The following is a 56,566-nucleotide window of genomic DNA, read 5'->3' as shown; positions in this document are numbered from 1 at the left end:
GGCGTTCTTCGTCCGTGTCATAACCACTGCTCGGCACGCGTTGGCACAAAGGTGTACCTTTCTTGGCCAAACCACTGCTGATCAAGACATCAACAAAGCTGTTCCACGCTTGCTCGAACACCTCCAGCTCGACGGATGGTTTCAGATCAAACTGGTTCAAAAGCCTGGGCATGGTGTTGTGTCCGCCTTGGTGAGTTCCCGAAACCCAAGCTATGCCTATCCTGCGTCAAAGCAAGCACCAGAGGTTCACAGATGATCCGAAACGAGAACCCCGTAATTGCTAACAGTCTGTGGTCGGCAACGACCAAATATATGGACAGCTACCCCGAATTGAACGGCGAACAGCAGGCAAATGTCGCCATCATAGGCGCTGGTTTTACCGGGCTTTCAGCTGCCTTGCACTTGGCCGAAGCAGGCGCCAGCGTCACCCTGATTGACACCCAACATCCCGGTTGGGGTGCCTCTGGCCGCAACGGCGGTCAGATCAATGTGGGCCTCAAGGATGGTCCAACGGGAATAAGATCGAAATTCGGTGACCATTGGGGACAGCGGATGATCCGCATGGCCGGGGATGCGGGCGATCTGGTGTTTGACCTGATCGAGCGCCATCAGATCAATTGCGATGCCAAACGTCCCGGCTGGCTGCGGGCCGCACATACACCCAAGACGCTGCAACAGCTACATGAGCTGGCCGAAGATTGGGACAGACATGGCGGCGGCATGAAGAAGCTTGATCAAGCCGAAATGCAGCGCCTGACAGGAACAGAAGCTTACATCGGAGGTGTCTTGGACCGGCGTGGCGGCGTGTTGCATCCGCTGAACTATGCCCTTGGACTGGCAGATGCTGCGCATCGCAAGGGTGTGGCAATTTACGGCGACACTCGAGCCGAGCACATACAGGCGAAAGGCAGCAGATATAAGGTGAAAACGCCAAACGGAGCCATCGTGACGGACAAGGTCCTGATCTGCACGAACGCCTACTCTGGCGATCTTGATCCCAAGGTCGCCAGATCTGTCCTGCCCGTCCGATCGGTGCAGGTGGCGACGCCTCCGCTTTCGGACAACATTCGCCGGTCGATCCTGCCCGAAGGCAACGCCTTGTCCGACGCACGCCGTCTGTTGCTGTATTTCCGACAAGACGCTGAAGGTAGATTTCTGATGGGAGGGCGCGGAACCTACAATGATGGATCAACACGCCGACAGATTGAGCAGCTAAAGCGCATCTCGGTCGAGCTGTTTCCGCAACTTGCCGACGTTGAGTGGGACTACGCGTGGGGCGGTTTCGTTGCGCTCACAAGGGACCACTATCCGCACCTGCACGAGTTGGCCCCTGGGATCTACGCGGGACTTGGCTACAACGGGCGCGGCGTTGCCATCGCCACGGCGATGGGGCGCGTGTTGGCGCGTTGGGCTGCCGGAGAATCCGCCGAAGAACTGGATTTCCCTGTTTCACCCCTCAAGCCACTGCCGTTATCTTTCGCACGGGAAACACTGGTTGAGGCCGAGATCCTGCGCCTTAAACTGTTGGACAAACTGGGTCTCTAGCGAAGCAAGTGCACCACCTACACTCGAGAGAAAAAGCGATAGCTCAGAGCGACAGCCGCCAACCCCAGACCAAAGCCATATCCGATCCACACGCCATTAGGCCCCCAATCCAGTACAAACCCCAGAACGTAGCCAACTGGCAAGGCGATGATCCAATAGGAAAACAGCGTTATGACAACCGGGATTTGATTGTCCGTCATGCCCCGGAACACGCCCAACATCGTTCCCTGCACCCCATCTGCGATCTGCATTGCTGCAATCACCAGAAACATCGAAACCGCAAGCGCGACCACGTCGGCATCATCCGACAACCCCTGTGCCAACGGCGCGCGCGCCAGAAGAATACCCGTGATGACCAGGCTCATCCAACTGGCGACCACAAACAACGATGCCAGCACAATTGGCCTAAGCCGCTCTCTCTCATTCGCGCCAATCGCCTGCGCCACCCGGATTGAGATCGCAATCGATATGCCCATGGGGACCATATAAATGACATCACTCACAGCAGATACGATCTGATGCGCGGCCAGTGCTGCCGCTCCGAACCATCCCAGCATCAATCCAGCGACGGCATAGGCGGCACCCTCGCCCAGATACCCGAGCGAGATCACAGACCCTTCTTTGAGCTGAAGTTTCAATTCCCCCCAGTCAAAACCAGGTTGAGAAGGCACTCCTATCTGCTTGCTCCACCTCCAGAAAATCAAGAAAGCCAAAATCAACGAGAGGGTTTGGGAGAGCAGACTTGCAACGCCTGCCCCAAGCAAGCCCAAGCCGGACCATCCCGACACCCCGTGAATCAGCACATAGTTCGCCGGAACGTTGCAGCCGACAGCAAAAAACGCCAAACCAACACCGATCCAGGGACGATCAATAGCGTCGAACAACGCTTTCAAAGCATAAAAGATCGTAAAGGGAATGAGCAAAAGGCTCATTGACACCCAGTAACCGCCAAGCAATCCAAGAACTTCGGGCGGCTGTCCAATCCAAGCCAAAGCAGGCCTAACTGCCAGCATTGTTGCGGTGCCTAGACCACCGACTATTAGTGCCACGACAAGCACTACCCGTGTAGTAGCAACAAGATCCTGGTCGCTGGACTTACCAAACGCTTCGGCCATGCGAACGCCTGTCGCAGATACAAACCCGAACAACGCAGAATAGAAGATGATCAGCGCCGATGTGGTAATCGACACAGCCGCCAAAGGAAGCGTTCCCAAGGGGGCCACCATCACAGTGTCAACAACCCCGATCAAGGCCGCCGCCGCAAGCGATACGACAATCGGAAATGCGAGCCGCGCAAGATGCCGCGCCTCACGCAGCAAGCTGCCAGCGGGCGGCCGATCAGGCCCGATTGTCCGCTCTGCGGTCATAGTGTTTCACTTTCCGGCTGGACGCCGTCAGATGTCTTGAACAAGCAGGTCCGGTGCCAAGCGCGCAAGGCACGCCCATGCGGCTTGTTCTGCCTCTTTAGAACTAACGCTGCCGGGTGCCAGATGCAGGCGCTGCCAATACCCGTCTGTGAGAGTTTCCATCCATTCAGCCATCTGAACGGCGGCCAATGCGTCTTGTCCTGCCAGCAAGTCCTGCCAGATCGCGCACAGCGTCTCGCGCCGCCGCGCTTCGAAATGGCCGGCCACCTCGTCGTATTCCTGCTGAGACCGAAGCTCGCCCCAGAACGCATACCAAAGCGGAAGCACCATCGGGCCACAGGCGTCGGGATGAAAATCAGCCCGTATCAAAGCACGCAACTGTTCCGCAGGTTTACCCCCGGCTTGTTCCAGCGCCTTTGTCCAGTGATCTTCGTAGCGCTGGTACAAATCACGCAGTGCTTCAGTCAGCAGCCCCGCTTTTGACTTGAAGTAAAACGCGGCGACCCCCTGCGAAAGTTCCGCCTCGGATGCAACCGTCGCCAGAGTGGTTTTCGCCAATCCATGTGCAAGGATCGAACGGCACGCCGCATCCAACAGCTGCCGACGTCGACGGTCTGCGTTTTCCTTCCGCTCTTTGCGGGGGCGCTTCTGTTCTGCTGGGGCCAACTGCCAATCCTCTTGTCTGTGCGGACATCTACAGCGCCCACAAAACAGGCGTCAATGATCATAAATTTATTTGAGCGCTCAAATAAACTTTACGGAATCGCAACGCGCCTGTAAACAGAGTGCGAGGGGAGAGAGTTTTGACACTTGAGAGCAGATATGACGCGATCGTAGTCGGTGCTGGCCACAACGGCCTGACAGCAGCGGCCTATATGGCGCGCGCCGGGATGAATGTTCTGGTGGTTGAAAAAAACGACTGGATCGGAGGGGCCGCAGTTAGCAGATCGCTGCACGACGGCTGGACCTATTCGAACTGCTCGTATGTCTGCTCACTGTTACGGCGCGAGATCGCACGTGATCTCGATCTGCCGAAATACGGCCTGCAGGTCATCCCTTACGAAGGTGGAGCGAGCTTTACCCGCGATGGTGACCACTTTGCCTATTACTCGGACCACAATGCGCTAAGGCGCGAAATGGCGCGTCATTCTGCACGCGATGCAGATGCGTATCGCGCCTATTCCCAAGCAATCATGCGGCAGTGCCGGTTCATTCGCCCGTTCCTGTTGCGCGATGCGCCCGACCCAGCTTCTCTGCGCCCACGCGACCTTGGCGAACTCGCGTATCTGGTCAAGAAGGCGCACGGTTTGGGCAGCCGGGAGCTTGGCGAAACGCTCAAGTTCTGGACCATGTCGATTGGTGACTTTCTGGACGAGCACTTTGAAAACGACCTGATCAAGGCCCATTTGGCGGGGTCCGGGATTATCGGCACTGGCCTTGGGGTTTATTCGCCCGGAACCGCCTATGTCCTGTTGCATCACTATATGGGCGACATCGATGGTGGCATTGGCGCCTGGGGGTTTGCGCGCGGTGGAATGGGCGCAATTTCGAACGCAATTGCGGCCAGCTTCAAAGATCATGGCGGGACGATCCACACCGGTGCCGGGGTCGAGAAAATCCTGAGCAAAGATGGCCGAGTGCAAGGTGTGGCATTGGAAGACGGCAAGGTTTTCTACGCCCCTGTGGTTGCGTCGAACATGGACATCAAGCGCACCATCCAACACCACGTGGATACGGACGACCTCCCCCAGGATTTCACAAAGGCCGTGAACAACTTCAAAATTCGCGGATCCTCGGCCAAGCTGAACATCTCGCTTGATCAGTTCCCCGATTTTCCCGCCGCGCCGGAACACACCAGTTTTTTGCGCGGCGACATGCATGTTTCTGAAAGCCTGTTCGAACTGGAAAGGGCTTATGACGATTGGAAAGACGGTCGCTGGTCCGAGAAGCCTTACATCGACATGCTGATCCCCAGCCAAATCGACCCGACCATGGCCCCGACAGGCGCCCACATGATGACGGTCTTTGTGCAATACGCCCCTTATGACCTGAACATCGACGGCAACAGATCAGCTGACAATTGGACCGACGCGCAGCGCAACGCGATGGCCGAAACTGTGCTGAACCAAATTTCGGTTGCCTGCCCGGACATTCGCGATCGTGTGGTTCATATGGAGGTCCGTTCGCCGCTGGAAATTGAACGCGAAGTTGGCCTGACCGAAGGCAACATCTTTCAGGGTGAATTGACCTTTGATCAGCTGTTCTTCAATCGGCCTGTTCCCGGATGGTCGCAATACAGCCTGCCGATCAAAGGTCTGTACCTGTGCGGTTCCTCTGCCCACCCCGGCGGCGGAGTCATGGGTGCGCCCGGTGCAAACGCAGCTCGAGCAATCCTGAGGCACGAAACCCGGCACGGGCGAATGAAGGGGTACGCAGCATGAGCAATTACGATGCGATTGTCGTGGGCGGCGGCATAAACGGGCTCATTGCGGGTGCCGTTCTTGGCCGCAAGGGCAAGAAGGTCTGCATCATTGAAAAGGCAGGCAGCTTTGGCGGCATGGCCTCCTACGCCGTTGACGGAGGACCGTCGCTGGCACATGCGCTCTACAATCTCAGCCCACTCGCTCTCAAAGATACCGGAATTGATGCCGATCACGCGACACTTACAGGTCAGCAGATCGACACCGTTTCGCTTTCTAGTGACGGGAACCACATCGCCTTCAAAGAAGGCCGCGTCTATTGGAATGATGGAACCGAGCACCCCCAATCACAGGCGTGGCGCGAACTGACCCACAGGCTCAAAACCTATGGCGGGCTGTTGCGACAACTGGCCGAAGCCCCGCCACCAGGGGGGCACAGCGCATCCCTGTCACGGGCCAGATTTGCCGAAATGCTGCGTTTGGCAAAGTTGGGGGTCGGGCTGAAAAAACTTGGCAAAACAGAAATGCGGCGTTTCTTGCAGGTTGTCCTGTCCAATGTCTACGACATCGTTCTGGATGATCTGCCAGACGGACCGGTGGCCGGCATGCTTGCGGCGGATGCGATCAGGGGGGCGGCCACCGGCCCAAGATCACCGGGTACAGTGTTCAACCTGATCTATCGGTTGGGGCACGGTGGCACCATCACCCGGCCCGCTGGTGGCATGACAGCGGTGGTGGATGCATTGGTCGAGGCCGCGCGCGCAGCAGGCTGCACCATGCTACATGAGACTGAGGTGTCGCGCATTCTTGTCGATGAGGACGCCGTAACTGGCGTTCTGACCGCTGATGGCCAAACCCTGAACGCTCCAATGGTGCTGAGTAACGTCGCTTCACCGCTTACCTGCAAACTGACCGGACCATCCGTCTTCGACATCGAGACCACCCGCCGCATACGAAACATTCGCGCACGTGGCACGGCCGCCAAAGTGAACTTACGGTTGAAGGATGCATCTCCTCTTCCCGGATTGAAGGACGAGCTCAAAGGCGCGCGTCTGATTTACGCACCCTCTGCCGCCTATGTCGAAACCGCCTTCAACCCCGCAAAGTACCGCGAGATGTCCAAGGCGCCGGTCATCGAAGCAATCAGGACTGAACTGCCGGACGGATCACATTGGTTGTCTGCAATTGTCCAATACGCCCCATCCGATATTGAAGGCGGGTGGACACAATCCGCTCTGGATCAGCTGACCCAACTTACGATCGACACGCTAGACCGCGCCGTTCCCGGATTGCGCGATCATATCGTTGGCACTCAGACCATCACACCGGATCAGATTCAGGCCGCAACCGGAGCACCCGGCGGGCATTGGCACCACGCGGAAATGTCATTGGATCAGTTGTTGACCCTACGCCCCTCAAACGGGACGAGCCGCTACGCCTTTGGCCCTAAGGGATTGTTCCTGTGCGGAGCCGCCACGCATCCCGGCGGGGATGTTATGGGCCTTGCTGGGCGCAATGCTGCGCTTACGGCTCTGGAGGCGCTGAAATGAGCAACTTTGTCGATCCAAAACTTGGCCTGATTCCAGGACCATTTCACACCAAGCTTGCTGAACAGAACCGTGCTCGCAGTTGGTACGACTGGGCCGGGTACGCCGCACCGGGCATTCTGGACAGTATGGAGTTCGAATATTTCGCACTGCGCAACCAGTCTTCGCTGTTCGATATCTCACCAATGCACAAATATCGGCTCGCTGGTCCTGACGCCGTCGAAATGCTCAATCGTTTGGTCACCCGCGATGTCCGCAAGATCAAGAAGGGGCGTGTGGGGTATGCAGTTTGGTGTGACGAAGAAGGGTACGTCATCGACGACGGAACCCTGTTTCATCTGGCCGATGACGATTGGCGGCTGTGCTGCCAAGAACCCATGCTGACGTGGCTGCATGATGGAGCATGGGGTTTTGACGTCGCCATCAAAGACGAGACACACGACATTGCTAGCCTATCCCTGCAGGGCCCAACTTCTTTTGCGGTTCTCGAGGCGGCAGGTTTGGATATCGCCCACTTGAAACCGTTCGACATGATCCAAGTCGAGCCGGATCTCATGATTTCGCGGACAGGGTTTACGGGTGATCTCGGATACGAACTCTGGTGTGACTGGGGCAAGGCCGAGGCGCTTTGGGACCGAATTTGGCAAGCCGGTACGCATCAAGGCTTGCGCGCCATCGGGTACGAGGCCGTCAACATTGCGCGGATTGAGGCAGGTTTCTTAACGGCTGGTGTCGACTTTCAACCCGTTCATGCAACCGAGCGCTTGCATCGCGGCCAAACCCCATTCGAGCTTGGCCTGGGGTGGTTGGTCCACTTTGACAAGGGCCATTTCAATGGGCGACGCGCGTTGTTAAGCAAACAGCACACCCCAAGAAGCCTGTTGATACGCTGTGATGTCGAAGGGTTCAAACCCGCCCAAGGCGCATTGATTTACAATGGACGCAAACGAGAAGTTGGGCACATCACCTCAGGCATCTGGTCGCCAACGGCAAAGAAAAACATAGCGCTTGCGCATGTTCGCATGCCCGACGCGCAACGCGCGTCCAAGCTGAAGACAGAAATTTACACGCTGGAAGAAGGCAAATGGGACACCAGAATGGCGCGGCTTACGCCGGTTACGGACGCGTTTTTCGCCCCGCTACGCGCACGCGCAACACCCCCAGCCCGCACCTAACGGAGGAGCAGACATGAACACCCTAGGCAACACTCCAACTGATGGCGATCTTGTTGATTGGGATCGAGATCACAACCTGCACCCCTGGGCGGACACCGCTGGTTTCGGGGCCACTGAATACATGCGCGTGAACACTGCAGACGGCATCTATTTATGGGACGCTTCCGGAAAGCGCTACATTGATGGGCCCGGAGGAATGTGGTGCACCCAAATCGGCTATGGCCGTCAGGATATGGCCGATGCGATTTCTGCTCAGGTCATGCAGATGCCCTACGCGTCCCCGTGGTCATTCACAACCGAACCTGCAGCCGTCCTGGCCAGAATGATTGCAGAGCGTACTCCCGGCGACTTAAACACCGTGCATTTCACCACCGGGGGATCGACCGCCGTTGATACAGCTCTGCGCACCGCCCTGTTCATGAACAAGCGACTGGGGCGACCAGACAAGAAGATCATTATCGGACGCGAAAAGGGATACCACGGATCAACCTTCCTTGCCGCGACGGTCACAGGCAAGGAACGGTTTGAGAACAGTTTTGACAAGGCAGTGGACCTTGTTCGCTTTCTGCCAGACGTTAACCCCTACCTTCGCCCGGATGGAATGAGTGTAGAGGCATGGTGCGACGTCAAAGTCGCTGATCTGAAAAACCTGATTGCCGAGGTTGGCGCCGACAAGATCGCCGCCTTCATCGCCGAGCCGATCCTGTGCTCGGGCGGCGTCATCGTCCCCCCACTCGGCTACCACAAACGCACGCTCGAGATTTGCCGCGCACATGACATCCTATACATTTCTGACGAAGTGGTCACCGGCTTTGGGCGGTTGGGACACTGGTTTGCTTCCGAAGAAGTCTTTGGCATCGTTCCTGACATCATCACATGTGCAAAGGGTTTGACCTCGGGCTATCTGCCACTCGGGGCCTGCGTCATATCGGATGCCGTGATCAAACGTATTTCTGACGCGCCGGGTGATGACGTTTTCTACAACGGCTACACCTACACAGGGCACCCCGTCAGCTGCGCTGCTGCGATCAAGAACATCGAGATTATGGAAAGCGAAGACATCCTTGGGCATGTACAGCGCGTCACGCCGCACTTCAGGGCCAGACTGCAGCAGATCAAGGATCGTTTCCCGATTGTCGGGGATGTGCGTGGTGATGGTCTGCTGGGCTGTATCGAGTGCCGTCCAGACCTGAACGACCAAAGCTATGAAGCCGATGTGAAGTTCGGACAAAAGCTGGATGATGCCTGCGAAGAGCTGGGGCTATTGCTCCGCCCCTTCGGGAATATGGCCGTCTTCTCGCCGCCATTGATCATATCGCCGGATCAGATTGACGACATGTTTGACATCATGGAGGCCGGAATGGCGCGGGTCAGCGAAGGCTACGAAACCTCGTAGCCCTCGCCACTTGATCACCCGGGTTTCCGTCCGCGAATGTGATGGGGGCAGTGTTCTCCCGACTTCAGAACCGGCTGCATCGCATCCCAGATTTCGATCTGATGTTGGATGAAGTCTGCTCCGTGTCGCGCTTCCCATCTGGCGCGGTTCGGGCCCGTCAACTCGGCAAGCTCTGCTGCCGATACCTGGGCATACCAGAGGTTACGGTCGACCAGTTCCACAGCTTCAAATCCTGCCCCTTCCATCGCCACACGGTATTTTGCGGGCGAGGCCATCTGAAACTCCAGGTCCTCCATCTTCACGTAGTGGGCCATCTCGGGCGACATATCGCCATCGTGTTTGGTCAGCCAGTCAGACGCAGCAAAAGCTCCACCCGGTTTCAACACCCGCAGCACTTCCGCTGCCAGGGCTGCTTTGTCCGGGATATGGATAATGGAATCCTTTGAGAACACGACGTCAAATGTTTCAGCATCAAATGGCATTGGCCCAGGAGAGACTTCGATGATCTCAACTTTCGCCTCCAGGCCTGCGTCCCTGACCCTCAGTCGCGCTGCTTCGCAAACCGGCGCCTCGACGTCTATACCAGTGACCTTTCCGGCCCCCATCTTATCTGCCAATAGCACGGCGATGGCGCCCGAGCCGCACCCGATATCAAGGATATGTTTGCCTTTCAGGTCCACCCCTTCGACCACCCGAGCAACCTCGCCCGCACCACCGGGGGACAAGAACCCCTCTCCCCAAAGCTCTTCCAAAAAGTCGATGACCTGGCGGTCATAAAGGATTTCGTCCGACATGCTCTCTCCCCTATCGAGCCAACGCTCCGCAAACTTCACTCACAACACCAAAGATGGAACTCCAGCAGGCAACAAAGCACCCACTGCACACTTATTGATTATCTCATTCTGAATGGTCATTCAATCAGTAGACTTTCACATGCTGGATTGGTAACCAGAAACAACCGTTACAGCGGAGCCCGATCAAAATGGCCGACATGCTTCCAACACATGCGCAAACCGTCATCATTGGAGGCGGCTCAATTGGCACAAATACCGCCTACCACCTGACTAAGCTTGGCCATAGGGATGTGATCGTCCTGGAACAGGGGCAATTGACCTCTGGAACGACATGGCACGCAGCCGGGCTGATTGTGGCGGGCCTTCTGACATCAGAGGCGGAATGCGCAATCTACACCCACGGTCGCGACCTGTATGCGAACCTTGAGCAAGAAACCGGGATACCAACTGGCTTTCGCGATGTCGGCTACCTGCAGATCGCCACCAACCAAGAACGCCTTCATGAAATGCGCCGCATCGCAGCCTTTATGCGCAGGTTCGGGATCAACAACCACGAAATCTCCGTCTCCGAGGCACAGGACATGTTCCCCATCGGTGACTTGTCAGATGTCGTAGGAGCTTTCCTGATCCCCGAAGACGGGCGCGCCAACCCGGTGGACGTTACCATGTCGCTCGCCAAAGGCGCCCGAAACCGGGGTGCGCGGATTTTCGAAGGCGTACGGGTCGACGAAATCCTGGCAAAGAATGGAACCGCAACGGGCGTACGAACTACCGATGGGCAATCCATTGCCGCCGAGAATGTCGTAATCTGTGGTGGAATGTGGTCGCGCCAACTGGGGGCTAAACATGGCGTGAACCTGCCGCTTCAGGCGGCGGAACACTACTACCTTATCACCGAGAGCATTCCGGACCTGCCCCGCGATCTGCCCGTTCTGGAAGACCCGTCAACCTATACCTATTACCGCGAGGAAGTTGGCGGGATGATGTTAGGCCTGTTCGAACCCGGTGCCGCCGCCTGGAAATTGAATGGTATCCCGGACGAATGGCAATTTGGCGAAATCGAACCAGATTGGGACCGCATCGGCCCCGATCTTGAAAAGGCTTACTCCCGCGTGCCTGACACCATGAACTATGGGGTCAAGAAACTGTTCTGCGGCCCCGAAAGCTTTACCCCTGACCTGACCCCCCTTGTCGGACCCACGCCTGAGATGCGGAATTTATGGGTGGCGTGCGGCATGAATTCTCTGGGCATCTTGAATGGCGCGGGCACAGGCATGGTGCTGGCTCATTGGATGGTTGAAGGCGTGCCCCCGATCGATGTCACGGGGATCAACGTCAACCGTTTCTCGCGCGAGATGGCGACGCCTGCGTTCAGACGTGACCGAACCCCCGAGCTGTTGGGAAAACTCTTCGGGCAGCATTTCCACAACGAAAGCTTCAAAACCGCCCGCAACGTGAAGCGGTCCATTCTATTTGACCGGCTCAAGGACGCAGGCGCTTACTTCAGCGAAGGCAACGCCTGGGAACAGCCGGATTGGTTCGCGCCAACACCCGAACAGGCCAGGATCGAGGCATACAGCTGGTATCGTCAGAACTGGTTTGACTGGCACGCCGAAGAGCATCGCGCCGCCCGTGAGGATGTGGTCGTGATGGACATGACATCTATGGCCTGTTTCAGCGTCGAGGGACCAGATGCCTGCGCTCTCCTCTCTCGTCTGTCCTGTAACGAGGTCGACGTCGATCCGGGCCACGTGGTCTATACGGCTTGGGTCAATGAACACGGCGGCTTCGAGGCTGATTTGACCGTGACCCGACTGTCAGATCACAAGTTTTGGGTGGTTGTCGGAGAGAACTCTGCTGGCCACACGGAAATGCGCATGCGACGCCACATCCGTGACGGCGAAAACGTGGTGATCACGGACGTCACCGCCGGACGCTGTCAGATCAACGTACACGGCCCAAAATCCCGCGAGTTGCTGAGCAGGATCTCGGGCGCGGATCTGTCGGATAACGGGTTTCCGTTCATGACGGCGCGCGAGATCGATGTCGGTTACGCCGTCGTCATGGCCTATCGCGTGACCTTCATTGGCGAATTGGGGTGGGAGCTTCATGTCCCGGCCACCCAAGCGGTTCAAACTTACGATCTGATCATGGACGCTGGCCGCGACCTGGGTGTCCGCAATGCTGGGATGCAAACCCTGAATTCATTGCGCCTTGAAAAGGCTTATCGTGACTTCGGGATCGACGTGGACAACACCGACAATCCTATCGAGGCTGGATTAGGATTTGCCGTCAAACTGGACAAGCCCGGCGGCTTTATTGGCCGCGATGTATTGGCCCAGATCAAAGCCAAAGGTGTGCCACACACCCGGATGATGCAATTCCTTCTGAAAGACCCCGAGCCGCTGCTTTATGGCAACGAGATGATCTATCTCAACGGTCAGGAAGTCGGCTATGTTCAGGTCGGTGGATACGGGCACTCGTTGGGTGGCGCGGTCGGCATCGGGTTTGCGGAAAACTCTGCGCCCCTGACAGCGGACATCGTCGGATCTGGACATTGGCAGATCGAGATCGCGGACGAGAAGTTCGAAGCGATTGCTTCTCTCAAGCCGCTCTACGATCCCGAAATGAAAAAGATCAAATGCTGATCTGGTACCACCCTTACAGCGGGAAGTGCCTGGGGAAGAACCGCGACAGTGAAAGCTGGCAAACATCTCTGAATTCCCGCCGATCCGCCACCTTGGGATACAGCACCAAACTCAGCCACGCCCCGTCCGACATCGCCTCGACCGCGCGGGCCGTTTTGTCTGCATCAAGGTCGTCATAGCCGCCCTCGGCAATCAGCTCACCGCACAATCGCAGGATACGATCATACCGCTCGTTGTCGTATTTATTGTGAATCTTCAGATAGTTCGGGCGATACTTTGCCTGCCCCCAGAATGCGAACCACACGGCCAGCCGCTTGTGCGTGCAGATGCTTTTGTCAAAATCCGCGTTGACAATGGCCACCAACCGATGCGCCGGTGTCGGCTCTGCCTCATCATAGTACTTCAGCCAGTTTTCATAATGCTCCTGCGCAAGGAACCCCAAGGCCGCATCGTAAAGCGCCTCTTTGCTGGCAAAGTGATAGTTGACCACGCCATGCGATAGGTTCGCCGCTTCGGTGACATGTTTGAGTGTCGTATCCGAAAACCCGCGTTTCGCGATTGAACCAATCGCAGCCATGATCAGCTGTAACCGGCGGACTTCAGGGGGCTCAGTTCGACGTTTCTTCTGAAGCTCTTTGGCCTCCACTTTACCCCTCCTCTCGCTCGGCCATCTGCCGATCCAACATATCCGCTCTTTGCTGCCGGAACATCACGATGGCAGCGATTGCGACACAGATGGCGATTACAAGAATCATGATGGTCGCAAGCGCGTTGATATCCGGCCTGAGGCCTAGTCGAATGCGTGAAAAGATCAGAATTGGCAAGGTGTTTGCGCCGGGGCCGGTCACGAAACTGGCAATCACCAGGTCATCCAACGACAACGTGAAGGCAAGAAGCCAGCCCGAGATCAACGCTGGCGTCAATTGCGGGATGGTGATCGCGGTCAGAACCTTGAACGGCTTCGCGCCCAGATCAGCAGCCGCCTCCTCCAACGTTTGGCCCATACCGGTCAGTCGCGCCTGAATGGTGACGGCCACATAGGCCATGGAAAAGGTGATATGCGCGATGGTGATCGTGGCAAACCCACGTTCTGCAGGCCAGCCGATCAACTGATTGAGCGAGATGAAGAAAACGAGCAATGAAAGCCCGGTGATCACCTCGGGCATCACCAGGGGGGCAACCAACATCCCACCAAAAAGGGTCCGCCCCCTGAACCTGCCAAATCGGACCATCGCCAACCCGGCCAAGGTTCCAAGGGCCGTTGCAAAGGTCGCGTTGACTACAGCAATCTGCAAACTCAGGGACACAGCCTGCCAGACTTCAGGTGACTGAAACAACTCATAGTACCACCGCAAGGACCAACCGCCCCACACCGGCACAAGCTTTGAGTGGTTGAACGAATAGATCACCAACAGGACCATCGGAATATAGAAGAACGCCAATCCCAGGGTCAGCATAATCGTCAAAAAGCGTGAACGTTTACCGTACATCTACTGCTCCTCCGACGCTTTGCCCTGGAAATACTGAAACACCATGATCGGCAAGACCAGAATGAACAGCAGGACGATGGCAACGGCCGCAGCCACAGGCCAATCGCTGTTTCGGGAAAATTCGTTGAACAACACGCGCCCGATCATCTGTACATTGCCGCCGCCCAACAGATCGGGAATGACGTACTCTCCTGTCGCCGGGATAAAGACCAGCAAAGACCCCGCAATGATCCCCGGCATCGTCAGCGGCAGTGTAATCTTGAAGAACGTGTTTGCGGGCCGCGATCCAAGATCTGCCGCGGCTTCGTTCAAGCTGTTGTCCAACTTTTCCATCGTCGCATAAAGCGGCAGGATCATGAACGGCATATAGGTATAAACAATCCCGATGTAGACCGCGAATTCGGTATAGAGCATCCGGATCGGTTCATCGATGATCCCAAGCGCGATCAACAGGTTGTTGATTGTCCCCTGATCGGCGAGCAGCCCCATCCAAGAATAGACGCGCAACAGGAATGAAGTCCAAAACGGCAAGATGATCGCAAACAGCAAAAGCGGCTTCGCCACCGGCCCCGAGCGTACAATTGCATACGCAATGGGGTAGCCGAACAAGAGGCACAAAAGGGTCGAAGTTATCGAGATCTTCAGCGAGTTGACGTAGGTGTCAAAGTAAAGGCTGTCTTCCCAGATGTAGACAAAGTTATCAAAAACCAGCCGGATCGTGACGATCCCGCTGTCAGTCCATTCGACCAGCTTCGTGAATGGAGGGCTGGCAATGGCAAGCTCCGCCAAGCTGATTTTAGCCACGATAAAGAACGGAGCGAGAAAGAAGAAAAGTAGCCAGAAAAACGGGATGACGGTGATGATCTGGCGCCAGTGGCTTTGGATGCGACGCATCACCAGGGACACAAATGATCCCTGACTGGTCGGCGAGGGTTTGTGAGAAACATCCGTCATTTGCTCAGCAACATGGTGCTGGAGGATTCCCAACTGATGTTTACCTTGTCCTCCCAAGTGATCTGCTGCGTGGCATGCGTAGGACGCGTTTGATTGGGCCGTGTCACATCGAAGATGTCCCCATTGGGCAGCGCGACCTTGTAAATCGACGTCTCTCCCAGATACCCGATATCATCAATCACTGCCGAGACTTGATTGGGACCTATCGCCGCCTCTTCTGTTTTGGTGATACGAATTTTCTCGGGCCTCAAGGCAACCCAGATCTTGCTGCCGACCTTCACCGAATGACCGTGATCAATATAAACCTCGCAAAACTCGGTCTGCACCCGCACGTGATCCGCCCCATCCTCGGTTACGCGACCCTCGAATATATTGGCGGACCCAATGAAATCCGCAACAAAGCGGGATTCGGGGAATTCATAAATCTCGGTCGGTGTCCCGATCTGCTGAAACCGCCCGGCATCCATGACCGCCATGCGTGACGACAATGTCATCGCCTCTTCCTGATCGTGGGTCACGACGATGAATGTGACGCCCACTTTTTCTTGAATATTGGCCAGCTCGAACTGCGTCTGTTTGCGCAGCTTCTTGTCCAATGCGGCCAAGGGTTCGTCCAACAGCAACAGCTTTGGGCGCTTCACCAAGGCCCGCGCCAAGGCGACGCGCTGCCGTTGCCCACCGGACAATTGCTTGGGCTTTCGCTTTTTGAAGTCCTCCAATTCCACAAGCTTGAGAATGTCATGCACCCGATCCGCGATGTCGAATTTGGGAACTTGATCCTGCTCCAGCCCAAACGCCACGTTCTTTTCCACGGTCATATGCGGGAACAAAGCATAGCTTTGGAACATCATGTTGGTTGGCCGCTCATAGGCAGGAACATTCGCCATATCGACACCGTCGATCGTGATCGAACCCCCGTTCAGGTCCTCGAACCCGGCAAGCATCCGCAACAGGGTGGATTTCCCGCAGCCAGAACCCCCCAAAAGGCAGAAAAGCTCGCCCGGGTAGATGTCTAGATCGACATTATCGACGGCTGTAACCTCGCCGTACTTCTTGGTGACGCCTTTGATTTGAACCAAAGGCTGTTGTTCATTCTGGTCAAGCCAGGGCGCTGCACCGGAAGGTGAAGAAACGGTCAAAGTGGGCCTCGCAGTCTGCCTGAAAATAGTCGGACCGGCAGCAGCACCCTGAATTTGGGCGCTGCTGCCAGCTTTGCCGTGAGTGAGTTAGTTTCCGGCTTTGAAGTCCGTCCAGGTCCGGGTCTGCAAACGCTCGACCTTTGGCGGCAGAACTGCGGTAGTGTACATCTTGGCCACCTGATCCGACGTTGGGAACGCTGCGGGGCTGGACGTCACCGCCTCGTCAACCATTGGCTTGGCGGTCAGGTTAGCCGTGGCATACCAGGTAAAGTTGCTGTCGTTGGCCGCCACTTCGGGACGCATCATGTAGTTCAGGAACAGATGCGCGTCTTCCTTGTTGGCCGCATCCGCCGGGATCAACCAACCGTCAATCCAAAGCTGTGCCCGGCGCTCGCCTTCAGGCAGGAAGAAGTCCAGAACCACGCCTGTATCAGCTTCCTCTGCGCCAGACATGGCCAGCAGGCCGTCGGGACCCCAAGTGGTGGATACGCAAAATTCTTTCTGAGGCATCCGTTGATAGGCGTAGTTGTCAAAGGTTTTGATGTACGGACGTACCTCGGCCAGCATCGCGCCGACCTTCTCGTAATCTTCCTTGTTGGTGGAGTTGGGGTCCAATCCCATGTGCGCCAAAGCCATAGGAATGATGTCACCCGGTGAGTCCAGGAAAGAGACCCCGCATTTCGCCAACTCTTTCATGTGCGCCGGATCAAACACCATGTCCATCGTACCGATCGGAGCATCCGGATAGGTCTCTTTCACCAGCGCCTCATTATAGGTGACGCCGTGTGTTCCCCACATATACGGGATGAAATGCTTGTTGTCTGGATCCCATTCGCTTGCCAACTGCCCCATGATAGCGGGATCAATGTTCGCAAGGTTGTCCAGCTTGGTCACGTCCAGCGGCGCGACGATACCCGCTTTGATCAGCCGTGCCGTGTCACTGCCAGCGTGGCTTACAACGTCATAGCCGCTGCTGCCCGCAAGCAGCTTTGCATCAATCGCTTCGGCCGAGTCATACGGGTCGTAGATGACCTTGATGCCGTATTCCTTTTCAAAGTTTGCGATTGTGTCTTCTGCGATGTATTCCCCCCAATTCGTAACCTTCAACACGCGCTCTTGAGCAATTGCTGCACCCGAGATCGCCGTGGACGATGCGGCCAGCACGGATATCCCGATGGCTTTTCTGACTGAATTCATGGCTTCGCTTCCTCTCCCTGAGCGATGACTGCGGTTAGTCCATATGTTTTGATGACTGAATGACCCGAGAGCTCCCTTCCGAGTGGTTCTTGTGTCGAACGTCGCGCCCATCAAAACTATCTGACTGACCATTCAGAACGGTAGCCGCATGAATTTGCGCGTGTCAATGAAAGGTGTACCCAAATCAACCTTTCCAGCAAACACAGTCAATTTCTGCGGAATATTTCAAATAAATTGCCTAAGCTCTTACGTTGCAGCTGCCGACCGATCGGCCGCAAGAATCACTCTTCTGAATAGCCATTCAGTCAGAGGCAGTTGACTGAGCAGAAAAATTGAGAGACACCTAGACCCAACTGAAGGGCAGCGAGTCTCGCCAAAAAGCTCTTGGCACGTCAGGCCAGCCTCACCCGCCCCTTCAAGCCAAATCGACCGAAAGCCAAACCATAACGGACTCTGCAAATGCGTGATCATGCACGAAACACCGAAATCCCTGGGGATTGGGATCGCCGCGGTTTGCCGGGCTGGTGTTATCACAGCCCCGCTCTATTGGATTTGGAGCAAAGCGAGTTGTTCAAAACGCATTGGCAAATCGCATGCCATGTCTCTGACGTCCCCGAGGTTGGCAGCTTCCAGTGCTTCGACATGTGCGGCGAACGCGCGATCATTCTTCGAGACGACACATCCGAAGTGCGCGCCTACCTTAACATTTGCCGCCATCGCGGCTCGCGCCTTGTTGCCAAGGAACAGGGAAAATGCACAAACGCCTTGGTTTGCCCGTTTCATGGGTGGGTCTACAATCTTGATGGCACCCTTCGAGGCGCTGCACGCCCCGAGTCATTCCCTCAACTGGATAAGCACGAATTTGGCTTGAAACCCCTTGAGATGGAGGTCTGGCACGGTTTCGTCTTTGTGCGCTTCAAACCTGGCCCTCAACCCTCTGTCGCAGAACTTTTGGCGCCAATGGAGCAGGAACTTTCCGCCTACAGGATGGCCGAGCACGTCCCAACGGACGGCATTTGGACCGAAGAAACGCCCGTGAACTGGAAATCGATCCGAGACGTGGACAACGAAGGGTACCATGTTCCACTGGCGCACCCCGCGCTCCAGGACCTCTATGGCTTTACCTACGCCGATGAACCGTATGTTGACGGCGTCTCGCGCTCGGACGGGCGCTTTACCCCGACCAAAGGGCGCAGATGGGCTGTTCGCAACTACAAGAAATTCACAAAACCTCAACCGCATTTGCCTGAACATCTGCACAAAACCTGGCTGTACTATGGGATTTTCCCAAACGCAGTGATTGCCGTTACGCCAGAGACAACTCTGTTTTATCAGGAGTTTCCGGTTTCCACCGACAAGTCGATCCTTCGCAGCGCCACGTATCGCAACCCCGTCGAAGATCGCCAGCAAAGAGCCGCGCGATACCTTGCCGCGCGCATTGACCGGGAAACCGTAGAAGAGGACATTCAACTGACAGTCTGGTCAAATGAATCCATGCAATCAGAGGCGTTCGAAGGGTTCTACCTATCCGATCTGGAGTACGGCGTGCGCTCTCATCACGATCACCTGCGGCGGGTCCTCCCGATATACAATGTTGAAACCGCACCGGACGAGGATGGGTTGGCTGCGCTGAACGCCTCCATGACGGGTGCGCCTGATCAGTGACCAAGGCCTCGACGCAAAACTCGGAAAACGAACACCAAAGAAAACTTCTGTTTGCAAAAGTCGGTGAACTCGGATCCGGATCCACGCGCTATGCCGCTGCAATGTTCTTCTATCAGGCCAACATGATGTCGGCTGACCTACTGGAGATCTATCGCCGGTGCAGCAAATTCGACGCCGAAGATCCAATTGACCTTGCCAAATATGAAGGCATCGATGTTTCAGAGTTTGCACTTGGCTTTACCTGACGTGCAAACAATCGACTCGCATCAAACCGCCGCCAACACAGCCACCGCAATAATGAACACCGGAGAGCCATCGGATGACCACGGACTATGACGTTATCGTCGTCGGCGCAGGCGCAGCAGGCCTGGCAGCCACGCAAACGCTTGTATCCGTCGGACTTTCGGTCATCTGCATCGAAGCCTCGGACCGCGTCGGCGGCCGCACACATACAGACACGAGCATCTTTGGCGTCCCCTTTGACATGGGCGCGCACTGGCTGCACGCGGAACACGCCAATGCTCTCAAGGCACCCGGATTGAACCTCGGCCTTGACCTGTACCCTGCCCCCGACAATGGCATGACATCCGGGCTAGAGGATGACGCCGTTCTTTGGGATGAAGTGGATGAAATCCAAGCTGCGGTCACAAAAGCGGCCCAAGTGGATCGCGAAGCTGAGGAACACTCCGGCAATTCCACAGACCGGTCTCTGGCGGATATCTTTGTAGACAAGGGTCCTTGGTCTTTCACTGCAGCAATGACTTTTGCGCTGTCGCTTGCGCGAGATCTACCAGACACATCTTTGCGTGACTTGGATGCATGGGAAGGCGGAGATGATTGGTTCTGCCGCGAAGGGTTCGGCCATCTGATCGCCCGTACCGCCACAGGATTGCCGATAAAGCTCTCCACCCCCGTGACGGACATCAAAGCCAAACCAGACGGCATTCAGGTTACGACTACCAACGGTAAAACCTCTGCCCAGGCCGTGATCGTAACCGCCTCTGTCGGCGTCCTGGCCGAGGATGTGATCCGCTTTGACCCCCCGCTCGACGCCGAGCGGCGCTCTGCGTTTGAACTGATCACAATGGGGGACTACAACCACGCGGGCCTGGTTTTCCAACCCGGCACGTTGTCCGTGCCCTCGGACACCTGGCTGACCTACCACCTTGAACCCGACAGCCATGGCGTGGCGCGCGGAGGAGGCTTTTTGTGCAACGTCTCGGGAACTGGCCTGACCAGCTTTGAAAGCTCGGGCAGTTTTTCACGGGATCTGCAGGAGATGGGCCCAGACAGCGCGATAGAACACGCGCTTGAAACACTAACCGGCTTTTTCGGCACATCCGTCAAACAGAACTTCATCAAAGGACACGCAACTGCGTGGCGCAAAGAGCCCTACGTGCGCGGCTCATATGCGGGTGCCAATCCGGGGGGCTACACGGCGCGAACGGTGCTGGGCTGCCCACATACCGAGCGGATACACTTCGCTGGCGAAGCATCCCACCAAAGCCAACAATGCTCAGTAAGCGGAGCACATCTTGAGGGCATACGTGCTGCAAGAAATGTGCTAACAGGACACTTCAAATTCTCTGGGGTCAGAACCCACTGATTTCTATCCAGCGGCACAGCTTACGGCTTCAAAGCCGACCAATTTGCAGGGTGTTGTCACGTTAGCTGCCGTTCGGTTGCTCATGTCAGCAATTAGAAGTAGGTGACATCGATGAAGTCATCATCAATCTGCTACAAGCGTCACCGATTTCCTCCTCAGATCATCGCGCACGCGGTGTGGCTGTACGTTCGCTTCAATCTTAGCCTGCGGGAAGTTGAAGAGATGCTGCTGCAGCGCGGGATCGATGTGTCCTACGAAACAGTCCGGCGTTGGGTCATCAAATTCGGGTCGGCGGTAGCTCGAAACCTGCGGCAGAGACACAACCGTCCAGGTGATGTCTGGCATCTGGATGAAGTTGCCGTGAGAATTTCCGGTCGCAAGTATTGGCTTTGGCGCGCGGTCGATCAGCATGGCGTCATGCTGGACGAAATCCTCCAACCGAGTCGGGACAAACGGGCAGCAAAGCGGCTGTTGCGTCGCCTGATAAAGCGTCTTGGTTTCATTCCTAAGCGGATCATCACGGACAAACTACGCTCGTATGGCGCCGCCAAGCGAGAGGTTGCGCCGGGTGTGGATCATTGGTCGCACAAAGGCCTCAACAATCGAGCTGAAAACAGTCATCTCCCTTTCCGAAAGCGGGAAAGGACGATGCAAGGCCATCGCTCTCCAGGAGGGTTGCAAAGGTTCGTGGCGACTCACTCAGCTATCCGCAATTGCTTCAGCGTCCCCGCTCGCCGCCGCTCCGCCTTAACAATTCGATATCACCGCCTCGAAGCAATTGATGCCTGGAATGCCGCCACTCAAGCAGCCTGAATTTCAAAAAACAGCATTCCTTGGCGGTCCGGGAGTTAATGTGACAACACCGTCCAGCGCACTGTTCTCCAGGATCAAGTGGAAGAAATCAGCGAAGTCGCAAGGGTATGCCGTCACTGCCATTCGTATTTGCCTGTGCATGACTGCCGAATGTTTGGACATTGTGGCACGCAGCTGACAAAGCAGGAACCTTGCTCCCCTCCGCTAAGGGTTTCCTCTCTTTGAAGACGGTTGGGGCACGGTTGTGGCCATTGAACCCGTAAACCTGGGCAGTTTCAGTCCAGCGAATGGACACCGTTGCTAGTCCGCAAGGAGCTCCATCCAGTTCGCCCGACCATGAACGACACGCACAACATCGATAGCCGAGTCGTCGGACATGTAGATGATCACGTGCTCCCTAAAGGGATGTATTCGCACCGGCGGTGTGAACTCCAGCCTGAGCCGCGCCATATCGGGAAACTCCGTCAACAGCCCGAACGCGGCATCGAGACCGTTCAGGTAGTCTGCGGCTTGAGCTTCGCCCCACCTCTCAACGCTGTAGGCCCAGATGTCGTCCAGGTCGGATACTACGCGCGGCCGGAACCGGATTTCTTGTGCCACTTATTGGGATCCGGAAACCTTGCCGTCGATGAAGGCTGACATGTCAAAAGGCTGTGCGTCACCACTTTGCAGGCCCTCATCGACAAGACCTTGAATCTCGTCGATAGCCTGTTGCCGAAACTGGTCGCGCCGGATCAGGTCGCGGACATAGTCACTGACATTACTATAGCGCCCATCCTTGGTGCGGGCTTCGACCCAGGATTTCATGGGATCGGGAAGGGAGACATTCATCGTGGCCATGACACGAAAATGGGCGTTATGGCAAAGTTTGTCAAGATTACCTCACAATCCCGCATCCTCAAGCTGCTCGCGATCCGGCAGGTCACGCAGGCTTTCGAGATTGAAGGCCACCAGGAACTGTTCGGTGGTTACAAAGGTGTAAGGCGCCCCCCGGCGCGGGCTGCGCGGTCCGGTTGCGATCAGGCCCCGGGCATGCAGCCGTCCGATCAGGTCGCGGTTGATTTCCTTTCCAAAAATGTCCCTCAGCCCGTCACGAGCGACCGGCTGGTGATAGGCAATTGCGGCCAGCACCGCGACATCGAATTCCTTCAGGTCTAGCACCTGTCCACCCACATCCGCCGCGACCCGGATCACGGGCGCATAGGTGACCCGCGTGCGCAACATCCATCCACCGGGCGCCTTCGCCACTTCGAAGGACCTGCCTTCAAGGTCAACAATCAGGTCTTCGATCAGCAGATCGACCGACACCCCCTGCCCCACCACGCGCGCCAGATCACCCCGCGGCACCGGCGACGCACTGGCAAACAACACCGCTTCGATCCGGCGCATCCATTCGCGCCAGCGCAACTCGGAGGGCAGACCCTCCAGTTCTCGGTCAAATGCGATATCCGGTCCATCCCGTGGCATCGCTTACACCCCGTAAAGCCGGAACGTATCCCGACCGGTCAACTCGCGTACCACACCCAACTCCACCAACCGGTCGCAGAATCGGCGCGCGGCCCTGTTGGACATGTTCACGCCCCGGATCGGATCTGCCAAGACAGTCGGTGTGACCGCATCCCGGCTCAGAAACATTTCCACAGCCGCCTCCGCCCCCCTGGCGCGCAGCTTCGGGGCCACCACCTTCAGCCGCGCCTCCCGCCGTGCCAGATCCGCAGCCAGCCGAACCGCCTCAATGCAGGATGCGGTCACCGCCCGATGACAGGCAAGCCGCAGCTCCGTGCCGGTCTTGCGCAGATCGCGCCGTTTCAATCCAGCCGCCAGCGACGGCACCACGTGATCCCAGCCCAGAGCCTGTGCTAAAGCGGCGTCTGCCAGGATCAATGCCGACACCACTTGTCGCGGCAAGTCTTTCAGAACCGTTTCCAGAACGGTCGCTGCACGGGTTACCGGAGTCCCCTGCCCCGCATCCACCCATTCGGCAAGTCGATCCGCCTCAATCCCGGGTATGGCCCGATGCAGCGCCTTGATCGAGATCGGCCGCTCCAACGCGCGCCGCCAGGACAGATAGGTTTCCCCTGCCGGGCCGGGCAGGTCACCGGGACGCAGAAAATGCATCGCGTCACGTAACTCCCCTACCCTTTCCGGCCTCCCAGAAAACGCAACGCAGGCTTCCGCTGCGGTCAGGCTCAGCCTGTCTCGCAACAAGCTCTGGGGCACCTCCTCGCGGCTGAACACAAGATGCAGATGGCTTAGGGCTGCGCCCGACAAAAAAGCCACATCTTCAGGGGTTTCCACCCGCGAGGAGGTGATCCAGGACGGCAATTTGGGTACCGTATCATAGCTGTCACCGAGGGTTGGACGGTCATAGATCATGCCCCAAGGGTAGTTCAATGCGGCGCTTTTGACTACAAAATATTGCAATAACCGCCCCACTTTTTCGCTCTCCATAATGTCCAATAAGTTTGCCTTATCGGACATTTATGGGATAAGCTCAAATCATGAGTAAAACAACTGAAGTCGTGCAGTCAGGACCAGAGAAGTTAGTCTCTGCGACCGACAACGCGCCAAGTGGTCATGAGCACGACGAGGGAATGCATTCGGACGGCGATACGGTCTCATTCTCCACTCACGTCGCAGGTTCGGGCGCCCTCGATCGGTTGGTCGATACGGCCCGGGACTACGCAACGGCCTCAACAGCGGAGAACACCAACAAGGCTTACGCGGCCGACTGGAAGCACTTTAAGCGCTGGTGCCGCCTGAAGGGCGCAGAACCCTTGCCCCCCTCGCCTGAGATAATCGGCCTGTATCTGACGGATCTTGCTGCGCCAATGAAAGGGGCCCCTGTCCTTTCCGTGAGTACAATTGACAGAAGGCTCTCCGGTCTAGCCTGGAACTATACACAGCGCGGCTTCGCCCTTGATCGAAAAGACCGGCATATTGCCACCGTGCTGGCCGGGATCAGACGCAAACACGCAAGACCGCCGGTACGGAAAGAAGCGATCTTGCCTGAGGACATTCTCGCGATGGTGGCCACCCTCGGTTTCGATCTACGCGGGCTGCGCGACCGGGCGATCTTGTTGATAGGCTACGCCGGTGGTCTCAGACGCTCCGAAATCGTCAGCCTTGATGTCGGCAAGGACGACACATCCGACAGCGGCGGTTGGATCGAGATTTTCGAAGATGGGACGCTGCTCACGCTGAACACCAAGACGGGTTGGCGCGAGGTCGAGATCGGTCGCGGATCTTCGAACCAGACCTGCCCGGTGCATGCGCTCGAGCAATGGCTGCATTACGCAAAGATCGACTTTGGGCCGATCTTTGTCCGCACCTCGCGCAACGGCAAACGCGCGCTCGAAAGCCGTCTGAACGACAAACACGTCGCACGGCTTATCAAGCAGACAGTGCTGGGTGCAGGCATCCGCGCGGATTTGCCCAAAAAGGACCGCCTCGCTCTGTTCTCTGGCCACTCTTTGCGTGCCGGACTGGCCAGTTCCGCCGAAGTCGACGAACGCTACATCCAGAAACAGCTTGGGCATGCCTCCGCCGAAATGACCCGCCGCTATCACCGGCGCCGGGACCGGTTCCGCATTAACCTAACCAAAGCGGCAGGGCTTTGAGGCGGCTAGGTGTCTAAAGCGGTAATACGAACTGTTTGCACGGACGAGTCCAGACGGGTGTATACCGCCGTTATCCGCTCGGACCAGCGCGACGTAATATAGTCAGCCATAAAGCGGCTTGGGGCGCTTAGCAGGATTTCGCCATCTACCCTGCTAACTTCTTCCAGGTACTGAAACCAGCTCGACCAAAGCTCGGGGTCGCGGGCGTGTAGGGTCTTCTGAACTTCGGCCCAAACACCTTTTCCTTGAGGCACCAGAGGCCAGCCAGCCGATTGAATAGGAACCACGTTGTCGCGCTGTGAGGGTTCGGAAGGTTCCTCAATGCGCTCCTGAAAGTCGGGCCCGATCCTACACCAGGCCTCGCGTGTATCGCCAAGTATCTGTTTCAGGTCGAGCTCATAGACCGTTACCCGACCACGGACCCCTGCCCTTTTGATTGCTAACCACCCCAGAGCCCGGAGCTTTGCCATATCGCGTTTGACGGTACGTTCGTTGACGGTCCAAAGTCGCGAGATTTCTTCACGACCCATAGACAGCTCATTGCTGCGCCAATTGTATCGTGTGGTGATCAAGGTCATCAGTCGCAGCACAAGCCTTTGACGGTGTTTGTCTCCAGCCAAAGCATGTACGCCCAATGCGGATAGAATATCGTATTTCAACGCCGATGCATTGTTGCCGACTGGTTTTCTGACTTGCATTACGCCGTCCGCTACTCTGTCTGCTTCTGCTCTCGAACAGGCATGCGGATCTTGGTCCGTCGTCCTGTTTGAAAACCGTTTAGAACGCTTTTCCGTATCTTGCGCTGATTAGCGTCCAATTCCGTGATTTTGTCAAGACTGCGGTTTTAGGTACTGGAGTTTCTGAACGAAGTTCAATCAATTAATTTGGAAAAATGGGTGAAGTATTGGTGATGGGGGACAATATGGGTGTCCCCTTATTGCCGTGTTGTGACCCCCTATCTGCTGTGGTGCATTACTTTGTGTCCCCCTAAATCTGGGGTGAATACGGCGTGGTGGTTCCGGCAGAATCATTCCCCCTGGCTGTAGACACCCGAATCGCTGGTGTCCCTTAAGGTGCTTTGCTTTCTTGCTATTCTTACCCACGGGTAAGGTTGCAGAAGTACAATAATTTCTTTTGCGAAAAAATCAAATCAAGCGTAAATGAGGGTGGAGAAGAAATCAGCGTCCTAAAGAGGTGGGAGCACGAGGCATGTACACGCACGAAGACCTGAACGCACTCAGGAACCAATCGCTCAAACTGCAAGGTTGGATCCGGCAGCAGACGTTCAGTCCCGAGATGGAGAAGACCCTGCGCCGATTTTCGAGCTGGGAGGTTTCTGAATTGATATTCCAGATGAACCAGTCAACCTTTCGAGGTAAGTTGGCCGCTGACCCTACGCTGCCCAGTGGAGAGGTCGAGCCGGACGGGCGGCAACGGTGGTTCAGCCTCGAAGAGGTCAACGAGTTGCGTCGCCGGATCAAGGCAAACCGCAAGTCCCTGATGCCGCCGCGTCCTGCGGGTAAGCGAGCGATCCGGGCTGCGGTGGCAAACTTTAAGGGGGGGGCCGGTAAATCGACGGTGGCGCTCCACCTGGCGCATGCAGCGGCATTGGATGGCTACCGTGTTTTGGTTGTCGACTTTGACCCGCAGGCAACGCTTAGCCATTCTATGGGCCTCACGGATGTGGCTGAGGATTATACAGTTTGGGGCATCATGGCGCGGGACCTTATCCGCGAGACCGAACGCATGAACAACCGGCCTGCTGCGGCTGAAAGCGGGACCGCCTTACCCCACCGTCAATTGCCTTCTTCGATCACGGGCATGGGCCTGGGGGATCTCAGGGTTGCCGACTTCATCAAGAAAACGTCGTGGCCGACCATCGACGCAATTCCGTCCTGCGCCAATGCCGCCTTTGTCGAGTTCGCTTCGGCGCAGTATCGGCACCTGAACCCGGAATGGTCTTTTTTTGCGGCAGTTTCTCGTTACCTTGATCAGATTCCGGATGACGCCTATGACCTGATTTTGTTCGATTGTCCGCCGGCCATTGGGTACCAGTCCATGAATGCGGTCTTTGCTGCGGATCTACTGTACGTTCCGTCGGGGCCTGGCTATTGGGAATACGATTCCACGACATCCTTTATTGGCCAGTTGGCTGAGGCGCTTGAGGATCTCGCCTATGGATTCGATGAAACCTTACCCACGGGTAAGATTGGTCTTCCCAAAGCATTCTGTGAGGTGCGGTTTCTGCTGACGCGTTATGAACCGGGCAACGCTCTGCATATGGCTATGTTCGATGCCTTTAAACAAGTGTTCGGTGACCACGTGACCCAACACCCGGTCGAGATGACGCGCGCGGTAGAGCAATCGGGGCGGTTCCTGAGTTCGGTTTATGAGATGGATTATCGCGATATGACGAGAGAGACTTGGCGGCGCGCACGCGGCACGTTCGACAATGCCTATCAAGAATTTCGCGATACACTGATTGCCGCCTGGGACAAGCTGGAGGATGAGGTATGAGCCGGAAACGCAGAATTTTTGACATCAATATGCCCGAAGTTGAAGACGTTCCTGGGCCCAAAAAGCCGGACATTGCGTCAGAGAAACGTCGGGGCCCCATGGCGGCGGCGATTTCGGAGAACGCGAATGCGTTGAAGGATCGGCAATCCACCGAGGACGCCATTCGTGCCGAAAACGATCAGTTGGCCCACGAGTTGGTGCGTCTGAAGAAAGAGGGTTTAGTGACTGACATGATCGCGTTGGGCGACGTGGTTACCGACAAGCTGACACGGGACCGTGCAACAGGCCCCGATCCAGAGTTGGAAGAGTTGACAGCTTCGATCAGTGAAATCGGGCTGTCCAATCCCATTCGGGTCGAGCCGCGCGAGGATGGAAAGTTTGAATTGATCCAGGGCATGCGTCGATTGTCGGCATATCGCGCCTTGTTTGCAGAAACCGGGGACAATGCGTTTTCGCGCATCCCGGCGGGGATTGTCGCTCAAAGTGCAACCGACGAAAGTTACCGCCGTATGGTGGATGAAAACCTTGTGCGCCGTGATATCTCGTTTGCTGAAATGGGGGCCTTGGCTCGTGCATACGCAAAGGATTCCGCGAATGATTGCGAGAGTGTGGACAAGGCCGTCGCAATCCTGTTCAAGTCCGCGAGCTACGCCAAGCGCAGTTACATCCGAGCATTTGCGAGTTTGTTGGTGCAATTGGATAATGTTCTGAAACATCCCAACGACATCCCTCGGAATGTGGGAGTTGAATTGAAACGTCGTATCGACGCAGACGATGGTTTGCAGCGTGAAGTGAGAAAGACATTGTCCGCGCAACCCAGTAGGACGGCCGCAGAAGAGGTTGCGATCCTGCGCGGTTTCACGGGAGCGCATGCGCTTGAGGAAAAGCCTGTGGGGGCAGGGGGCGGCAAGTCGGCCAAGTCACGCAAAGCCAAGACTACTTTTCAAGTCAGGTTGCCCGAAGGTGTGATCAAGTGTTCAGCTTCAAATGGTCGGATGGAGTTGCGTTTCGATCTCGACTTTACCCGTGTGGATCGGCGGAAGTTGGAACAGGGCATTGCCGAGATGATCGGTGGTCTGCAAGACGAGTAGTTTCTTGAACCTTACCCGCGGGTAAGGTTCGCGCCACATTCACATGTCTTCTGTTTTATCGGTTTCCATTGAATTGGTGGTGATCGTCTTCTCGAGGGGCACACCCAAGCGGATCACATCCGCGATAGCCGATCTTCGTCATCTACGACCCCGAGCACACAGCTGACACCAGTCCATCGCCAAAGAACGATGTTGAAGTCGGTCGAGGTTGCGCCTTTCGCAAAGCTTCGGACAAGCAGTCCGGCAAACCCGTCTGCAATTAGTCGACTGGCAAGATTCTGCGTCGGCACCATTCGACCCTCGAGCAACTTTGTGCGCCAACCCGGGTCCGCGATTGCACTCTCCGAGAGGCCATATTGTTCAATCGCTGCCATAACGCGGGTATCAAAGATCGGGCCAATATCTGCGGCGTAGGAGACCAGAATTGTCGGCTGGAGACTGCCGACCTGATTGGCTTCGCGCAGGGCGCCAGATGGATCAAGGGCTGTGTAAAGGGCAAGTGTGCCCCTTGCGTTAAACCGACCGCCAAAGAGCTTGGCGCCGCGACCAGAGAGAGGATCGCGCGCATAAACCGGGTTTAAAGCTCGGAAAAGAGGGCCCACATACCGCCCTTCATTTAGCGGCATCAGGCAAAGATGCCCGCGTCGACGGCGTCGATATACTCAAGGACTTGTTGTGCCTTGCCTTCCTGCACGAGCTGCATCGCGGTCCGGCCATCAAAGCCGGGCAGGGGGTCTGAACGATACCAGGCATAGGCCATCAGTTCCGAGCCAAAGCGCGGTTCAACCTTGTTCAGGACTTCAACCAATTCGCGCAAGCGGCGCTGTGTCTTGTCCGAGTTGATTCGAGTGCGGCGTTGCAGGGCGTCCTTGCCAAGGCCGACTGTCATAGCGATCTCTTCGGCAGAGGTCCGAAGCGCTGCTGCGATCTTGCGCGGTTCAAATTGTCCACCTTCCGCGAAGCTCATTAAGTGCATGGCGATATCTCCAACGGCAATTATTACGGTATATAGTGTAATAATTGCCGTGGCTCAAGGCTTTTCGGAAAAGGTAGCGATGGCTGAACCTCTGGCTGGAAAATGCAAGTACCCATTGGGATCTGTGGTTGACGGAAGAGGGACCTTGGGTGGCTCTGATTGGTCCCGGTTGGGCTCCGGTCTGCCAATCCTAATGAAAGGTCTGCCATGCAAACAGGTGTCTTGTTCAAGTTACGTTCGACCTTCGCCTGATAGCGGGAACGAAAAAAAAAGCGGCGAGGGGAGGCGGGAAAGGGCGCCGTTCCAGCGCGGCTCGGGCCTTTTTGGAATCGGCCAAGAAGCGTCCCAATCTGGTCATTCAAACCGAGGCGCTGGTCGATCGAATCCTATTCGAAGGTCGGCGTTGCACTGGAGTCCGTTACAAGCACGGTGACGCTTGGGTTGTTGCAAAATGTCGCCGCGAAACCATCCTGTCTTGCGGCGCCTTCCAATCTCCCCAAGTGTTGCTGCGATCTGGGATCGGGCACCGGACGAATTGCCAAAGCATGGGATCGACGTGCTGATGGACATCGATGAAGTGGGGCAGAACCTGCAGGATCACGTCTATGCCAGTCACATCGCAAAAACCACGAAGGCGCATTCTATCAACCACCAGATCAAGGGCCTGGGTGTAGTACCGCAAGTTCTGCGCTATGCGCTGACTCGCAAAGGGCACCTGTCAATGGGGGTTTCTAGCGCCTGCGCCTTTACAGCACCCGGATCAAACTCGATGGGTACCGGTTCACAAATGCTGGCTCAATTGGCGAGGTTGGGAAGGTTGGGACGACGGAAATATGGAGTAGTACGGACGTTCGCTATCGTGTTTTTGAACTGGAAAGATGCGGACTCTCCCGACATTCGTTTTCTCACCTTTGCTGACGCAGCATATGCTTGCAGGTGCGGCACATTCATCGCCGCGTTGCAGCCGATGTCGCTAGACCGGTCATTGAAAACCAGTCGGAGGCTCAAAATTCAAACCGACCTTTCACCGCAACCTGGAAGGGCCACCGTGAAGCGGACTTAGTGAGCTTTCGCTGCGCAAGTTCGAACGACGGCTTTGTCGTTAAGGTATCAGTGATGCGGGTCTTCACCCAACGCCATTTGCAAGTGGTGTGCCTGATGATGAGCGCCGATGGTCATGACGCCGAAGAACCCGAGGCCATGGACACGAGCAAGCTCCCGATCAGTATCAACCTCGATGCGCATGCTTGCCCCAATTGATGACGGTTCTGCAGTCACCGCCCATCCGGTTGCCATTTCCTGCATCGGTGCATGTGCGAGAGCCATACGTTGAACGGCACCGGCTACATTGTCCTCGCCAGAGATGTTGAATTCGACGATCCGGCCTTCACGGTGATTGCGCACGTTCGCCTCTGTGGTAACCAGCTCCATATCCACGAGATGATCCCGCAGCGCCCGAATGTTGACCTTGGCCCAATCCGTGTCGGGGTCGTCTGACAGAATTTGGACGATTTCAGCAATAGCGGCGAATGCGGACTGCCCCGTTTCAGTGGGTCCGTCTGAGCCATGATGGGCATGTTGCGCGGCGGCAGGAAGGGCCAAGAGCGCGACAATGGCGCAAAGGGTTGATCTGATCATAAGATGTCCACTCTTGCAGTTGGGTTTGTTGGTTTGCTACGCCCCGGATGCGAAACAGAATATGATTGAAATCACATGTTGCCATCTCCGTTCGATGCATTGGACGTAAACTCTCGGTCGCACCAACGTTGCGCCCAAGGCGACAATGTCTTCCGGCAGGGTGATCCTACGAAAGGTATTTTCTTCCTTAGGTCAGGCAACGTCTGCCTTACCCGAGTGACAGAATCCGGTAGTGCCGTCACGATTCACAACGCGCGGGCTGGCGACGTGTTTGCCGAGGCATCCATCTATTCGGATCACTACCACTGCGACGCAGTTTGTTTTGCTCCTTCCGAGGTTGTTCGGGTTTCGAAACGGGCTATTCTGTTGCGCCTGCGCGAGGACACAGCGTTTTCCGAAGGGATCACAAAAAGATTGGCAATACAGGTACAGGACTACCGCCAGCTTTTGACGCTGCACGCCGTGAAATCAGCGAATGAACGGGTTTTGCTGGCAGTCGCCTTGGGCAAGCTGACTGGATCGGTCACCCAGTTCGCCAGCCAGATCGGATTGACTAAGGAAGCCTGCTATCGGGCACTCAAAGACCTGTCCGATCAGGGATTGCTTATCAAAACCGGACGTGGGAGCTATGCACCCACCCCACGCGTTGAAGACAACCATCCTTAGTTGTGCGGCGGATTGCGACCGGCTTGGATTTCCTGAACGCGGTCCGGCCACGTTGACCGAATGTAGGCCAGAATGTCCCATATATCGTCGTCAGTTATCACATCGCTGAATTCCGGCATTCCGCTTGCAAAGCCTGTGACGCCACGCGCGGCCAACGCCTCTTCGCCACCTAGCCGGGTGTATTCGAAGAGAAGTTGGTTGTCGTGGTGCCATGTGTGCCCGGTTTCATCATGCGGCGGTGCTGGTAGAACACCGTTTTCGTCGGGCGTGCGCCAGTCGGACTGCCCTTCGAGTTTGACCCCATGGCAAGATGCGCAGTGTTCGCCGTAGAGGGTTTGACCTTTGGTCAAATCGCGATCATCCAATTCGTGACCGGCGGTTGCACCGGTCGCGAAACAACATGCTGCGAGGATCAGAACGCGTTTCATGCGACCTCCACCCATGTCTTCATCCCCGCCGCTTGATGGCCCAGCATGTGACAATGCAGTAGCCATCTGCCGGGGTTGTCGAACACGCATAGGATGTCGCGGGCCTCGCCTGCGTCCACAAGTGTGGTGTCGCGGAAAGCGCTCAGATTGCCGTCAGCCTCGACCTCAAAAAAGTGATGCCCGTGCAGATGGATGCCATGTGGGAACCGGGTGTCATTCTTCAGGTGAATGCGCGCGGTTTGCCCGCGTTCAAAGCGGTGAAGCGGGGTGTTCGTCAGGCCGGATTGGCCGTTAAACGTCCAAATATCGCCGCCCATCATGCCTTGCATCATACGGCGGCTCATCGCTCCGCCTTCCATGGTGAGGGTTAGGGAAACGGCGTTGTCCGTGTCAGGCGTCGCTATCTCGTTGGGTGTCAGTGCGGAAATCTCGGATGGTTGCCGCGTGGTGTTTGCCCCTTCAACCGGGATTTCACCCAACAGGTATGGGCCGTCTCGCGTCGGAAACACAAAGCTGATTGGGGCGGCGGAGGTAACATCAGCAATGATGTCCGCACGTTGGGCCGGGGCGAGAATGAGGCCGGATAGTTCCTGTGGATCGACAAGCGGCATGCCGTCCAAGGCAACCACTTTGCCTTCAACGCCTTCAAGCTCGACGGGAAAAATCCGATCTGTCGCGACGTTGATCAGCCGCAGACGCGCGCGATCACCTCGACGGACTTGCGTGACCGGTTCAACAAGCGCGCGGGCAAAGTTGCCGAGCCGTCCCTGATGCGCCTGATCGTGCATGTTCTCGAAGCCGTCTGCGAGCGTGCCATCTTCGATCATGCGCCAATCATCAATCATGACGATCAGATCATGATCCACATCGGGTAGCGTCAGTTCCTTGACGATCAGCGGACCGTAAAGACCCTTGGCAACCTGTTCCCATGATCGGCTATGCGAGTGATACCAGAATGTCCCTGCATCGGGGGCACGAAAGCTGTATTCGAACTCACCGCCCGCTTCGACAACGTCTTGGGTCATCCCCGGCACGCCATCCATCGCATTGTCGATGCGCAGGCCATGCCAATGCACCGCTGAGCCTTCGCTGATTTGGTTCTGGAACCGGATGTCTAAGACCTCGCCCTGACGGGCACGTAGCACCGGACCGGGTGTACCGCCGTTGAAGCCTAGCATCGGGGTCGCCGGTTCGCCTTCGGGCAGGATTTGTGCATTGACCGGTTGTGCAACCAGCTCCACTGGTGCCGATGCAAGAACTATGTGCGGAACTAATGCTGTCGCGCTTGTTGTGATCAGGAAGTCTCGCCTGTTCATGGGATACCTCAATTCGGTAGGGTCAGAATGCTGGTGAGCGTCGCGGTTGCCGCAAGCACCACCACAATGACCGCAGTTTCAATTTCGATGGAACGCGCCAAATGGCGCGCGGCTTTGTTGTCCCCGGCCTGCATGGCGGGAACGAAGCGGAGTTTGTTTGCGGCTGCCAGCGTCAGGACCGCGCCGACAAGCACCAGCTTAATCAGAAGGGCTTGCCCGTAGCCGGTTGCCACCAGCGCTCGAAGATCACCCAGCAACAGCCAAGCCATCAGTAATCCCGCCAAGATCAATCCGGGAACAATCACCGAAGCGACTTGCCCAAAGCGATGCCCCAAGGTGGCGGCGCTAGCGATGTGCTCTGGCAATCGCGACAAAGCACGAAGCGGGCCGAGGACGCCGATCCAGAATGCAATGCCCAGAAGGTGCAAGAGCAAGAGCAAGCGGACACCGGTTGTCTCTAACTCGGGGACATGCCCGATCTGTGCAAATGACCACAGGGCGATCAGTCCCCCGGCAAGCGCGATCCATTGGCCAGCAAGGGGTGTGAAAACCCCAATGATGATCAGAACTGCACCAGCGACCCGATAAACCAGAACGTCGCCAACTGGTGTCTGCCACAATAGACTCAGCATTTCAGGATCAGTCATACCATCGGCCCCGCCCGTCAGGGCGGCACCACGCAGCATGAAACCAAAGACAGATGCAGCAAGCGCCAACGTTGCCAAAAGAACGGCCTGCATCCGTATCCTATCGTTGAGAGGCGAAACCAGATCGGCAAAGGCGGCTCGAATGATCACAAGCCCGACTGATCCCGCAACGCCGATGTAGAGCATCAGCTTCGCAAGGATCGCGGCTATTCCCCAGATGTCCGGCATACTCAGTCCACCGTGAATGTGAATTCGCTCTGCATGGCGTGCCCATCCACACCCAAGCCCCGCCATTCAATGCGATAGGTGCCGTCACCCATACCTTGCAGAGGAAGGGAGAATACTCGATCAAAGCTGGTCTGGTCACCGAGATCGAGTCTGACGGACGGATGATCCTGATGGGTCATGTCCACACGCGTCAGACGGATATCGGCAGCGAAATTGAAGCTGATTTCGGCGGGAACTTCTGCAATCACCGCGCCGTTTTCAGGCGTCGTGGTGTCCACGCGGGAATGCGCAAATGCACTGGTGGCAAGCGTCGTGATCAGTGCAAGTGTAGCAAATTTTTTCATTGTGGTGTTCCTCAGTTAATTCCATTGGCGTGCTGAATCTCGCGGATGTAGGCGATGACCATTGCGACATCGCCTCGGGTCAGGCCTTCAACTGGAGGCATGTCGCCAAACCGCCAGTGATGGCTTCTGACACCCATTGCGACCGCGCGCTGAAAGGATTCGTCGGCATGGTGGCTGGGTTCATAGATAACATGGATCAGCGGTGGCCCTGCACCCTCAACGCCAACTGCGTTGGTGCCGTGACATGCAACGCAGGCGTTTTCGAATATGCGCTGCCCGATAGCCGCATTTCCTTCAATTGGCGGCATCTGGGTCGCCACCATCGCGCTGCCTTCGGGTGGTGCTGAATTCGCATCATCATTGGCGGGTGTGGGGCGTAGTGAGATATAAGCAGCAGCGGCTGCCACGGCGCATGCGCCGACTAGAAGATATTTTTGGTTCATGTGGTGATCCTAACCATGTGAAACAGGGACTTGCCGCAAAACTCGTCGCAGCACATCGGAACGCGCTCACAACCGTGAACAGCGTCGGAAATTTGTTTCAGAGGTTAGGTGGTCTGTACGGGTTGTCCGGTTCTTCAAGCGTCGAGAGGCTTGAAATCTGCCAAGCCAATGCGGCCTCAGACTGGTCAAAAACGGCTTCGGAAGACGCCGATGTGAGAGCGAGAGCATTGCACAGGAACGGATTGCAATCATCATGCACCATGTCGTGCGATCCGTGCTGGCCGTTATCTGTTGATTCCCCCGGTACATGATCAGCGTGATAATCCGCCACAACCACAACCGTGGTCGTGTGGTCAGCGCAGTGCCCGTTAGCACAGTCTCTCGACAACGCATGGGCTGTACCGTCCAGTCCCGTCATCAGGACCAGAAGTGCAATGAGCACCATTGATGTTAGGTTTCGAGAGTATTTCACACAGCGAAGCTATCTCAAGTTCAGCCTCACTTCAACGTGAGCCGACATTCGTGCATTGCGCAGCATTATGCACCTTGGGCTCTCTCGTTGAATCCGCCGCAATGTGAACGATTGACGGCTAACCGCATAACGCATAGCCGAGTTTAGCACTTGGTCACATCCGACATCATGGCAAAACGCTTAGGGTGTTATTTTTCACCCAGCTACACTCGACCCCAGTGACAGAAAGCCTGCGGGAAAGTTGGGCGAGCAATTCGGTTCTGGTGGACACGACCCCATCTTTTGCGGCGCGGTGGCTTTTGCCACGGCTTGCGGATTTCGAGACCACAACGCCTTGGGTCAAAGTGTCGGTGCTCGTCGATCAGCGGCAGCGACATCCCGATACGATTGGATGCGATTTATCCATTCGAATAGGGACAGGTCCTTAGGACGGCAGCCAAGCATCCTCCTTGATGTCCGACCAGTTGGTACCCGTCGCAAGCCCGCTGTATTGGCGTCTTCATTCAAAACCCGAAATTCTGAATGACTTGCGCGACCACAAATTGCTGCACGATCGCGATCCAAACACATCATGGCAGCGATGGCGGGACCTGCATGGGTCCACCGATCTGGATGTGCGCAGGGGTCAGCGCTTTGGCTCGTCGGATCTTGTCATACGGACCGCTGAACACGGCCTTGGCGTCACGCTCGCCCACCGACGATTGATTGAAGACAGCCTGAAAAGCGGCATTCTTGAATCCACTCTTGAGGCGCTGACGATCGACCTGAAGGATGCCTATTGGATCATACCGGCACAGGCGAAACGGACTAAAGCTATTGCTGTATTTTTAGACTGGCTAAGAGCAGGCACAAGAGAGTTGGAGCCGCGCGAATTGGCGGCTGGCGCGAGCTCAAAATCAAACATCTGATCGCTACTAAGCCCCACCATCCCCTTTGATCGAAACCAATACTGCAATCAGAACAACCGCCCCACCGACGAGGGTAGCGGTACTCGGAAACTCTGCAAAGACGACAAAGGCCAGGATTGGCGCAAGCGGTGTCTCAAGAGCGCTGATCAGCGCCGTTTGCCCCGATGGTACACGTTTCGCCCCCTCTGCGAGGGTGACAGACGCGATGGCGAACAACAACCCGAATGCCGCCAGTATAAAGATCTCATTCTGCGCAGTCTGAAATGGCGCGCCCAGCATGAATGACGGTGGCAGCAGGAACAAGGATTGCAAAACGGACGGCCCGGCCCCCGGCGTTTCGGGGTACTTTCGGTAAATCACCATGATCGTGGCCATGGCTGCCGTCATGACGAGCGCAAGCGTATCGCCTTGCATGCTAATCTGACCGACAGAGCCAAATACGATGATGCCAACGCCCAGAAGGGCTGCAACTGACCCAAGCATAGTACGGGCAGTGATGCGCTCACCGATGGCAAGCCAGGCCAAAAGCGCTGCGATCAACGGAGCAACTGCATAGATCAATGAAACATTGGCAATGGATGTCAGTTTGAAGGCAGGAATGAATGCCGCAGTGCCAATTGCACCGACAATGCCAACGATCCAGCCACTTCGACCCATCTCGGAGAAATTATGTCGGAACGTCCCTTGGTTTATGGTCCAAACAGTTGTGAACGCAGCGGCAAACAGTCCGCGCCAGAATATCACGGCCCACGCACCGGCAACGACACCTTTGGTAAAGAGGCCCGCAGTACTGTAGGTCACAGCGGCGGCCACCAAAAGCAGAACGCCAATGGAATATTGTGATCTCGTCGTTGTTGCCGTCATAATCTGCACCCAATGCTATATTTTATCTAACTCGTAAATCGCACATTCAGAGCAATCACGTGGATATATCCATTCATTCGCTTGTATTTACTGGGGATGCTTGAAATTTGACAAACGACAAATTCTAAACCTATAAGATACAAAAAATAATGTGTATCATATGACGCGCCACCTTCCTCCACTAAATGCCCTCCGCGCATTCGAAGCCGCCGCACGACATCTCAGCTTCAAAGCTGCCGCTGATGAGTTGAATGTGACTCCAGCCGCCGTCAGCCATCAGGTGAAAGCGCTGGAGGGTCTGCTCGGCGCGCCGCTGTTTTTTCGCCTGACCCGTGCATTGCGATTGACCGAGGCGGGTCAAACCGCCTTGCCTGCACTGTCAGAGGGATTCGACAAACTGGCCGAGGGCATGCAACAAATGCGGGAATTTGGCCATAGCAATGTCCTGAGCGTCAGTGTCAGCCCGTCGTTCGGATCAATGTGGCTGGTGCCCAGACTCGACAGATTTCACCGAAAGCACCCCGACATTGAGATCAGGATCGACGGAACTGATCGCATTGTGGATGTGGCGGGGGGAGAGTTCGACGTCGCGGTTCGGTACGGACCCGGGGGCTACAAAGGTGTTGAGGTCGATTACCTCTTCAGCCAGCTTAATACGCCCGTTTGCAGCCCGGCTCTAATGGAAGGTGAAAATGCGCTGTTGCAGCCAAAGAACCTGGCCCACCACACATTGCTGCACATTGACTGGAAGGATGCGGAAGCAAGTTGGCGCATGTGGCTGCTCGCGGCGGGGCTTCGCGATATCGACCCGACCCGTGGCCCTCACTTCACACAGGAAAACATGGCGGTACAAGCGGCTCTGGATGGACAGGGCGTGGCACTGGTTGGGGATAGGCTGGTTGCCGACCATTTGGCAAAAGGTCAACTTGTCTGCCCATTTGGTCCTGATCTCAAAACACCGCTGAAATTCGCATATTACTTACTAAGTTCACGCGCAAAGATCACAGACACCAAGGTTTCTGCGTTTCGAAACTGGCTGATTGAAGAGGCAACGCTTACGCAGGACCCAAAGAAATAGCCGCCATTCGTGCATCCTGCAGCATCGGTTAAAGTGGGCTCTTCATGCTGTTTCGCCAAGTAATGCATGAACGGCTGGTTCAAATCGACATGCCGTTCGCTGCACTGCGAACTAATTGGAACGACGCGGGCAAAGCGCGGTTTCGCTGCAGTTTCTCTCTCAAATTGCCTCAAGGGCTATGGCGACGCCTTGGCCTACCCAGATGCACATGGCCGACGGAGATCTTGCGCCCGGTTTCAAGTCAAGCATCGCCGTACCCGTGCCGAACGTTCGAGGCGCCGTGGTGGCGTCCTTGAACACCGGGATGGCTGCAACGCACCGGGTCGTACAGGAGATGGTCGAGACATATCTGTCGGCACTTCTTAAGGTACAGGCCGGGATAGAGCGTGTTCTCACGTAACGCTTTTGAATGTCGCTCTATGTCTGGGGCAGCTCGGGACGCGGTCTGGCGGCAAGTTCGACCGCGGCATTTGTCCCGATACCGGTCATGCAGATTAACCGCGCGATGATCTGCTCCTTACTCCCTGACGGGATCGCACCGTTGGTGATACCCAAGCTGGCACCGATCAGAGCGTGCGTGGTCATGCGCCACACCAACTCGGCGTTCGACACTTCGAACCGACCGGCCTGTGATGCCAGCCGTAAATCGCGGATCGCGAAAGGTCCCATCTTGCGAAACAATGCATCCGCGATCACTTCTGAGCGGTGGAGCATCTGTGCCCACCTGGTATCTTCGGTCGCCGTATCCAGCACGGTACGGATGCCGAAGGCGTAGACTTGAGCGGGATCCTCAAACGTGTCGGTTATCTCCTCAATGCGCAACGCAAGATCGTGCATCAGGTCCTCGAGGACCGCGATGGCCAGCTCGTCCTTCGACTTGAAATAGTTGTAGACCGTGCCTGCCCCGACGTCTGCGCGTTCCGCGATCTCAAGCATGGTCGCGGAATCCACGCCCTTTTCGGACATGATCTCTCGCGCCGCCTCGATCAGGGCTGTGCGGTTGCGCCGCTGTCTGCGCGCGACGCGTCCTTCGGTCCGCTGGGCATTCGGTGACATGTATCCTCACACTCTACTCAAACCCGAATCATATTCACTTTTGAACGCTATCGCAATTCGTCAATGCACTAGTTCCGTAACTCGCCATGGCGGCAAGTTGGACGTAGTTTCAACAAGCAAAGCCATGATTTAAAACATGGAAACCGCAATCCGCACCTTTTTCCTCAGCGCAGAAAGGTGACAGATATTCAAACTTGACGATCATTCAGTTTTGTACCAGCCTTTAGGAAATCCAGCTGGCAGGACGGACCCGCCGGAATGGGATTTGGGTTGGTACACCCTCGTGGAGGAGGGGCCACCGGCGCGAGGAGGAGAAAGAATGAGAGTTTCAACTGCGAAGGATAGTTTTGACACCGATGTCGCCATTGTGGGCGCAGGGCCGGTGGGGACATTGCTGGCGATCTTGCTGGGACAACGTGGCAAGAAGGTCACCTTGATCGAGCGCTGGACGACCCACTATGGTCTGCCGCGCGCTGTTACCTATGACCACGAGATTGCGCGGATTTTCGCGACTCTGGGCATCGATTCCGAAAACGACGATGCGATCAATTTCCATGATGAGCTGTATTATTGTAAAAACCGTGACGGCCAGAACCTGAGCATCGTTGACTGGCAAAGCCAATCGGCAAGCGGCTGGCGCGTGCGTTACTGGTTCAACCAGCCTCTGATGGAAAAACGTCTGCTGGGGATCGCGGCGACGCTGCCCGATATTACCATTCTGCGCGGTTGGGAAGGTGTCGGCCTGGAGCAGGACAGCGAAGGCGTCACCCTGTCTCTAAAGCAAAACCCCGAGGAACACGGCTCGAATGGCGAGCACAAGGTGATCCGAGCCCAGTTCTGCGCCGGGACCGATGGGGCGAACAGCTTTGTGCGGGAAAGCCTAGGCATCGAAAACGAGGACAAGGGCTATTTCTTCGACTGGCTGATCCTCGATTTGATCCCGGATTTCGATTATGTCGCCGCCAACGCGCCCAATCCAGCGCAATGGCAGCTGTGCGACCCCAAACGTCCGACCACCATCGTTCCCGGTGGTCCGGGGCCTGATCCCAAAGGCCCGGCCCGCCGCCGTTGGGAATACATGCTGTTGCCCGGCGAAAACATTGACGAAATGCAGAAGCCCGAAAAAGCATGGGAACTGCTGGCGCCGTGGGGCATCACACCCGAGAACTCTGATCTTGAACGCAGTGCTGTCTATCGGTTCCAGGCCCGCTGGGCCAAGCAATGGAACAAAGGGCGCTGCATGATCGGGGGCGATGCGGCCCACCTGATGCCGCCCTTCGCTGGCGAGGGCATGTGCGCCGGGGTTCGGGATGCCGTGGGCATGGCCTGGCGTCTGAACGGGGCGCTTGAGGGTAAATACGGGCTGGACGTTCTAGACAGCTACACGACCGAGCGCAAAGAGCACGCCAAGCATTACATCAACTTTAGCCAAGAATTGGGTCAGATCATCTGTATCGCGGATGAACAAGAGGCCACCGAGCGCGATGCCCGCATGATTGCCGACCTGGCCGAGCGCAACAACGCGCCGGTTCCCACGGATATCTGTCAGCTGGGGCAGGGGGCCTGGTGCGCAGACAGCGCTCATGCCGGTGAACTGGCGGTGCAGGGCGTTGTCGAGGCGAACGGCAAACGTGACCGCTTTGATCAGGCAGTGGGGCAGGGCTGGGTTCTGCTGGGCTATGAGGCCGATCCGGCGCAGGCCATCACCAAAGAACAGCGCGCCGAGCTGGCAGCGCTGGACGGGATGACGGTGCAGATCTGTGCCCCCGGCGGAGCGTGTGACGTGGTGGATGTCGAAGGCACGTTCAAAGCATGGCTGGACGAGATTGACGCCAAATACGTGCTGATCCGCCCCGATTTCTATGTCGCGGTAACGGCCAACACCCCCGAAAAGCTGCAAGAGCGTTTCGCCAAGGTGATGAAAGAACTGCATCTGACCGGCGCCCCGGCGCTGGCGGCCGAGTGATCGGGGAACGTGCCATGATCATGGGTTTCACCTGTAATCTGAACCCTGCCCGGATCGTTTTCGGGCAGGGAAGTCTGGCCAAAGTTGCCGAGGAAATCCGCGGTCAGGGCTGTACGCGGACGCTGATCCTGTCCACTCCGTTTCAGGAGGAGGATGCGCAGGCGTTGGCGGCGGATCTGGGTGATCTGGCGGCGGGGGTTTTCGCGCAGGCCGCGATGCACACGCCGGTCAGTGTTACGCAACAGGCGATGAGCGCCTATGAGCAGGCCGGTGCCGATTGCGTTCTGGCTTTGGGGGGCGGTTCGACCATCGGCCTGGGCAAGGCGATCGCCTATCGGAATGACTGTCCGCAGATCGTGGTGGCGACCACCTATGCCGGGTCCGAGGTTACGCCTATTCTGGGCCAGACCGAGGATGGGTTGAAAACCACCCTGCGGGACGCCCGCGTGCTGCCCGAGGTTGTGATCTATGACCCCGCGCTAACACTGGGTCTGCCGGTTGCGATGAGCGTGACCTCGGGTTTAAACGCGATGGCGCATGCGGTCGAGGCTGTATATGCGCAGGATCGCAATCCGGTGTCCTCGCTGCAAGCAGTCGAAGGGATTCGGGCGTTGCGCGATGCCTTGTTGGTGATCGTGGAATCGCCGCAGGACATTCCGGCGCGGGCGCAGGCGCTGTACGGGTCGTGGCTGTGTGGCACGGTGCTGGGCACCGTCGGCATGGCGCTGCATCACAAGATTTGTCACACGCTGGGCGGCTCGTTCGATCTGCCCCATGCGGAAACCCACGCGATCATGCTGCCGCACACGGCGGCCTTCAATGCTTCGGCCGCCGAACTGGAAACCCGGAACCTGGCTGATCTGTTCGGCGGAGAGCTGGGCACCGGCCTGTGGGATTTTGCCAAAAGATTGGGCGCGCCACTGGCGCTGCGCGATCTGGGCCTGCGCGAACAGGATTTGGACCGGGCCGCCGATCTGGCAACGCAAAACCCCTATTGGAACCCGCGCCCGGTGGAACGCCCGGCGATCCGGGCCTTGCTGCAACGCGCTTGGGAGGGCGCGCGGCCACAGGACTGACCAACAATAACGCATCAGGGAGGAGACACGATGCTTACCAGACGCAACCTACTCAAAACCGGGGCCGCAGCGGCGGCGACTGGTCTGGCCATGCCCGCGCTGGCCAAGAACAGCTCGATCAAGATCGGATATGTCAGCCCGCAATCGGGGCCGCTGTCGGCGTTCTCGGAGGCCGACGACTATATGATCTCGCAATTCACCAAGACGGCAGCGGCCCAGGGCCTGAATGTCGAGGTGGTGGTCAAGGACAGCCAGTCCAACCCCAACCGTGCCGCTGATGTGGCGCGTGAACTGATTGTCCGCGATGAGGTGAACCTGATCTGCGTTGCCTCGACGCCGGAAACCACAAACCCGGTCTGTACCATCGCCGAAGCCGAGGAAGTGCCGGTGATTTCCTCGGTCGCGCCATGGCAGCCATGGTTCATCGGCCAGCAGGGCAATCCGGGCGATCCGGCCAGCTGGCAGGAATTCGACTACGTTTACCACTTCTTCTGGGGGCTGGAGGATAATGTCAGCGTTTTCCTGAACATGTGGAACAGCCTGGATACCAATAAGGTGGTCGGGGCGCTGTGGCCCAATGACGGCGACGGCAACGCCTGGTCCAGCGGTGTCGGGATGCCGCCGGCTGCGGCCGCGGCGGGCTATCAGGTGATTGATCCGGGGCGCCATCAGAACCTGACCGACGATTTCAGCGCGCAGATCAACGCGTTCAAACAGGCGAATGCTGACATTTTTACCGGCATCCCGATCCCGCCGGATTTCACCACGTTCTGGACGCAGGCACGCCAGCAGGGGTTCACGCCCAAGATTGCCTCGGTCGCCAAGGCGCTGCTCTTTCCCGAGACCATCGGCCAGTTGGGCGATCTAGGGCACAATCTGAGCTGCGAAGTGTACTGGACTCCGGACTTCCCTTACAGCTCCTCGCTGACCGGCGAGAGCAACCAGGAACTGGCCGCCGGGTTTGAGGCAGCCGCGGGTCGCCGTTGGACACAGCCCGTGGGCTTTTCACATGCGCTGTTCGAGGTGGCCGCCGACGCGATCAAGCGCGCGGATGATCCCACGGATGGTGATGATCTGGCCGAGGCTGTGGCCAGCACCAACCTGAACACGGTGGTCGGCAACATAGGCTGGGGCAAGGAGAACCTGCCGCCATTTGCCCGCAAGAACGTGGCCAAGACCCCGTTGGTGGGTGGTCAATGGCGGCGTCAGGACGACGGCAGCTATGACCTTGTGATCGTCGAAAATGGCAACGCACCGGACATTCCGGTGGGCGGTGATTTCGAAGCCATCGCCTGAGGTCAAGGCATCGGCGGTTTTGTTGCCGTCGGTGCCTTCAATAGGGAACGCGAACATGTCCATACTCTCACTGAACTCCGTGTCGAAATCCTTTGGCGCGCTCAAGGTCACGGATAACGTCAGTTTCGACGTGGCCCCCGGCCAGGCGCTGGGGATCATCGGGCCGAACGGGGCCGGGAAATCGACGCTTTTTAACCTGATCACCGGTAATATCCCTGCCGATGGCGGGCAAATCGTGCTGAATGGGCGCGATGTGACCCGTGACACGCCTATGCAACGGGTCAAGGCGGGGGTGGGGCGGTCGTTCCAGATTCCGCAGCCTTTCACCCATCTGTCCGTCTACGAAAACCTGATGGTCGCGGCGCAATTCGGCGGCGGGCATCACGGGGCCAAGGCTGGGCAGTTCTGCATGGATATTCTGGACCGCACCGGCCTGGCGGACGAAGCCGAGAGCGCCTCGGGCGGGCTGTCATTGCTGCAACGCAAGCGGCTGGAACTGGCGCGGGCGATGGCGACTTCGCCGCGCTTGATCCTGCTGGATGAAATCGCGGGCGGGTTAACGGACGCGGAATGCGGCGCGTTGATCGACACGATCAAGGGTATCCATGCCGAGGGCACCGCGATCATCTGGATCGAACATGTGCTGCACGCGCTGACCTCGGTGGTCGAGCGGCTGATGGTGCTGAACTTCGGCCAGATGCTGATGATTGGCGAGCCCGCCGAGGTGATGGAGGCCCGCGCAGTCAAGGAAATCTATCTGGGGATCGAAGTATGAGCGACGTTCTACTGTCCACGCGCGATCTGACGGCGCATTACGGGGATTTCCAGGCCCTGTTCGGCGTCGATATCGAGCTGCGCCGAGGGGAAACCGTGGCGATCATCGGGGCCAATGGTGCGGGTAAAACCACGCTGATGCGGGCCATCACCGGCCTGCTGCCCCACGCGCCGGATGCGATCCGGTTCAACGGTGAAAATATTGGTGCGCTCAGTGCGCCCGAGGTGCTGGAACGCGGGATTTCGATGGTGCCCGAGGGGCGCAGACTGTTTCCCTCGCTCAGCGTCGAGGAAAACCTGATGATTGGTGCGCACAAGCGCAAAGGCAACGGCTATTGGACGCTGGAAACCGTCTATGACATCGTGCCGATCCTGCGCGAGCGCCGCCACCATCCGGGCACCGCCCTGTCGGGCGGACAACAGCAGATGGTGGCCATCGGCCGTGCACTGATGTCCAACCCCGAAATGCTGTTGTGTGACGAAATCAGCCTGGGCCTGGCGCCGGTGGTGATCAAGGAAATCTACGCCTCATTCCCGAAGATCAAGGAAAGCGGGGCCTCGATCATCGTGGTGGAACAGGACATCGGTCAGGCGCTGAAAGTGGCCGACCGGGTCTATTGCATGATGGAGGGGCGCGTCACCCTGCAAGGCACCCCGGCAGAGCTGTCGCGCGACGACATCCACAATGCTTATTTCGGAGTAAGCGCATGATCTGGGTCGATACAATTGTGCAGGGCATCCTGCTGGGCGGTCTTTACGCCCTGTTCGCGGCGGGTCTGAGCCTGGTGTTCGGGATCATGCGGCTGGTCAATCTGGCGCATGGGGATCTGATCGTGCTGGGCGCGTTCCTGATCTTGGTGGCCGCGACGGCACTGGGGCTGCATCCATTCCTGGCGGTTTTGATCGCCGCGCCGGTGATGTTCGTGCTGGGCTGGGCATTGCAGACATGGGTTCTGAACCGGGTGCTCGGCGATGATATTCTGCCGCCGCTGCTGGTGACTTTTGGCCTGTCGGTCGTGATCCAGAATGCCTTGTTGGAGGGGTTCAGCGCCGACAGTCAGAAACTGTCCGCCGGCGGGATCGAGGCGGCCTCCCTTGCTCTTGGCCCGGTGACGGTAGGGGTGATGCCGTTGTTGACGTTGGTTTCGGCTGTGGCGGTGATTTTCGGGTTGAACCAGTTGTTTTACCGCACTGCTTTGGGGAGGGCGTTCCGGGCAACCTCGGATGATGCGGTGACGGCGGGGCTGATGGGTATTCGCCCGCAGAACGTCTTTGCCATTGCCACCGGGATTGCGATGGTCGTGGCGACGATTGCGGCGCTTTACCTGGGTATTCGTGCCAATTTCGACCCCTCCGTCGGCCCCGCGCGCCTGATCTATGCCTTTGAGGCGGTGATTATCGGCGGTCTGGGCAGCCTGTGGGGCACGCTGGCGGGCGGTATCGTGATCGGAGTCGCGCAGGCTCTGGGGGCGGCAATCAATCCCGAATGGCAAATCCTGGCGGGGCATATCGCCTTTGTCGTGATCCTGTTGCTGCGCCCGCGTGGCCTGTTCCCGCGTGCGAATGACTGAGGTGCAAAGATGAGCAAGACACAAAAAACCAACCTGATGCGCCTGCTGGGGTTGGGGGTAGTCGTGTTGCTGGCGCTGGTGCCGGTGATCGGAACCCGCGCGGCAGTGCAGGACTTGTTCATGGTGATGACCATGCTAGTGCTGGCGCTGAACTGGAACATGCTGGCGGGGTTCGCCGGGCTGGTCTCGGTCGGGCAGCAGGCCTTCGTGGGCGTGGGTGCCTATGCGATGTTTGCCGCTGTGATCCTTTGGGGGATGGACCCTTTGATGGGGATTCTGATCGGGGGGCTGGCGGCCTTTGCCCTGTCCATCCCGATGGCGTTCTTCACCTTCCGCCTGAACGGGGCCTATTTTGCCATCGGCACCTGGGTCGTATCCGAGATTGTCCGGCTGAGTCTGGCGCAATGGAAGGCACTGGGCGGCGGCACCGGCACATCGCTGCCCAAAGGCACGACGAAAACCATGTTCGGCGTACCTCAGATCAAGGACATGCTGGATGTCAGCTCGGCCGCGGCGGCGGATGCGCTGACCTATTGGCTGGCCTTGGTGCTGGTGCTTGCGACGCTGGGGATCAGCTATGCCTTTCTACGCTCGCGCATGGGGCTGGGGCTTCAGGCGATCCGCGACAATACCGAGGCGGCAAAGTCCGTCGGTGTCGATCCCACCCGCCTGAAGGCGCTGGTGTTTCTGCTGACGGCGTTTGGCACCGGGCTGTGCGGCGCGCTGCTGTTCATCCAGATCACCCGCGTCACGCCCGAGGCCGCCTTTTCCGTCGTGGACTGGACAGCCTTCGTGATCTTCATCACCGTGATCGGCGGCATCGGCACCCTGCCGGGGCCGATCGTGGGCGTGATTGTCTTTTATGCCCTGCAACGTCTGCTGGCCGACTACGGCACCTCTTACCTAGTTGTCCTTGGTCTGATCGGTATAGCGATCATGCTGTTTGCCCGCCGTGGACTGTGGGGGCTGTTTTCGGACCGAACCGGCTTCGAACTTCTGCCGCTTCGAAAGATGCCGCCAGCAAGGGCCCAATAAGAAACCACTGAAGGAGTGACCCGAATGATCGACCTTACTAAGATCGAATACTTCACCGAGGCGACGTCCGTTGACGCTGTCGTAGGACGCAACGGCCCGGGCGCCCACAAGAGGTTGGCCGAAGTGTGGGCCTCGCTCGTCAAGCACCTTCACGCATTCGCCAAGGACATCGAACTCCGACCAGAGGAATGGGATCTTGCGATCGATTTCCTGACGCGTACCGGCCAGCTCTGCGACGAGAACCGGCAAGAGTTCGTGCTTTTGAGCGACGTCATCGGACTCTCCATGCTTACTGATGCGATCAATCATAGGCGTCCGCCGGGCGCAACGGAGAATACCGTTCTGGGCCCGTTTCATGTTGTCGGGGCACCCGAATTCGAGATGGGTGCCAACATCTCGCTCGACGGCAAGGGCGAAAGCTGTCTCTTCGAGGGACGCGTTCTCGACACCGACGGCAACCCGATCGAAGGCGCGAGAATAGATGTCTGGTGCGACAATGAGGACGGTTACTACGACGTCCAGCAGCCCGACATTCAGCCGAAGTGGAACAACCGCGGCATCTTCACGACAGGCGAGGACGGCACATACCAGTTCCGCGGTGTCAAACCAGTCTCCTATCCAATTCCGCATGACGGCCCGGTCGGGCAACTGCTGATACAGCTCGATCGGCATCCCTATCGACCGGCGCACATGCATTACATGGTCACCGCAACCGGGTTCGAGAAAATCGTCACCCATACGTTCGTCGGCAGCGACGAATACCTGAAGTCGGATGCCGTATTTGGCGTAAAGGCGACACTTGCCGCGCCCTTCGAACCAAACCCGGGCGGAGTCACCAAGTGGCACTCGCCCTTTGATTTCATCATGGTACCCGCCGGCTCTGCCGAGGCCGCGGAATGACGCAGAAGCCTTGCATCATCTGCGTCGCGATCACCGGATCACTTCCCCAGAAAAGCCATAACCCAGCAGTGCCCATCGACGTGTCGGAGCAGATCGAGTCAACGCACGAGGCCTTTGAGGCCGGCGCCTCGATTGTCCATGTTCACGTCCGCAATCAAGATGGCTCACCTAGCAGTGATCCGGAGAAATTCGGGCAGTTTTTTGAGGGGATCAGAAGACATTGTCCGGAGATGATCATTCAATTCTCGACTGGGGGGCGCTCCGGTGCCGGAAAAGAGCGGGGTGCCATGTTGCCGCTTCGCCCGGACATGGCGTCGTTAGCCGTCGGTTCAAACAATTTCCCGACCCGGGTTTACGAGAACAGCCCGGATCTGGTCGATTGGTTGGCATCAGAGATGCAGAGCAACTACGTAAAGCCCGAGATTGAGGCTTTTGACCTAAGCCACATTTTCCAGGCCGCGCAAATGGTCGCCGACAAGCGACTGCGTGGGCCTCTTCACGTGCAATTTGTGATGGGGATCAAGAACGCCATGCCCGTCGACCGTGCAGCTTTTGAGTTTATGGTAGAAACAACCAAGCGATTGATGCCCGACGCAACCTGGTGTGCTGCTGGGATTGGCCGACAACAATCGACAATGAATAAATGGTGTGCCGAACTCGGAGGGCACTGTCGCACAGGGCTAGAAGACAATATTCGCCTTGATCGGGAGACGCTTGCTCCATCAAATGCGGCACTCGTGCGCCAATGCGTGCGAATACTCGAAAAGTATGAGCGCGAGCCAGCATCAAGCGCAGAGGCCCGCGCTCTGTTGGGTCTGCCAGCGTAAGTACGGCAAATGACATTACCGGTTCATCGCGAAGCGAAAGTTTGAGTTAGTGAAAAGAGGAACTCACCAATGTCGGAGACGTTCAAGACCCTTCGAGCACCTTCTTCGCCGCCGGGGAAGGGCTTAGGTTGATCGGTTCGCCAACAGAGATTGTTCATGCACTAATCTTCGGTAAGGAAACCAGCCTCAACGCGTGCTGCCAGGTGTTGCATTTCGGCGGCAAGTTTGACTCTCACCTTCTTTTGCCCGTTATTTCCGCAGACAGGGATTTAACATCCGCTTTAGAGGCGTGGCGAATTTGCGCCCTTGCGATAGCTGCGCCCAAGATGGATGACCGGATTTCCGGCTGCGTTGCGGCGTTGAAGATCGCGCATTTGCAGCAAACTTCGTGCTACGAGCCGGCAAGGAGAGAATACTGAATTCACACATCGGGCTCTCTCCTGCCGTTCTCTGCAATTTGCCCTACAACCGCTTTGCCCGAGACCTGCCTTTCGGCTGGTTTCTCGCTCGAACCTGAAACACCCGCAATCTCCCCTTCCAAACGATCCAACGCACCCAGGGCATCCTCAAACTGCGCAACATCCGCCTCTGTCGGGTCATCGATCCGAAGCGCCTCGGGACCCTCGAAATCCATTTCGATCTGCCGTTGATCTTCCGCAATGACAGCAGCGCGAACGCGTCGGGCGACTGTATCGGGAATGTGGTTGATGGGTGAGCTTCCACCTGGCTCCGCAATTCCCATCCTCGCTTCAAAGTCGCGTTCCGACAGACCTTGCCCCCGTGGCGCGTCCGGCATTGCCCGAACACTCAACGGCAACTCTCCCATCAGCCCAATCGGGCCTTCCGGAAACGGCAGATCGCCTTTCTGCGCGTTATGGATGCTTTTGAAGAACGGATCCTCAAAATACACCACCCGTTTCGCCCGGACCGGCATTTGCGCATCGACGACAACGACAATCTCGTCGAGCGGCAAGCGCCGCGCCTCATCTTCAGGCAGGAGAGACACCTCTTCAGTGCGCTCGGATTGAGGCCGCGGTAGGCAATGCCGTTATGGCGCAGGGGCAAGGTGATCCGACCGGCGAGATGATCCGCGCTCCACGGTTTGTGCCAGGGTCGGGTATCTCCGCCACAGGCGCCACGAGTGTACACAACCTCGCTTATGCTGCGCGACACCGGGCTTGAGGCGGAAATCGAACCACTCGCCCACGGGCTGGCGACGATCCTGCAGCGCCGCAAGGTCGCGCTCGGCAAGGAGGTCGACCGCACAGCCGACAAGATCGGCGCGCTGGCAAAATCTCACGACGGATCGGAGATCGCCGAGACCGCTCTGGAAGAGGCCCAGGCCCGCTTCCTGCACCTGCGGGAGATCGTCGGCGCTATCGAGATCATGAGCGAGGCGGCGGCGGAATGCTACGAGATCGAGACGGGCCATGCCTTCATCCCGGCAGCGGGATCGCGCGCCAGTGTCCGCGCGCAGCAGACGGGAGCAATCTTTGAAGCACGCCAGCTTCTGGAGCAGCATGATCGTGAGACGGCCGAAAAGTCGAAGGTCGAAGGGGTGCCCCTGATCGTCTCAGGTGCCACCGACTGGACCGATATCGATGTTATCTTCAGCACGCTCGACAAGGTTCGCGACCGCATCAAGCAGAACCGCAATCAGGATATCTTCCTCTGCCACAAGGGTGGCAAGCACGGGGCGGAAATGATCGCGGCCCGCTGGGCGCGGGCGCGTGGTATCGCGCAGGCGCGGTTCGATCCGCGCTGGTCCGCACATGGCCGGGCGGCTCCGTTCAAATGCAATGACGAGATGCTGGATGACAAGTTCGCGGCGACGGGGGTTGTACTCTTTGGCGGCAATGGGGTCGCGCTAAACCTCGGTCAGAAGGCGGAAGCAAAAGGTCTGACGGTCATGCGCGTTGCTGATCCGGCGAAGAAGACTGCAGAGACGTAAACTGAGAGGGTCGCCGTCGGGCGGCCCTTTCGTTGTTTCTCTTGGGCGTGGTCGTGCCTGAAATGTTATGCCTAGCAAGTTCACCTTTTGATGGGTATATGCGTGCCTAGCAAAACTTGGAAATGATTGGCATGACCCCACTCAGCAGTATCGCGATGAGCGCCTATACCGATCTGGTGCGCCTCCTGAAGGACGACGCTTTGTCCGGCGTTGAAGGTAAACCAATTCTCAAGGAGCGCGGCGACAAGGCCTATTGGTACGCCGCGCGGCGTATCGGGACGGAGATGCGGTTCATATATATCGGCGAGGACAACGACGAGACGCGTGCACGGATCGACCGTATCGAGGCGCTGCGCGCGACTGCCAAGGACCGGCAGGCAGAACGGTCGCGACTCGTTAGGCTCTTGCGCGCCGAAGGCATGACGCCCACCGACCGGGCGACCGGTTCTATCCTGTCGGCCATGGCTGCCGCAGGGACCTTCCGTCTGGGCGGCACCATCGTCGGAACGAACGCGTTCCGGCTCTATGAAGGTGAGCTTGGTATCCGGCTGCCCTTGGGTGGCATGGCCAACACTGGCGATATCGACATCGCCCAGTTCGAAAAGCTCAGCGTCGCGCTGGAGGATCAGGTCGATCCGGGTCTGGCCGAGACGTTCTCGGCGCTCAAATTTGACCCTTTGCCAGCCCTCGACCAAGGCCGGACCTGGCGATGGGCACAAGGCGGCAGTGGCCAGTTGGTCGAATTTCTGACACCGGCCTTCGGGGATGAAACCATCCGCGATCTGCCAGCTTTGGGCGTGAATGCTCAAGGATTGAACTATCTCAACTTTCTGATCGCTGAGCCAATCCATGCGGCGGCGATATATCGGTCGGGCGTTCTGGTTCAGGTGCCACGCCCGGAGAGATATGCAGTCCACAAACTGATCATTGCCGACCGGCGACGTGACGGCGCAGGTAGTCTCAAATCCGCGAAGGATCGCGAGCAGTCGGCTTTCCTGATCGAGGCGATGGCCGAGGACCGGCCCGATGACCTAACGCGGGCCTATGCCATCGCCATGGAGGTCGGCCCGCGCTGGCGGGAGCATATCGCGAACTCATTGAGGCGGATGCCGCAGACGAAAACCATCCTTGAGAGCCTCGGCGTATGACCGCCGCGGCAACAAGTGCTGCCGCACTTCGTGCCCCTGACAGACCTCTCTTGGGATTCTTGGCCGGGCCGTTCCTCAACACAGCCTTCTAGTCCTGAGCCACTGCGTCCGGGTCGCCTGCCAGCGCCCCATCTTCGGTGGATTGGTCTGGGGTCGCCGCAATGAGGGTTCTTCACCACGCATTCAAACGGCAATTCAGAAGCAGAGCTTGAGGCTGAAGACCTGCAGAGTCCTCGGGTGGTGTTTTGGAGCATCGCGTCCGCGCTACGGGCTTCGTTAGCACCTCGGCCAAACTCGGCGAGACGATGGCGAAGATGGTGGCGACAGTGGAATGGCAAAGATCATCCGGGCCTCTCCTTTTTGCTTATGCATGTGGATCGCACGGGGTCGGCCCGGCCGTACCCTCCACTTCGTTCCGGCAAGCACAAATACGGTTTCCACGCTTTTGGCGCGGAACTGAGCAAGGCCGTCGGCAAGACCACAAAGACGGAAGTGATGAGATCCCGCGCGGTTGGCAAGAACCCTTTCGAAGGGCGTAGTCAACATCATCCTGCTCTGGGCAGCCTCCGTCGCCCACGGTTAGAAGAATACCGCGTGCAGGATTACGTCCTTTGGAAAATGTGCACCTTTGAATGAAATCGCCACGGTTTGCTCCTGTCTTATCCGAGCACGCGTTGCCAAAACCGCGGTCGGAATGACAGTTGGGAGCAGATTTTGCGACAGAACCGCACAAGCCGCTGAAATCATGAACTCGCTTAACGCCCTATTCTGCACTCAGCCGGAGTCGGCCCCAAATACTGTCCGCCGGTAAGTCGAGAGAGCTTCATTTCGGGTTCAGAAACTGTCACTGCGTGTTTGGAAGGTCGGCGCCGGGGTTCATGATACCGCTTGGGTCTAGTGCTTGCTTGATCGCGTCTATCGCGAAGAGCTTGGCGGGGTCGCCGTATTTCTGGAGCATTTCAACCTTGGCGCGCCCAATACCGTGCTCAGCACTGAAAGACCCATTCAAGTCTTTTACCAGGTCACAGACCAACAAATCTACGCTGGGCTTAATGGAAACGTAGGCGTCTGGCGTTTCAGCCCTTGGCGGGAAAATGTTGAAATGAAGGTTACCATCCCCAAGGTGACCGAAGCAATTGACGCGAAGAGGAGCAATTTCTTGAATCCTTGCACTTGCCAGTTCAATGAACTCAGGAATTTTACCCAGCGGGAGCGAGATATCATGATTGGCAACGGCGCCGATCAGTCGGTTGGCTTCAGGGATATGTTCTCGGACATTCCAGAAATCGGTCCGTTGGCCTTCCGATTGTGCGATCAGACCGTCGTTCACCAAGCCAGCTTCAAGTCCGAATTCGAACAGTTCCAACAAAATGTCGTCGCCGTTCTGTCCTTTGTGAAGACCGAGATCTATCAGAACGGCCCACTCTGGATTTTTGTCAAATGGAAGCCGCAAATCTGGCATGGTTTCGGACAAGAAATCCAGTCCGACACCCTGGATCAATTCAAAGGCCGAAATCGCGCTCCCTGCCAGTTTCTGTGCATACTTCAAAAGCTTCAAAGCGGCACTTGAGCCACCGATGGTCATGAGCGCAGTGGCGTAACCAGAAGGGCGCGGATGCAGTCTCAGTGTTGCAGCTGTAATGATCCCCAGAGCACCCTCGGATCCAATCAACAGATTGCGCAGGTCAAAGCCGCTGTTGTCCTTTCTTAGTCTGCTCAATCCATGCCAGATCTGACCGTCCGGCAACACGACTTCGAGCCCGAGGCAAAGGTCGCGCATGTTTCCATAGCGCAGAACATTCACCCCACGGGCATTTGTCGCAAGGTTTCCTCCGATCTGACAAGTACCTTCGGCGGCTAGAGACAGTGGAAACAGTAACCCTGCTTCCTTTGCAGCTTCCTGGACGCTAAAGAGCGTTGCGCCGGCCTCAACGACAATAACGTCTTCCTGCGGCAAAAGCTCGCGAATTGCTTTCATACGGTCCAAAGACAGGATCACTGGGGCTGGTCCGTTTGTCATAATATGCCCAGCGACCAGCCCGGTGCCTCCTCCGATGGGTACAATCGGTACCAAGTGTTCCGCACACAACCGAACAATGGTCGATACCTCATCCACGGTCCTTGGAGCTAGGACAATTCCTTTCATACCGACGTAATTGCCACGCGGGTCTTCGAGGTGAGATGGAGACAAAGGACGAAAACAGTCTTCGGGCACCTGCGTCGCAAGCAACTTTCGAAACTGATCACTAACTGGGTTTAACGTGATCATTTCTTCTTCCTTTCTTTATGAACTTTAATCCGGAATCGTTTGGCTTCGCCCCGCCTCACGAGCTCGGAGCGATCGCTCCATAAACAAATTTGAATTCAAGAAACTCCTCAAGTCCGACCACGCCCCATTCGCGGCCGTTGCCAGACTTTCTAACGCCGCCAAAAGGCGCAGCCACATCAAGCGGCGCCCCGTTCAGATGTACCATTCCCGTTCACAAGTTTTTGGCGACATCGTAGGCCCGCGCCGAAGCTAAACTCCACACAGACCCGGACAACCCGTATTTGGAGTCGTTTGCGATTTCGATCGCCTCTTCCACTGCTGCGTAAGTCAGCACAGATAAAACCGGGCCGAATATTTCTTCCTGGGCAATTCTCATGTCGGGTCGGACACGACCGAAGACTGTTGGTTTGACGAAGAACCCTTTCGTCAGATCATCGGGTCTTTCGTCACCACCTGCGATCAACTCGGCCCCCTCGGAGATATCGGTCTTGATCGTTGAAAGAACCGCCCGATACTGCCTCCGGTTGGCAACCGGGCCCATGTAAGTCTTGCTGCTTGGGCCGCCGACCCGAATGTTTTTCACCGTATCCGAAATGATACGAACCACTTCATCATATCTGTTTTCCGGCACGAGAAGACGGGTTGATGCATTGCAAGATTGGCCCGAATTTTCCATTGTTGCATAGACGCTTGCCGGGATGGCTGTCGCGAAATCGGCATCGTCAAGTATGATACCTGCGGATTTCCCCCCCAATTCCAAAGCAACGCGTTTAATGTCAGGGGCTGTGTTTTTGATGATTGTTTCGCCAGCAAACGTAGATCCAGTAAACGAAATCATATCAACATCGGGATGCGTGGTGAGGTGTTGCCCGACTCCTATCCCGTCACCATGGATCATACTGAATACACCAGCCGGAGTTCCCGCTTCGTGTAGGATTTCGGCAAAAAACTGAGCATTGAGCGGGGTCAATTCACCAGGTTTGAGCACCATCGAGCAGCCTGACGCAATCGCTGGAGCGACTTTGACTGCGACCTGGTTAATTGGCCAATTCCACGGTGTAATCAAAGCGCAGACGCCGATTGGCTCGCGTCGCACTAGTGTTGATCCCAACGGTTCCTCGAACTTGAAGTGGCGCAAAACGCGGATGACTTCGTCAAAGTGCGAAGCACCGGACGGAGCCTGCTTTTCGCGAGCAAGCGACAGTGGCGCGTCCATTTCAAGCGAGATTGCGGCGGCAATCTCATCGTTGCGTTCTTTTAACTTGGCCGTAATTGCCTCCAAGAGGTCCAGCCGCTCAGTAACGGTGGACTGCGAAAACGCTGTGAAGGCGTTTTTTGGCTGCAGCAACAGCGTCATTTACATCCCGTTCGTTGCCAAGAGTGACTTGGCCAACAACCGTTTCCGTCGAGGGATCCACGATATCTTGCTGCTTGGTATCATGTGGCGTCACCCACGTGCCCGTGAGCAGCCTCATCTGACTGGTCCAAGTTGATTGTTAGTGCATCATCGGCCTCTGATCCATCGGGATGATGGTTTCAGGCGCTGGCGGGCGATAGCCCAGTGCACTGTGGGGGCGTTTTGTGTTGTAGTGTCTCCTCCATTGTTCGATCAGGATTTGTGCTTCGCGCAAGCTGTAGAAGATTTCACCGTTGAGCAGCTCATCCCTGAACCGGCCATTGAAGCTTTCMCAGTATCCGTTCTCCC

At 57.1% G+C, this 56,566-nt stretch carries 58 protein-coding genes and 2 pseudogenes (1 of these 60 cut by a window edge); 30 read left to right on the top strand and 30 right to left on the bottom strand.

Going from position 1 to position 56,566, the window contains the following annotated elements; translation table 11 throughout:
• Positions 1–172: the 5' portion of a hypothetical protein gene (locus G6R15_RS21765; RefSeq protein WP_164662169.1), read on the bottom strand. The gene continues 158 nt to the left of window position 1, outside the view; only the first 172 of its 330 coding nucleotides appear in the window; its start codon is at positions 170–172; the stop codon falls past the left edge of the window.
• Positions 173–312: 140 nt separating this feature from the next.
• Between G6R15_RS21765 and G6R15_RS21760 the strand changes: the two genes are divergently transcribed.
• Positions 313–1,545, top strand: coding sequence for an FAD-binding oxidoreductase (locus G6R15_RS21760; RefSeq protein WP_164662168.1), 1,233 nt, complete (start codon positions 313–315; stop codon positions 1,543–1,545).
• Between the two features lie 17 nt (positions 1,546–1,562).
• Here G6R15_RS21760 and G6R15_RS21755 read toward each other — a convergent pair whose 3' ends face one another.
• Both G6R15_RS21755 and G6R15_RS21750 read right to left on the bottom strand, forming a co-directional pair.
• A complete protein-coding gene (locus G6R15_RS21755) occupies positions 1,563–2,912 on the bottom strand; it encodes an MATE family efflux transporter (RefSeq protein WP_164662167.1) in 1,350 nt (449 codons plus the stop codon).
• 27 nt (positions 2,913–2,939) lie between these two features.
• On the bottom strand, positions 2,940–3,578 hold the full coding sequence (locus tag G6R15_RS21750) for a TetR family transcriptional regulator C-terminal domain-containing protein (protein ID WP_164662166.1): 639 nt from the start codon (positions 3,576–3,578) through the stop codon (positions 2,940–2,942).
• A gap of 137 nt (positions 3,579–3,715) precedes the next feature.
• Between G6R15_RS21750 and G6R15_RS21745 the strand changes: the two genes are divergently transcribed.
• Genes G6R15_RS21745 through G6R15_RS21730 form a run of 4 tightly spaced genes read left to right on the top strand, consistent with a single transcriptional unit; the run spans position 3,716 to position 9,450 of the window.
• The gene (locus tag G6R15_RS21745) at positions 3,716–5,353 is read left to right on the top strand and encodes an NAD(P)/FAD-dependent oxidoreductase (RefSeq protein ID WP_164662165.1); all 1,638 of its coding nucleotides are present in this window, start codon (positions 3,716–3,718) and stop codon (positions 5,351–5,353) included.
• A complete protein-coding gene (locus tag G6R15_RS21740) occupies positions 5,350–6,882 on the top strand; it encodes an NAD(P)/FAD-dependent oxidoreductase (RefSeq protein WP_164662164.1) in 1,533 nt (510 codons plus the stop codon). Before G6R15_RS21745 ends, G6R15_RS21740 begins: the two co-directional genes overlap by 4 nt.
• Positions 6,879–8,054 carry an aminomethyltransferase family protein gene (locus tag G6R15_RS21735; RefSeq protein ID WP_164662163.1) on the top strand — a complete coding sequence of 392 codons (1,176 nt, stop codon included), beginning with the start codon at positions 6,879–6,881 and terminating at the stop codon, positions 8,052–8,054. The genes G6R15_RS21740 and G6R15_RS21735 overlap by 4 nt, the downstream gene beginning before the upstream one ends.
• A 13-nt stretch (positions 8,055–8,067) precedes the next feature.
• Complete coding sequence (locus G6R15_RS21730) at positions 8,068–9,450, top strand: aminotransferase (protein ID WP_164662162.1); 1,383 nt, start codon at positions 8,068–8,070, stop codon at positions 9,448–9,450.
• Between the two features lie 14 nt (positions 9,451–9,464).
• Here the strand turns inward: G6R15_RS21730 and G6R15_RS21725 are convergent, their stop codons facing one another.
• Positions 9,465–10,244 carry a class I SAM-dependent methyltransferase gene (locus G6R15_RS21725; protein WP_164662161.1) on the bottom strand — a complete coding sequence of 260 codons (780 nt, stop codon included), beginning with the start codon at positions 10,242–10,244 and terminating at the stop codon, positions 9,465–9,467.
• Between the two features lie 188 nt (positions 10,245–10,432).
• On the opposite strand from G6R15_RS21725, the gene G6R15_RS21720 reads away from it, so the two are divergent.
• Complete coding sequence (locus G6R15_RS21720) at positions 10,433–12,892, top strand: FAD-dependent oxidoreductase (RefSeq protein WP_164662160.1); 2,460 nt, start codon at positions 10,433–10,435, stop codon at positions 12,890–12,892.
• A gap of 13 nt (positions 12,893–12,905) precedes the next feature.
• Here the strand turns inward: G6R15_RS21720 and G6R15_RS21715 are convergent, their stop codons facing one another.
• The 5 genes from G6R15_RS21715 to G6R15_RS21695 all read right to left on the bottom strand — a co-directional run bounded on the left by G6R15_RS21715 (position 12,906) and on the right by G6R15_RS21695 (position 17,672).
• A complete protein-coding gene (locus G6R15_RS21715; RefSeq protein ID WP_164662159.1) occupies positions 12,906–13,469 on the bottom strand; it encodes a TetR/AcrR family transcriptional regulator in 564 nt (187 codons plus the stop codon).
• A gap of 70 nt (positions 13,470–13,539) precedes the next feature.
• Positions 13,540–14,382, bottom strand: a complete 843-nt coding sequence (locus tag G6R15_RS21710; protein ID WP_164662158.1) for an ABC transporter permease subunit — start codon at positions 14,380–14,382, stop codon at positions 13,540–13,542.
• Positions 14,383–15,276 (bottom strand): ABC transporter permease subunit, encoded by an 894-nt coding sequence (locus tag G6R15_RS21705; RefSeq protein ID WP_205520626.1) that lies wholly within the window; start codon positions 15,274–15,276, stop codon positions 14,383–14,385.
• A gap of 56 nt (positions 15,277–15,332) precedes the next feature.
• Entirely contained in the window at positions 15,333–16,415 is a 1,083-nt protein-coding gene (locus G6R15_RS21700; RefSeq protein WP_240336833.1) for an ABC transporter ATP-binding protein, read from the bottom strand.
• A gap of 147 nt (positions 16,416–16,562) precedes the next feature.
• Positions 16,563–17,672 carry an extracellular solute-binding protein gene (locus G6R15_RS21695; protein ID WP_164662155.1) on the bottom strand — a complete coding sequence of 370 codons (1,110 nt, stop codon included), beginning with the start codon at positions 17,670–17,672 and terminating at the stop codon, positions 16,563–16,565.
• Between the two features lie 459 nt (positions 17,673–18,131).
• Here G6R15_RS21695 and G6R15_RS21690 point away from each other — a divergent pair, with 459 nt between their 5' ends.
• The 4 genes from G6R15_RS21690 (at position 18,132) to G6R15_RS21675 (ending at position 21,756) form a co-directional block, all read left to right on the top strand.
• Entirely contained in the window at positions 18,132–19,337 is a 1,206-nt protein-coding gene (locus tag G6R15_RS21690) for an aromatic ring-hydroxylating dioxygenase subunit alpha (RefSeq protein ID WP_164662154.1), read from the top strand.
• Entirely contained in the window at positions 19,334–19,582 is a 249-nt protein-coding gene (locus tag G6R15_RS21685; protein WP_164662153.1) for a hypothetical protein, read from the top strand. The genes G6R15_RS21690 and G6R15_RS21685 overlap by 4 nt, the downstream gene beginning before the upstream one ends.
• A gap of 74 nt (positions 19,583–19,656) precedes the next feature.
• Positions 19,657–20,943 (top strand): NAD(P)/FAD-dependent oxidoreductase, encoded by a 1,287-nt coding sequence (locus G6R15_RS21680; RefSeq protein ID WP_164662150.1) that lies wholly within the window; start codon positions 19,657–19,659, stop codon positions 20,941–20,943.
• A gap of 111 nt (positions 20,944–21,054) precedes the next feature.
• Entirely contained in the window at positions 21,055–21,756 is a 702-nt protein-coding gene (locus tag G6R15_RS21675) for an IS6 family transposase (protein WP_164662149.1), read from the top strand.
• 300 nt (positions 21,757–22,056) lie between these two features.
• Here G6R15_RS21675 and G6R15_RS21670 read toward each other — a convergent pair whose 3' ends face one another.
• From G6R15_RS21670 to G6R15_RS21655, 4 genes are read right to left on the bottom strand one after another with little or no spacing between them, the layout of a single operon-like run.
• On the bottom strand, positions 22,057–22,356 hold the full coding sequence (locus tag G6R15_RS21670) for a type II toxin-antitoxin system RelE/ParE family toxin (RefSeq protein WP_240336832.1): 300 nt from the start codon (positions 22,354–22,356) through the stop codon (positions 22,057–22,059).
• The gene (locus G6R15_RS21665; RefSeq protein WP_164662147.1) at positions 22,357–22,596 is read right to left on the bottom strand and encodes a type II toxin-antitoxin system ParD family antitoxin; all 240 of its coding nucleotides are present in this window, start codon (positions 22,594–22,596) and stop codon (positions 22,357–22,359) included.
• Between the two features lie 42 nt (positions 22,597–22,638).
• Positions 22,639–23,223 carry an SMC-Scp complex subunit ScpB gene (locus G6R15_RS21660; RefSeq protein ID WP_164662145.1) on the bottom strand — a complete coding sequence of 195 codons (585 nt, stop codon included), beginning with the start codon at positions 23,221–23,223 and terminating at the stop codon, positions 22,639–22,641.
• A gap of 3 nt (positions 23,224–23,226) precedes the next feature.
• Entirely contained in the window at positions 23,227–24,132 is a 906-nt protein-coding gene (locus G6R15_RS21655) for a DUF1403 family protein (RefSeq protein WP_164662182.1), read from the bottom strand.
• 218 nt (positions 24,133–24,350) lie between these two features.
• Between G6R15_RS21655 and G6R15_RS21650 the strand changes: the two genes are divergently transcribed.
• On the top strand, positions 24,351–25,376 hold the full coding sequence (locus G6R15_RS21650) for a tyrosine-type recombinase/integrase (protein ID WP_164662181.1): 1,026 nt from the start codon (positions 24,351–24,353) through the stop codon (positions 25,374–25,376).
• Between the two features lie 5 nt (positions 25,377–25,381).
• Here the strand turns inward: G6R15_RS21650 and G6R15_RS21645 are convergent, their stop codons facing one another.
• Complete coding sequence (locus tag G6R15_RS21645) at positions 25,382–26,074, bottom strand: DnaA N-terminal domain-containing protein (RefSeq protein ID WP_164662143.1); 693 nt, start codon at positions 26,072–26,074, stop codon at positions 25,382–25,384.
• Between the two features lie 511 nt (positions 26,075–26,585).
• On the opposite strand from G6R15_RS21645, the gene G6R15_RS21640 reads away from it, so the two are divergent.
• Positions 26,586–27,893, top strand: a complete 1,308-nt coding sequence (locus G6R15_RS21640; protein ID WP_164662141.1) for an AAA family ATPase — start codon at positions 26,586–26,588, stop codon at positions 27,891–27,893.
• On the top strand, positions 27,890–28,984 hold the full coding sequence (locus tag G6R15_RS21635) for a ParB N-terminal domain-containing protein (protein ID WP_164662139.1): 1,095 nt from the start codon (positions 27,890–27,892) through the stop codon (positions 28,982–28,984). Before G6R15_RS21640 ends, G6R15_RS21635 begins: the two co-directional genes overlap by 4 nt.
• 113 nt (positions 28,985–29,097) lie before the next feature.
• Here the strand turns inward: G6R15_RS21635 and G6R15_RS21630 are convergent, their stop codons facing one another.
• Positions 29,098–29,586, bottom strand: a complete 489-nt coding sequence (locus G6R15_RS21630) for an RES family NAD+ phosphorylase (RefSeq protein ID WP_306432360.1) — start codon at positions 29,584–29,586, stop codon at positions 29,098–29,100.
• Positions 29,587–29,609: 23 nt separating this feature from the next.
• Complete coding sequence (locus G6R15_RS21625) at positions 29,610–29,960, bottom strand: MbcA/ParS/Xre antitoxin family protein (RefSeq protein WP_164662135.1); 351 nt, start codon at positions 29,958–29,960, stop codon at positions 29,610–29,612.
• A gap of 248 nt (positions 29,961–30,208) precedes the next feature.
• Between G6R15_RS21625 and G6R15_RS23155 the strand changes: the two genes are divergently transcribed.
• Together G6R15_RS23155 and G6R15_RS21615 are read left to right on the top strand one after the other, a co-directional pair.
• Positions 30,209–30,523 (top strand): GMC family oxidoreductase N-terminal domain-containing protein, encoded by a 315-nt coding sequence (locus tag G6R15_RS23155; protein ID WP_373456025.1) that lies wholly within the window; start codon positions 30,209–30,211, stop codon positions 30,521–30,523.
• Positions 30,523–31,023 (top strand): hypothetical protein, encoded by a 501-nt coding sequence (locus G6R15_RS21615; protein WP_164662132.1) that lies wholly within the window; start codon positions 30,523–30,525, stop codon positions 31,021–31,023. The genes G6R15_RS23155 and G6R15_RS21615 overlap by 1 nt, the downstream gene beginning before the upstream one ends.
• Before the next feature lie 47 nt (positions 31,024–31,070).
• On the opposite strand, the gene G6R15_RS21610 is transcribed toward G6R15_RS21615, so the two are convergent.
• The gene (locus G6R15_RS21610; RefSeq protein ID WP_164662130.1) at positions 31,071–31,598 is read right to left on the bottom strand and encodes a hypothetical protein; all 528 of its coding nucleotides are present in this window, start codon (positions 31,596–31,598) and stop codon (positions 31,071–31,073) included.
• Between the two features lie 75 nt (positions 31,599–31,673).
• Here G6R15_RS21610 and G6R15_RS21605 point away from each other — a divergent pair, with 75 nt between their 5' ends.
• Positions 31,674–32,264 (top strand): Crp/Fnr family transcriptional regulator, encoded by a 591-nt coding sequence (locus G6R15_RS21605; RefSeq protein WP_164662128.1) that lies wholly within the window; start codon positions 31,674–31,676, stop codon positions 32,262–32,264.
• Here the strand turns inward: G6R15_RS21605 and G6R15_RS21600 are convergent.
• The 6 genes from G6R15_RS21600 to G6R15_RS21575 all read right to left on the bottom strand — a co-directional run bounded on the left by G6R15_RS21600 (position 32,261) and on the right by G6R15_RS21575 (position 36,088).
• Positions 32,261–32,692: a cytochrome c gene (locus tag G6R15_RS21600; RefSeq protein ID WP_164662127.1), complete on the bottom strand. Its 432-nt coding sequence runs from the start codon at positions 32,690–32,692 to the stop codon at positions 32,261–32,263. The two genes, G6R15_RS21605 and G6R15_RS21600, sit on opposite strands and share 4 nt — an antisense overlap.
• Complete coding sequence (locus G6R15_RS21595; RefSeq protein ID WP_164662125.1) at positions 32,689–34,008, bottom strand: multicopper oxidase family protein; 1,320 nt, start codon at positions 34,006–34,008, stop codon at positions 32,689–32,691. The genes G6R15_RS21600 and G6R15_RS21595 overlap by 4 nt, the downstream gene beginning before the upstream one ends.
• Positions 34,009–34,016: 8 nt before the next feature.
• Complete coding sequence (locus G6R15_RS21590; RefSeq protein WP_164662123.1) at positions 34,017–34,883, bottom strand: copper resistance D family protein; 867 nt, start codon at positions 34,881–34,883, stop codon at positions 34,017–34,019.
• Positions 34,884–34,885: 2 nt separating this feature from the next.
• The gene (locus G6R15_RS21585; RefSeq protein ID WP_164662121.1) at positions 34,886–35,227 is read right to left on the bottom strand and encodes a copper resistance CopC family protein; all 342 of its coding nucleotides are present in this window, start codon (positions 35,225–35,227) and stop codon (positions 34,886–34,888) included.
• Positions 35,228–35,238: 11 nt separating this feature from the next.
• The gene (locus G6R15_RS21580; RefSeq protein ID WP_164662120.1) at positions 35,239–35,670 is read right to left on the bottom strand and encodes a cytochrome c; all 432 of its coding nucleotides are present in this window, start codon (positions 35,668–35,670) and stop codon (positions 35,239–35,241) included.
• Positions 35,671–35,767: 97 nt separating this feature from the next.
• The gene (locus G6R15_RS21575; RefSeq protein ID WP_164662118.1) at positions 35,768–36,088 is read right to left on the bottom strand and encodes a hypothetical protein; all 321 of its coding nucleotides are present in this window, start codon (positions 36,086–36,088) and stop codon (positions 35,768–35,770) included.
• Between the two features lie 506 nt (positions 36,089–36,594).
• Between G6R15_RS21575 and G6R15_RS21570 the strand changes: the two genes are divergently transcribed.
• Positions 36,595–37,050: a LysR substrate-binding domain-containing protein gene (locus G6R15_RS21570; protein ID WP_164662117.1), complete on the top strand. Its 456-nt coding sequence runs from the start codon at positions 36,595–36,597 to the stop codon at positions 37,048–37,050.
• Positions 37,051–37,056: 6 nt separating this feature from the next.
• On the opposite strand, the gene G6R15_RS21565 is transcribed toward G6R15_RS21570, so the two are convergent.
• Positions 37,057–37,914, bottom strand: coding sequence for a DMT family transporter (locus G6R15_RS21565; RefSeq protein ID WP_164662115.1), 858 nt, complete (start codon positions 37,912–37,914; stop codon positions 37,057–37,059).
• Between the two features lie 160 nt (positions 37,915–38,074).
• Between G6R15_RS21565 and gcvA the strand changes: the two genes are divergently transcribed.
• Both gcvA and G6R15_RS21555 read left to right on the top strand, forming a co-directional pair.
• On the top strand, positions 38,075–38,992 hold the full coding sequence (gene gcvA, locus G6R15_RS21560; RefSeq protein ID WP_164662113.1) for a transcriptional regulator GcvA: 918 nt from the start codon (positions 38,075–38,077) through the stop codon (positions 38,990–38,992).
• Positions 38,993–39,200: 208 nt separating this feature from the next.
• Positions 39,201–39,392: a hypothetical protein gene (locus G6R15_RS21555; RefSeq protein WP_164662091.1), complete on the top strand. Its 192-nt coding sequence runs from the start codon at positions 39,201–39,203 to the stop codon at positions 39,390–39,392.
• A 17-nt stretch (positions 39,393–39,409) separates the two neighbouring features.
• Here the strand turns inward: G6R15_RS21555 and G6R15_RS21550 are convergent, their stop codons facing one another.
• Complete coding sequence (locus G6R15_RS21550; protein ID WP_164662111.1) at positions 39,410–40,048, bottom strand: TetR/AcrR family transcriptional regulator; 639 nt, start codon at positions 40,046–40,048, stop codon at positions 39,410–39,412.
• Between the two features lie 319 nt (positions 40,049–40,367).
• Here G6R15_RS21550 and G6R15_RS21545 point away from each other — a divergent pair, with 319 nt between their 5' ends.
• The 9 genes from G6R15_RS21545 to G6R15_RS21505 are packed head-to-tail and all read left to right on the top strand — an operon-like array spanning position 40,368 to position 49,493.
• Positions 40,368–42,014, top strand: a complete 1,647-nt coding sequence (locus G6R15_RS21545) for a bifunctional 3-(3-hydroxy-phenyl)propionate/3-hydroxycinnamic acid hydroxylase (RefSeq protein WP_164662109.1) — start codon at positions 40,368–40,370, stop codon at positions 42,012–42,014.
• On the top strand, positions 42,011–43,090 hold the full coding sequence (locus G6R15_RS21540) for a maleylacetate reductase (protein ID WP_306432359.1): 1,080 nt from the start codon (positions 42,011–42,013) through the stop codon (positions 43,088–43,090). The genes G6R15_RS21545 and G6R15_RS21540 overlap by 4 nt, the downstream gene beginning before the upstream one ends.
• Before the next feature lie 30 nt (positions 43,091–43,120).
• Complete coding sequence (locus tag G6R15_RS21535) at positions 43,121–44,386, top strand: ABC transporter substrate-binding protein (RefSeq protein WP_164662108.1); 1,266 nt, start codon at positions 43,121–43,123, stop codon at positions 44,384–44,386.
• A 55-nt stretch (positions 44,387–44,441) separates the two neighbouring features.
• Positions 44,442–45,161, top strand: coding sequence for an ABC transporter ATP-binding protein (locus G6R15_RS21530; RefSeq protein ID WP_164662107.1), 720 nt, complete (start codon positions 44,442–44,444; stop codon positions 45,159–45,161).
• Complete coding sequence (locus G6R15_RS21525; protein ID WP_164662105.1) at positions 45,158–45,871, top strand: ABC transporter ATP-binding protein; 714 nt, start codon at positions 45,158–45,160, stop codon at positions 45,869–45,871. The genes G6R15_RS21530 and G6R15_RS21525 overlap by 4 nt, the downstream gene beginning before the upstream one ends.
• Entirely contained in the window at positions 45,868–46,731 is an 864-nt protein-coding gene (locus G6R15_RS21520; protein ID WP_164662103.1) for a branched-chain amino acid ABC transporter permease, read from the top strand. The genes G6R15_RS21525 and G6R15_RS21520 overlap by 4 nt, the downstream gene beginning before the upstream one ends.
• A gap of 9 nt (positions 46,732–46,740) precedes the next feature.
• On the top strand, positions 46,741–47,766 hold the full coding sequence (locus tag G6R15_RS21515; RefSeq protein ID WP_164662101.1) for a branched-chain amino acid ABC transporter permease: 1,026 nt from the start codon (positions 46,741–46,743) through the stop codon (positions 47,764–47,766).
• Positions 47,767–47,790: 24 nt separating this feature from the next.
• Complete coding sequence (locus tag G6R15_RS21510) at positions 47,791–48,666, top strand: dioxygenase (protein WP_164662100.1); 876 nt, start codon at positions 47,791–47,793, stop codon at positions 48,664–48,666.
• The gene (locus G6R15_RS21505; protein ID WP_164662099.1) at positions 48,663–49,493 is read left to right on the top strand and encodes a 3-keto-5-aminohexanoate cleavage protein; all 831 of its coding nucleotides are present in this window, start codon (positions 48,663–48,665) and stop codon (positions 49,491–49,493) included. Before G6R15_RS21510 ends, G6R15_RS21505 begins: the two co-directional genes overlap by 4 nt.
• 421 nt (positions 49,494–49,914) lie before the next feature.
• Here G6R15_RS21505 and G6R15_RS21500 read toward each other — a convergent pair whose 3' ends face one another.
• The gene (locus G6R15_RS21500) at positions 49,915–50,499 is read right to left on the bottom strand and encodes a type IV secretory system conjugative DNA transfer family protein (RefSeq protein ID WP_164662098.1); all 585 of its coding nucleotides are present in this window, start codon (positions 50,497–50,499) and stop codon (positions 49,915–49,917) included.
• Between the two features lie 156 nt (positions 50,500–50,655).
• Here G6R15_RS21500 and G6R15_RS21495 point away from each other — a divergent pair.
• Positions 50,656–51,444: pseudogene (locus G6R15_RS21495) on the top strand (DUF2493 domain-containing protein); the annotation flags it as partial.
• 131 nt (positions 51,445–51,575) lie between these two features.
• Complete coding sequence (locus G6R15_RS21490) at positions 51,576–52,592, top strand: GSU2403 family nucleotidyltransferase fold protein (RefSeq protein WP_240336831.1); 1,017 nt, start codon at positions 51,576–51,578, stop codon at positions 52,590–52,592.
• 844 nt (positions 52,593–53,436) lie between these two features.
• On the opposite strand, the gene G6R15_RS21485 is transcribed toward G6R15_RS21490, so the two are convergent.
• The 4 genes and pseudogenes from G6R15_RS21485 to G6R15_RS21475 all read right to left on the bottom strand — a co-directional run.
• Positions 53,437–54,861 (bottom strand): FAD-binding oxidoreductase, encoded by a 1,425-nt coding sequence (locus tag G6R15_RS21485; protein WP_164662094.1) that lies wholly within the window; start codon positions 54,859–54,861, stop codon positions 53,437–53,439.
• A gap of 55 nt (positions 54,862–54,916) precedes the next feature.
• A pseudogene (locus G6R15_RS21480) lies at positions 54,917–56,218 on the bottom strand (aldehyde dehydrogenase family protein).
• Positions 56,157–56,336 carry an aldehyde dehydrogenase family protein gene (locus G6R15_RS23150; RefSeq protein WP_205520621.1) on the bottom strand — a complete coding sequence of 60 codons (180 nt, stop codon included), beginning with the start codon at positions 56,334–56,336 and terminating at the stop codon, positions 56,157–56,159. Before G6R15_RS23150 ends, G6R15_RS21480 begins: the two are co-directional and overlap by 62 nt.
• A 21-nt stretch (positions 56,337–56,357) precedes the next feature.
• Positions 56,358–56,566 (bottom strand): integrase core domain-containing protein (locus G6R15_RS21475; RefSeq protein ID WP_164662092.1); only part of this gene is annotated, 209 nt, incomplete at its 5' end.

It is taken from the genome of Tropicibacter sp. Alg240-R139 (genome assembly GCF_900537075.1).
In the GTDB taxonomy this organism is placed as follows: Bacteria; Pseudomonadota; Alphaproteobacteria; order Rhodobacterales; family Rhodobacteraceae; genus Falsiruegeria.
The sequence above is the reverse complement of the archived record's forward strand: the minus strand, read 5'-3'. Positions and strand labels throughout refer to the sequence as shown.

Coding starts and splice junctions, on each gene's coding strand:
- G6R15_RS21715 (WP_164662159.1), bottom strand. CDS start 13,469: ATGGCTGCGATTGGTTCAATCGCGAAACGCGGGTTTTCGGATACGACA.
- G6R15_RS21680 (WP_164662150.1), top strand. CDS start 19,657: ATGACCACGGACTATGACGTTATCGTCGTCGGCGCAGGCGCAGCAGGC.
- G6R15_RS21755 (WP_164662167.1), bottom strand. CDS start 2,912: ATGACCGCAGAGCGGACAATCGGGCCTGATCGGCCGCCCGCTGGCAGC.
- G6R15_RS21600 (WP_164662127.1), bottom strand. CDS start 32,692: ATGAAACGCGTTCTGATCCTCGCAGCATGTTGTTTCGCGACCGGTGCA.
- G6R15_RS21655 (WP_164662182.1), bottom strand. CDS start 24,132: ATGATCTATGACCGTCCAACCCTCGGTGACAGCTATGATACGGTACCC.
- G6R15_RS21665 (WP_164662147.1), bottom strand. CDS start 22,596: ATGGCCACGATGAATGTCTCCCTTCCCGATCCCATGAAATCCTGGGTC.
- G6R15_RS21545 (WP_164662109.1), top strand. CDS start 40,368: ATGAGAGTTTCAACTGCGAAGGATAGTTTTGACACCGATGTCGCCATT.
- G6R15_RS21555 (WP_164662091.1), top strand. CDS start 39,201: ATGGCCGACGGAGATCTTGCGCCCGGTTTCAAGTCAAGCATCGCCGTA.
- G6R15_RS21710 (WP_164662158.1), bottom strand. CDS start 14,382: ATGTACGGTAAACGTTCACGCTTTTTGACGATTATGCTGACCCTGGGA.
- G6R15_RS21520 (WP_164662103.1), top strand. CDS start 45,868: ATGATCTGGGTCGATACAATTGTGCAGGGCATCCTGCTGGGCGGTCTT.
- G6R15_RS21635 (WP_164662139.1), top strand. CDS start 27,890: ATGAGCCGGAAACGCAGAATTTTTGACATCAATATGCCCGAAGTTGAA.
- G6R15_RS21550 (WP_164662111.1), bottom strand. CDS start 40,048: ATGTCACCGAATGCCCAGCGGACCGAAGGACGCGTCGCGCGCAGACAG.
- G6R15_RS21695 (WP_164662155.1), bottom strand. CDS start 17,672: ATGAATTCAGTCAGAAAAGCCATCGGGATATCCGTGCTGGCCGCATCG.
- G6R15_RS21610 (WP_164662130.1), bottom strand. CDS start 31,598: ATGATCAGATCAACCCTTTGCGCCATTGTCGCGCTCTTGGCCCTTCCT.
- G6R15_RS21645 (WP_164662143.1), bottom strand. CDS start 26,074: ATGCAAGTCAGAAAACCAGTCGGCAACAATGCATCGGCGTTGAAATAC.
- G6R15_RS21725 (WP_164662161.1), bottom strand. CDS start 10,244: ATGTCGGACGAAATCCTTTATGACCGCCAGGTCATCGACTTTTTGGAA.
- G6R15_RS21525 (WP_164662105.1), top strand. CDS start 45,158: ATGAGCGACGTTCTACTGTCCACGCGCGATCTGACGGCGCATTACGGG.
- G6R15_RS21740 (WP_164662164.1), top strand. CDS start 5,350: ATGAGCAATTACGATGCGATTGTCGTGGGCGGCGGCATAAACGGGCTC.
- G6R15_RS21675 (WP_164662149.1), top strand. CDS start 21,055: ATGAAGTCATCATCAATCTGCTACAAGCGTCACCGATTTCCTCCTCAG.
- G6R15_RS21760 (WP_164662168.1), top strand. CDS start 313: ATGGACAGCTACCCCGAATTGAACGGCGAACAGCAGGCAAATGTCGCC.
- G6R15_RS21585 (WP_164662121.1), bottom strand. CDS start 35,227: ATGAAAAAATTTGCTACACTTGCACTGATCACGACGCTTGCCACCAGT.
- G6R15_RS21605 (WP_164662128.1), top strand. CDS start 31,674: ATGTTGCCATCTCCGTTCGATGCATTGGACGTAAACTCTCGGTCGCAC.
- G6R15_RS21735 (WP_164662163.1), top strand. CDS start 6,879: ATGAGCAACTTTGTCGATCCAAAACTTGGCCTGATTCCAGGACCATTT.
- G6R15_RS21575 (WP_164662118.1), bottom strand. CDS start 36,088: ATGACGGGACTGGACGGTACAGCCCATGCGTTGTCGAGAGACTGTGCT.
- G6R15_RS21565 (WP_164662115.1), bottom strand. CDS start 37,914: ATGACGGCAACAACGACGAGATCACAATATTCCATTGGCGTTCTGCTT.
- G6R15_RS21590 (WP_164662123.1), bottom strand. CDS start 34,883: ATGCCGGACATCTGGGGAATAGCCGCGATCCTTGCGAAGCTGATGCTC.
- G6R15_RS21625 (WP_164662135.1), bottom strand. CDS start 29,960: ATGCACTTAATGAGCTTCGCGGAAGGTGGACAATTTGAACCGCGCAAG.
- G6R15_RS21580 (WP_164662120.1), bottom strand. CDS start 35,670: ATGAACCAAAAATATCTTCTAGTCGGCGCATGCGCCGTGGCAGCCGCT.
- G6R15_RS21690 (WP_164662154.1), top strand. CDS start 18,132: ATGCGTGATCATGCACGAAACACCGAAATCCCTGGGGATTGGGATCGC.
- G6R15_RS21485 (WP_164662094.1), bottom strand. CDS start 54,861: ATGATCACGTTAAACCCAGTTAGTGATCAGTTTCGAAAGTTGCTTGCG.
- G6R15_RS21615 (WP_164662132.1), top strand. CDS start 30,523: ATGGACATCGATGAAGTGGGGCAGAACCTGCAGGATCACGTCTATGCC.
- G6R15_RS21660 (WP_164662145.1), bottom strand. CDS start 23,223: ATGCCACGGGATGGACCGGATATCGCATTTGACCGAGAACTGGAGGGT.
- G6R15_RS21570 (WP_164662117.1), top strand. CDS start 36,595: ATGTCCGACCAGTTGGTACCCGTCGCAAGCCCGCTGTATTGGCGTCTT.
- G6R15_RS21595 (WP_164662125.1), bottom strand. CDS start 34,008: ATGAACAGGCGAGACTTCCTGATCACAACAAGCGCGACAGCATTAGTT.
- gcvA (WP_164662113.1), top strand. CDS start 38,075: ATGACGCGCCACCTTCCTCCACTAAATGCCCTCCGCGCATTCGAAGCC.
- G6R15_RS21505 (WP_164662099.1), top strand. CDS start 48,663: ATGACGCAGAAGCCTTGCATCATCTGCGTCGCGATCACCGGATCACTT.
- G6R15_RS21490 (WP_240336831.1), top strand. CDS start 51,576: ATGACCCCACTCAGCAGTATCGCGATGAGCGCCTATACCGATCTGGTG.
- G6R15_RS21705 (WP_205520626.1), bottom strand. CDS start 15,276: ATGCGTCGCATCCAAAGCCACTGGCGCCAGATCATCACCGTCATCCCG.
- G6R15_RS21535 (WP_164662108.1), top strand. CDS start 43,121: ATGCTTACCAGACGCAACCTACTCAAAACCGGGGCCGCAGCGGCGGCG.
- G6R15_RS21640 (WP_164662141.1), top strand. CDS start 26,586: ATGTACACGCACGAAGACCTGAACGCACTCAGGAACCAATCGCTCAAA.
- G6R15_RS21515 (WP_164662101.1), top strand. CDS start 46,741: ATGAGCAAGACACAAAAAACCAACCTGATGCGCCTGCTGGGGTTGGGG.
- G6R15_RS21650 (WP_164662181.1), top strand. CDS start 24,351: ATGCATTCGGACGGCGATACGGTCTCATTCTCCACTCACGTCGCAGGT.
- G6R15_RS23150 (WP_205520621.1), bottom strand. CDS start 56,336: ATGAGGCTGCTCACGGGCACGTGGGTGACGCCACATGATACCAAGCAG.
- G6R15_RS21730 (WP_164662162.1), top strand. CDS start 8,068: ATGAACACCCTAGGCAACACTCCAACTGATGGCGATCTTGTTGATTGG.
- G6R15_RS21530 (WP_164662107.1), top strand. CDS start 44,442: ATGTCCATACTCTCACTGAACTCCGTGTCGAAATCCTTTGGCGCGCTC.
- G6R15_RS21510 (WP_164662100.1), top strand. CDS start 47,791: ATGATCGACCTTACTAAGATCGAATACTTCACCGAGGCGACGTCCGTT.
- G6R15_RS21720 (WP_164662160.1), top strand. CDS start 10,433: ATGGCCGACATGCTTCCAACACATGCGCAAACCGTCATCATTGGAGGC.